Raw genomic sequence first — 56,497 nt, 5'->3', positions numbered from 1 at the left:
GGACGACGGCCGCGTCGATGTTGTCGATGCTGTCCCGCAGCCGGGCCAGTTCCTCGCGGGCGGCGGGTTCGGCGGCACCGGTGCCGGTGTTGCTGGTGGTCATGGGCGCACACCTTAAGGGCGGTGGCCCGCCGGGCGCAGACCGTCTCAGGCGCTGAACGCGCTGCGGTCCCCGTGCGGCTCGTACAGTGGGGGCAGGGAGCAGGGTGCAGGCGTCTTGGGGGTAGGGCGTGGCGAACGGCGGACCGGTCGAGCACGGGTTCCCGCACCTGGAGACGGTGCGGGAGGCGGTGACGGCGCTGTACCGGCGGCTGTCGTACGACACCGTCCGGACGTTCTCGGCCAGTGTGGCGCCGGTGGACGTGGCGTTCTGCGACACGGACGACCTGTATCTGGGGACGCAGCGGGTGGCGCGCGAGCTGGTGCGGCACTACCGGCTGCCGGACGCCCGCATGATCGTCTCGTTCCGGGAGATGACGCACGCGGCGAACGTGGAGCTGACGGCGGGCCCGGAGTACTTCGTCGAGCTGAACGACCGTTTCCGCACGCACCGCCGGGACATCGGCGCGGCCCTGGCGCACGAGGTCATGCACGTGTATCTGCACCGTCTCGACCTGGCCTTCCCCGGCACCCGGGCCAACGAGATCCTCACCGACACGGCGACGACGTACCTGGGCGCCGGCTGGCTGCTCCTGGACGCCTACCGGGAGGACGCGGCGTCCTCGCAGAAGCTGGGGTACCTGACGCCGGAGGAGTTCGGGTACGTGCTGGCCAAGCGGGCGCTGCTGTTCGGTGAGGATCCGTCGGTGTGGTTCACGAGTCCGCAGGCGTACACGGCGTACGGCAGGGGTCTGGCCCGGGCGCGCCGGGACGGGCAGCAGCCGCCGCTCACCGCGGCGGGCTGGGCGGGCCGGCGCCGTTACGCGCGGGACCGCCGGCACGCGCAGGACGCGGGGGCCGGGGGCGCGGCGGCGGACGGTGTGCCGTACGCCTTCACGGCCGGGGCGCCGGGGCAGCTGCGGGTGACGTTCGACTGTCCGACCTGTCACCAGCGGATCGGGGTGCCGGTGCGGGGGCGGGTGCGGGCGCGGTGCGGGCTGTGCCGGACGGTGCTGGAGTGCGATACGTGATCGGGGGGGCAGGGGGCGCCGGTGTGCTGTTTCAATACGGCGCATGACACAGACGATCGGCGAGCCCTGGGGGCTCAGTGTGTTCGGTGCGGGCAGTGTGCGGACGGCGCCGCAGCTGGTGCGGGTGAAGCTGGCGGTGGACATGACGGAGCCGACGCCGGAGCGGGCCTTCCAGCAGGCGGGGGCGGCGGTGTCGCGGCTGCGTGCGGCGTTGCGCGGGCACGGGATACCGGACGCCTCGGTCTCGGGTTCCCGGCTCAGGCTCAATTCCCAGTACGACGGCTACGGGCCCGAGCAGAGGTTCCTCGGGTACCGCTGTTCGGCGTCGTACTCGGTCGAGACGGAGGCGCTGGACGATCTCCAGCAGTTGATCGTGGACGCGGTCGACGCGGGCGCGCACCGGATCGACGAGGTCGAGTTCGACGTGCACGACAAGCCGGCGCTGCGGGACGAGGCGCGTCGCCGGGCGGTGGCCGCCGCCCGGCGCAAGGCGGAGGTGTACGCGGAGGCGGCGGGGGTGCGGCTGGGCCCCGTGGTGCACATCCAGGACGTGGACGCCGAGTCCACCGTCCAGTATCACGGTCACGGCCGGGCGCTCGGCGGTGCGGCCGGTGACCTGGCGCCGGGGTCGGTGGAGGTGTCGGCGGGTGTGCTGCTGGGCTTCTCCCTGACGCACTGACCGTCGGGTCCGGGTCTGCTCAGGCGGGCCGCACGATGCCCTGGGCGCGTGCGGCCGCCAGCCACTGGGGGAATTCGCCCACCAGCCGGTCGTACAGGTCGGCGTCGGTGACCTTGCGCGGGTCGCGGCCGGCGTGGAAGAACCCGGCGTTGTCGACGACGCGTTTGCCGGGCACCGCGAGTTCGTCGAGCCCCCGCAGGTAGTCGAACTGGCGGCTGCCCGGGTCGCCGAAGCCGACGAACTGCCAGAACAGCGGCAGCGGCGCCGCCTTGCACAGGTACCGCTCGGCGGCGAGGCGGTTGACCGGGCCGCCGTCGGTCTGGAAGACGACGAGGGCGGGGTGGTGGGAGCCGCTGTCCAGGTAGTGGTCGATGACGGCGTCCATGGCCAGGTGGTAGCTGGTCTTCCCCATGTGCCCGAGGCCGGACACGATCCGCTCGATCCGCCCCTGGTGGTCGGTGAGGGCGATCTCGGTGACGGCGTCGACGTCGGTGGAGAAGAACACCACGGGCACGGTGCCGTCGTCGTCGAGATGGGCGGACAGGCTCAGTACGCGGTCGGCGAGCGCCTGCACGCTGCCGTCCTTGTAGTAGGGCTTCATCGAGCCGGAGTAGTCGACGACGAGGTAGACCGCCGCCCGTGTTCCGTCCATGCCGTGCTTGGTGAGCGACACCCCGGCGGTCTTGTACAGGTCGACCAGCGCGGGTGCGCTCTCCTGCACCTTGGTGAGACTGATCGCGGCCATGCGGACTCCCCCCGGTCACCCCTGCCGTGCGTCGTGCGGGTGCCGAGGTTACGGCACGGTGCACCCCGCCGCTCGGCCGGGTCACCGGCATTCGTTATTTTGTTCGCCGCCGTCCCCACCGGCTCACCGTCCGCCCGTCCCGAGGAGCCGGCCCCGTGGATTCCGAGCCCACCCCCACCTGTTGGCGCCATCCCGCGGTGGAGTGCCACGTCCGCTGCACCCGCTGCGAGCGGTACATCTGCCCGGACTGCATGCGTGAGGCCGCCGTCGGCCACCAGTGCCCGGAGTGCGTGAAGGAGGGGGCGCGTTCGGTCAGGCAGGCCCGGACCATCGCCGGCGGCCGGATGTCGGCGACGCCCGTCGTGACGTACGTGCTGTTCGCGCTGAACGTGCTGGCGTACCTGGCGGAGGTGGTGCGGCCGGGGATCGTGGACCGGTTCGCCATGGTCGGTTCGCGGCTGACCGGTCCTGACGGCGTCCAGTACCCCGCGGACGGGGGTTTCTTCACCTTCGGGCCGGTACGCGTGGAGGGTGTCGCCGGGGGCGAGTGGGAGCGGATGCTCACCAGCGCCTTCCTCCACCAGTCGCCCTTCGAGGGCGCCTTCGGGATCCTGCACCTCACCCTGAACATGGTCGTGCTGTGGCAGCTGGGACGGGTGGTGGAGCTGATGCTCGGCCGGTTCCGGTTCGCCGTCCTGTACCTGCTGTCGGCGCTCGGCGGTTCCGTCCTGGAACTGGTCCTCACCGACCCCGGGCAGGTCTCGGTCGGCGCGTCCGGTGCGGTCTTCGGGGTGGGGGCGGCGTACTACGTGCTGCACCGCCGGCTCGGCGCCGACCCGGCGGGGGTCGGCCGCCTCATGCTCCTCCTGCTGCTGTGGCTGGTGGTCTCCGCCTGGTTCACGTCGTGGCAGGGGCATCTCGGCGGCCTGCTGGCCGGCGGTGCGCTGGCCGTGGCGTTCGCGTACGCGCCCCGCGACGGGCGCCGCACGGTGGTGCAGGCCGGGGCGGGCGCCGCGCTGGTGGTGCTGCTGGCGGTGACGGCGGTGGTCAAGGTGTCCGAACTGACGGGCGGGAGCGTGCCCCTGTGAGTGCTCCCCGCTGTGAGAGCTGTCCCCCTAGGAAAGGTGTCCCCCTGTGAAACGAGCCGGAGTGCTGCTCCTCGGGGCCCTGCCCGTGATCGCGGCGGGCGTGTACTTCGTGGTGCCGGGGGATTCGTCCGACGCGGCGGACGACCCGGCCGCGACGTCCGCGTCCGCGCCGGCCACCGCCCGGTCGGCCCGGGACGACGCCAAGGACCGGGCCGAGGAGGAGCGGGAGGCGGACGACGCGCTCATCGCCGACCTGCCGGCGGGGCTGGCCGCGCCCGCGAAGAAGGAGCTGGCCCAGCAGTTGGTGTCCAGCGCGGAGAACTCGACCACGCGGTGGCGCACGGCCTACGGCAGCATCGAGGACGTCGGGGACGGCGACGGGTACACCGCGGGCATCATCGGCTTCTGCACCGGCACCCACGACCTGCTCACCCTGGTCGAGCGCTACACCGAGGCACACCCGGACAACGGCCTGGCCGGCTACCTGCCCGCCCTGCGCGAGGTGGACGGAAGCGACTCCCACGAGGGGCTGGACCCGGGCTTCACGGCGGCGTGGCGGGCGGAGGCGGAGGTCCCGGCGTTCCGCGAGGCGCAGGAGGAGGAGCGCGACCGGGTCTACTTCGAACCGGCGGTGCGCCTGGCCAAGCTGGACGGCCTGGGCACGCTGGGCCAGTTCGTCTACTACGACGCGATGGTCTTCCACGGCCCCGACACCGACGCCGAGGGCTTCTACGGGCTGCGCGAGCGGGCCATGGGCAAGGCGCAGACGCCGGGTCAGGGCGGGTCCGAGAAGGCCTACCTGGAGACCTTCCTGGACGTGCGCGAGCAGGCCATGGAGGCCAAGCGGCCGGGCGTCGACACCTCCCGCGTCGGCACGGCCCAGCGCCGCTTCCTCGCGGCCGGGAACCTGGAGCTGGCGACGCCGCTGGAGTGGCAGATGTACGGGGACACCTACCGGGTGCCCTGAGCATGCGACGGCGCCTGCCCTTGGTCCGGTCGGGGACGGGGCAGGCGCCATCAGTGTTCCGCACGCCTTTGTGCGGGACGTTCTTCGGTTGTTCCGTCCGTCGGGACGGTTGTTCCGTCCGTCGGGACGGTTGTTCCGTCCGTCGGGACGGTTGTTCCGTCCGTCAGACCGCGAGGGCGCGGTCGGTCGGGCGGATCGGAGCGGGCAGTTCGCTGGCCCCGGTCAGGAAGCGGTCGGCGCCACGTGCCGCCGAGCGGCCCTCGGCGATCGCCCAGACGATGAGCGACTGGCCGCGGCCGGCGTCACCGGCGACGAACACTCCCGGCACGTTGGTCTGGAAGTCGGCGTCCCGGGCGATGTTACCGCGTTCGTCGAGCTCCAGGCCGAACTGGTCGACGAGACCGTTCTCCTTGTCGGTGCCGGTGAAGCCCATGGCGAGGGTGACCAGCTGGGCCGGGATCTTGCGCTCGGAGCCCGGCTTCGGGGTCAGCTTCCCCTCGATGAACTCGACCTCGCTCAGGTGCAGCCACTGGACGTTGCCGTCCTGGTCGCCCTCGAAGTGGGTGGTGGAGACGGCGTAGACGCGCTCGCCGCCCTCCTCGTGGGCGCTGGTGACCTTGTACAGCATGGGGAAGGTCGGCCACGGCTGGCGCACCGCGTCCCGCTCCTCGCCCGGCCGGGGCATGATCTCCAGCTGGGTGACGGAGGCCGCGCCCTGGCGGTGGGCGGTGCCCACGCAGTCGGCGCCGGTGTCGCCGCCGCCGATGACGACGACGTGCTTGCCCTCGGCCGTGATCGGGGGCGCCACGTAGTCGCCCTCCTGGACCTTGTTGGCCAGCGGCAGGTACTCCATCGCCTGGTGGATGCCGTTCAGCTCGCGGCCGGGGACCGGCAGGTCGCGGGCGGTGGTGGAGCCGGCGGCGATGACGACGGCGTCGTAGCGCTTCTTCAGGTCGCCGGCCTTGAGGTCGCGGCCGATCTCGACGCCGGTGCGGAAGCGGGTGCCCTCCGCGCGCATCTGCTCTATGCGGCGGTTGATGTGCCGCTTCTCCATCTTGAACTCGGGGATGCCGTAGCGCAGGAGACCACCGATGCGGTCCGCGCGTTCGTAGACGGCGACGGTGTGACCGGCCCGGGTGAGCTGCTGGGCGGCGGCGAGGCCGGCCGGGCCCGAGCCGATGACGGCGACGGTCTTGCCGGACAGGCGCTCGGGGATGCGCGGGGCGACGTCCCCGGTCTCCCACGCCTTGTCGATGATGGAGACCTCGACGTTCTTGATGGTGACCGGCGGCTGGTTGATGCCGAGCACGCAGGCCGACTCGCACGGAGCGGGGCACAGGCGGCCGGTGAACTCCGGGAAGTTGTTGGTGGCGTGCAGGCGCTCGGACGCCGCCGACCAGTCCTCGCGGTAGGCGTAGTCGTTCCACTCGGGGATCAGGTTCCCGAGGGGGCAGCCGTTGTGGCAGAACGGGATGCCGCAGTCCATGCAGCGGCTGGCCTGCTTGCTGATGATCGGCAGCAGGGAGCCGGGGACGTAGACCTCGTTCCAGTCCTTGACGCGCTCGCCGACGGGACGGGTCCTGGCGACCTCGCGTCCGTGGTTCAGAAAGCCCTTGGGATCAGCCATTGGTCGCCGCCTCCATCATCTTCTCGGTGGTCTCGGTCTCGGAGAGACCGGCTCGCTCGGCGGCGTCCTTGGCGGCGAGCACTGCCTGGTACGTGCTGGGGATGAGCTTGCTGAAGCGCTCCACGGCGGTGGGCCAGTCGGCGAGCAGCTTCCCGGCGACCGTGGAGCCGGTCTCCTCGGCGTGGCGGCGCACCACGTCGTGCAGCCAGTCCTTGTCGGCGTCGTCGAGGGCCTGGACGGCGTCGACGTTGCCGACGTTGACGTTGTCCGGGTCGAGGTCGATGACGTAGGCGATGCCGCCGGACATGCCGGCCGCGAAGTTGCGGCCGGTCTCGCCGAGGACGACGGCGTGGCCGCCGGTCATGTACTCGCAGCCGTGGTCGCCGACGCCCTCGGAGACGACCAGCGCGCCGGAGTTGCGGACGCAGAAGCGCTCGCCGACCTTGCCGCGCAGGAACATCTCGCCGCCGGTGGCGCCGTAGCCGATGGTGTTGCCGGCGATGGTGGAGAACTCGGCGAGGTGGTCGGCCCCCCGGTCGGGGCGGACCACGATCCGGCCGCCGGACAGGCCCTTGCCGACGTAGTCGTTGGCGTCGCCCTCCAGGCGCAGGGTGATGCCGCGCGGGACGAAGGCGCCGAAGGACTGGCCGGCGGAGCCGGTGAAGGTGATGTCGACGGTGTCGTCGGGCAGGCCCGCGCCGCCGAACTTCTTGGTGACCTCGTGGCCGAGCATGGTGCCGACCGTGCGGTTGATGTTGCGGATCGCGACCTGGGCGCGCACCGGGGCGGCCTGGGTGGCGTCCTCGGCGGCCAGCGCGTCGGAGGCGAGCTTGATCAGCTCGTTGTCGAGCGCCTTCTCCAGGCCGTGGTCCTGGGCGACGGCCTGGTGGCGCACCGCGCCCTCGGCCAGCGCGGGCACGTGGAACAGCGGCTCCAGGTCGAGGCCCTGCGCCTTCCAGTGGTCGACGGCCCGGGTCACGTCGAGGGTCTCGGCGTGGCCGACGGCCTCCTCGATGGAGCGGAAGCCCAGCTCGGCGAGGATCTCGCGGACCTCTTCGGCGATGAACCGGAAGAAGTTCACGATGTACTCGGCCTTGCCGGAGAACCGCTCGCGCAGCACCGGGTTCTGGGTGGCGATGCCGACCGGGCAGGTGTCCAGGTGGCAGACGCGCATCATGACGCAGCCGGAGACGACGAGCGGCGCGGTCGCGAAACCGAACTCCTCGGCGCCGAGCAGCGCGGCGATGACGACGTCGCGGCCGGTCTTGAGCTGGCCGTCGGTCTGCACGACGATCCGATCGCGCAGGCCGTTGAGCAGCAGGGTCTGCTGGGTCTCGGCGAGGCCCAGCTCCCAGGGGCCGCCCGCGTGCTTGAGCGACGTGAGCGGGGAGGCGCCGGTGCCGCCGTCGTGGCCGGAGATCAGCACCACGTCCGCGTGCGCCTTGGACACACCCGCCGCGACCGTGCCGACGCCGACCTCGGAGACCAGCTTGACGTGAATCCGCGCCTGCGGGTTCGCGTTCTTCAGGTCGTGGATCAGCTGGGCCAGGTCTTCGATGGAGTAGATGTCGTGGTGCGGCGGCGGGGAGATCAGGCCGACGCCCGGGGTGGAGTGCCGGGTCCTGGCGACCCACGGGTACACCTTGTGGCCGGGCAGCTGCCCGCCCTCGCCGGGCTTGGCGCCCTGGGCCATCTTGATCTGGATGTCGTCGGCGTTGACCAGGTACTCGCTGGTGACGCCGAAGCGGCCGGAGGCCACCTGCTTGATCGACGACCGGCGGGCCGGGTCGTACAGGCGCTCCGGGTCCTCGCCGCCCTCACCGGTGTTGGACTTGCCGCCCAGCTGGTTCATGGCGATGGCGAGGGTCTCGTGCGCCTCCTGGGAGATGGAGCCGTACGACATGGCGCCGGTGGAGAAGCGCTTGACGATCTCGGAGACGGGCTCGACCTCGTCGAGGGAGATCGGCTGCCGGCCGCTCTTGAAGCCGAACAGGCCGCGCAGCGTCATCAGCCGCTCGGACTGCTCGTTCACCCGCTCGGTGTACTTCTTGAAGATGTCGTACGTGCCGGAGCGCGTGGAGTGCTGGAGGCGGAAGACCGTCTCCGGGTCGAACAGGTGCGGCTCGCCCTCGCGGCGCCACTGGTACTCGCCGCCGATGTCCAGGGCGCGGTGGGCCGGCGCGATGCCGCTGGCCGGGTACGCCTTGGCGTGGCGGGCGGCGACCTCCTGGGCGACGACGTCGATGCCGACGCCGCCGATCTTGGTGGCGGTGCCGTTGAAGTACTTGGCGACGAAGGCCTCGTCCAGGCCGACGGCCTCGAAGACCTGGGCGCCGCGGTAGGAGGCGACGGTGGAGATGCCCATCTTGGACATGACCTTGAGGACGCCCTTGCCGAGGGCGTAGATCAGGTTGCGGATGGCCTGCTCGGGCTCCGCGCCGGGCAGGAAGGTGCCCGCGCGGACCAGGTCCTCGACGGACTCCATCGCGAGGTACGGGTTGACCGCGGCGGCGCCGAAGCCGATGAGCAGGGCGACGTGGTGGACCTCGCGGACGTCGCCGGCCTCGACCAGCAGGCCCACCTCGGTGCGCTGCTTGGTGCGGATGAGGTGGTGGTGGACGGCGGCGGTGAGCAGCAGCGAGGGGATCGGGGCGTGCTCGGCGTCCGAGTGGCGGTCGGACAGGACGATGAGCCGGGCGCCGTTCTCGATGGCGGCGTCGGCCTCGGCGCAGATCTCCTCTATCCGGGCGGCCAGCGCGTCGCCGCCGCCGTGCACCCGGTAGAGCCCGGAGAGGGTCGCGGCCTTGAAGCCGGGCATGTCGCCGTCGGCGTTGATGTGGATGAGCTTGGCCAGCTCGTCGTTGTCGATGACCGGGAAGGGCAGCAGGACGCTGCGGCACGAGGCGGCCGTCGGGTCGAGCAGGTTGCCCTGGGGGCCGAGCGAGGAGCGCAGGGAGGTGACCAGTTCCTCGCGGATGGCGTCCAGCGGCGGGTTGGTGACCTGGGCGAAGAGCTGGGTGAAGTAGTCGAAGAGCAGCCGGGGGCGGTCGGAGAGCGCGGCGATGGGCGAGTCGGTGCCCATGGAGCCGATCGGCTCGGCGCCGGCCTTGGCCATCGGCGCGAGGATGACGCGCAGCTCCTCCTCGGTGTAGCCGAAGGTCTGCTGGCGGCGGGTGACCGAGGCGTGGGTGTGCACGATGTGCTCGCGCTCGGGCAGGTCGGACAGCTCGATCTCGCCGGCTTCCATCCACTCGGCGTAGGGCTGCTCGGCGGCGAGCTGGGCCTTGATCTCGTCGTCCTCGATGATGCGGTGCTCGGCGGTGTCCACGAGGAACATGCGGCCGGGCTGGAGGCGGCCCTTGCGGACGACCTTGGCGGGGTCGATGTCGAGGACGCCGACCTCGGAGCCGAGGACGACGAGGCCGTCGTCGGTGACCCAGTAGCGGCCGGGGCGCAGACCGTTGCGGTCGAGCACGGCGCCGACCTGGGTGCCGTCGGTGAAGGTGACGCAGGCGGGGCCGTCCCAGGGCTCCATCATCGTGGAGTGGTACTGGTAGAAGGCGCGCCGGTCCGCGTCCATGGAGGCGTGGTTCTCCCAGGCCTCCGGGATCATCATCAGCACGGAGTGCGGCAGCGACCGCCCGCCGAGGTGGAGCAGCTCCAGGACCTCGTCGAAGGAGGCGGAGTCCGAGGCGTCCGGCGTACAGATCGGGAAGATCCGCTCCAGGTCCGGGGACGAGCCGAACTGGTCCGAGGCGAGCTGGGACTCGCGGGCGCGCATCCAGTTGCGGTTGCCCTTGACCGTGTTGATCTCGCCGTTGTGGGCGACGAAGCGGTACGGGTGGGCGAGCGGCCAGCTCGGGAAGGTGTTGGTGGAGAACCGGGAGTGCACGAGCGCGATCGCGGAGGCGAAGCGGCGGTCGGACAGGTCCGGGAAGAACGGCTCCAGCTGGCCGGTGGTCAGCATGCCCTTGTAGACGATGGTCCGCGCGGACAGCGACGGGAAGTAGACACCGGCCTCGCGCTCGGCGCGCTTGCGCAGCGCGAAAGCGTGGCGGTCCAGGGCGATGCCCTGCGAAGCCCCGTCGGCCACGAAGATCTGGCGGAAGACCGGCATGGTCGAGCGGGCGGTGGCGCCGAGCATCTGCGGGGCGACCGGGACCTCGCGCCAGCCGAGGACGGTGAGGCCCTCCTCGCCGGCGATGGCCTCGATGCGGGAGACCGCGTCCTCGGTGCCGTGGACCGGCAGGAAGGCGATGCCGACGGCGTACGACCCGGCTTCGGGCAGCTCGAATCCGGCCACCTCGCGGAAGAAGGCGTCGGGGACCTGGGAGAGGATGCCCGCGCCGTCGCCGGAGTCGGGCTCGGAGCCGGTGGCGCCGCGGTGCTCCAGGTTGCGCAGCACGGTGAGCGCCTGGTCGACCAGGGTGTGGGACGCCTCGCCGGTGAGGGTGGCGACGAAACCGACGCCGCACGCGTCGTGTTCGTTGCGGGGGTCGTACATACCCTGCGCGGCAGGGCGAGCATCCATGAAGGACCAGTTCTGGCCATTCGCGGAGTGCTGGGACGGCTGGCGCGGCGTACGCATCGGCTCTCCCGTCGTCGTCATTTGGCTGGGGGCACCTCCCAGGCCTTCAAGGCTCTGGGGGAGCAAGTGCCGAGGGACGACGTTGGCCCTCTGCGGTGGGGTGCAAAATTTGGTGCAGGTTACATGATGGATCGGTTCTCGGTAAACGGGACAATCCGTTCCACCATGCGGACACCTGGGGTTGCGACGGTGGTGCCGTGCTCGCGGTGAAAGCTGTGGAGACCGGGGCGGACAGATCGGTGTCCGCGCGGTCCGGGGGCACGGAGGGGGCGACGTCGCCCTCTTCGCGAGTGCGCGGCAGGCCTCATTGCCCACAGCGCTTACGGCTCATGCCCGGAGATTACGCGCTCGAAACCAGCGAGTAACGGTTACTTATGCGGCCCGTCGCATAAGTTCGAGCCGGGCTATCCTACGGCCGTTCCGAACAGGCTGCCCAGGAGATACGTCACACCGGCCGCCGCGCCACCGAGGGCGAGCTGCCGCAGGCCGCTGTACCACCAGCTGCGGGCCGTGACCTTGGCGACCACCGCGCCGCACAGGAACAGACCGGCCAGCGCGAGCAGCACCGCGGGCCACAGCGCACTGGCGCCGAGCAGGAACGGCAAGACGGGCAGCAGGGCGCCCAGCGCGAAGGACCCGAACGAGGACACGGCCGCGACCGTCGGGGACGGCAGGTCGGAGGGGTCGATACCCAGCTCTTCGCGGGCGGGTATCTCCAGCGCCTGCTCGGGGTCACGGGAGAGCTGGCGCGCCACCTCGCGGGCGAGTTCCGGCTCCACACCGCGTGCCTCGTAGAGCGCGGCCAGCTCGGCCTCCTCGTCCGCCGGGTGCTTGCGCAGCTCGCGGCGCTCCACGTCCAGCTCGGCCTCGACCAGCTCGCGCTGGGAGGCGACGGAGGTGTACTCGCCGGCGGCCATGGAGAAGGCACCGGCGGCCAGTCCTGCGAGCCCGCTGATCACCACGGTCTGCTGGCTCGCGGTGCCGCCGGCGACACCGGTCATCAGGGCGAGGTTGGAGACCAGTCCGTCCATCGCGCCGAAGACGGCGGGGCGCAGCCAGCCGCCGTTCACGTCGCGGTGGGTGTGGTTGTCGCGGTGCGCCTCGTGCAGCGGCGCCTCGGTCTCGATGATGGCCATGAGGGTTCCCCCGGAAGCTAGTTTGGACCCATTCCACTTTTTAACAACACCCAATCTACGCCGATCATTTCCTCCCCGCCAGCAAGGAAAGGCTGGGCTTACCTGCGGTTTTACCTCCCAGCACTCATTCGTGATCTTGTCCGCTCATATGTCGACCGGGTGACGCTGCGCCCGGTTCGGCTGCGGTGGTCACCGCACCGGGGACAGATGAGCCGAGGGAGAGGAGAGGCCGCATGGCATCCACCGCCTGCATTCCCCCGGCCCCCGCGCCCGAGGGCGCCGTCGGACTTCGCGACCGCGCCCGGGGCGCGCTGCTGGGACTGGCCGTCGGGGACGCCCTCGGGGCGCCGGCCGAGAACATGAAGCCCTCGGAGATCCGAGCACGCTGGGGCCGTATCACGGGATACGTGGCCGACCGGCCCGCCGGCACCGACGACACGGAGTACGCGATCTTCTCCGGTCTGCTGCTGGCCCGCCACGGCGCCGCGCTCACCCCCTCCCACGTGGGGGCGGCCTGGCACGAGTGGATCGCGGACCGGGAGGAGGGCCCCTTCCGCGGCGCGGGCTTCAGCGAGCGCGGCACCCTGGAGAACCTGCGCCGGGGCCTGGCCGCCCCGATCTCCGCCCAGCACCGGCACGCCTGGAGCGACGGGCTCGCCATGCGCGCGGCGCCGCACGGCGTGTTCGCGGCCGGACGGCCCGCGGAGGCCGCCCGGCTGGCGGCGATCGACGGCTCGGTCAGTCACGAGGGCGAGGGCATCTACGGCGGCCAGGCGGTGGCGGCGGGCGTCGCGGCGGCCATGGCCGGGGCGTCCACCGTCGCGGTGGTGGCCTCCGCCCTGGCCGTCGTCCCGGACGACTCCTGGACGGCGCGCTGTCTGCGCCGCGCGATGACGGCGGCCCACCGCGGCGAACGCGCGGTGCGCTCGGCGGTGGTCATCGGCGGCTACCCGTGGACCGACCTGGCCCCCGAGGCCGTCGCCCTCGCCTTCGGGGCGTACGCGGCGGCCGACGGCGACTTCACGGACGCCGTGCTGACGGCCGTCAACATGGGCCGCGACGCCGACACCACGGCCGCCGTGGCCGGCGCCCTGGCCGGTGCGACCTGCGGCGTCCACGCCATCCCGGCCGACTGGGCGGCCGCCATCGGCCCGGCCCGCGGCACCTGCCTGCCGACGATGGCCGGGCATCACGTGCTGGAGGTGGCGGACCTGCTGACCCGGGCGGCACGGGAGGCTCGCCCGGCCGCGGGACACGCGCACGCGCCCGGAGCCGGTCTCCCCGCCCCGGACGCCGCCGCGACGCCACCGCGCCACCCGGACGGAACCCACCACCCGGCCCCGCCCCAACCACCCGGCGACACGTCCCCCACCGGCGTCCCGCCCGCCCCCGCAACCGGCACCCTCCCCCTGGCCCCCGGTCCTCCTCCGCCCGACTCCGACCCCCGTCTCCTCCCCCTGGCCCCCGTCACGGCCACGGCGCACCCGGGCACGCCCCCGCACCCGACGCCGGGCGGACGCCGTGACGGCACCACCCCGGCCCCTCCCCCGGTCGGCCCCGACCCGCATGCCCCGGCCCCGGAGACCCACGCGGCGGTGAGCCAGCACCTCGACACAGCCCCCGGTCCGGCATCGGGCGGACCACCCCACCGCACCGCCCCCACCACCCCCCGGTTCCGCCCCGAGACCACTCCCCCCGCCCCAGGACCGAACGCGGCGACAGCCCAGCACCCGGACGCGGCCCCGCCCCGACCCCCCGGCGGCGCCACCCCCGCCGCCGCCCCTCCCCGGCCCGGCCACGACACCGCCCCGGGCGCCCCCGCCTCCGCGGAGGTGGGGCCGTGAGCGCGGCGCGTGCCGGGGTCGGGGCGACGGGCGTCACGGCGTACGTCGAGGGGCCCGGAGGGCCGGGGGCGGACCCGCCGGGCGGGAGCGGGCAACGGCCGGGGGCCGGGCCGGGGGCGGCGGCGTCCCGTGCGGTGCCGCTGCTGGACCGCATCGAGGGGCTCCTGCTCGGGCTCGCCGCGGGGGACGCCGCCGGCTGGCCCGCCGCCCGGCACCGGGCCGCGCGGATGCCGGAGTGGACCCGCCGCCTCACCCGCGAGCTGGACACCTTCGCCGAGCAGAACGCGACCACCACCCTCCCGGTCCCCATCGCCCTGAACCAGCCGCCGGAACCGCTGCGCCTCGGCCCCTCGGACGACGCCGAGTGGGCGGCGTTCGCGGCGGAGGCGGTCCTGCGGGCCGGGGACGACAGCCTGCTCGGGGACCTGAGCCGGGACCGCCGGATGCGGGCCGCGATCGACCTGACGTGGAACGCCGTCGCCAGCGAGGTCGCCGCCGCGGCCGACCGCGCCCCCGAGGTCGAGTCGGCGGTCCTGCCGCTGCGCGCCCGCATCTCGGTACGGGCCGGGCTCGGCAACCTCGCCACCGGCCTGCGTCCGCCCGCCACCGGCCACGACAACCCGCACTACTTCGACGACGCCGCCTGCGTACGGGCCTGCGTCCTCGCCGTGGCCCACCCCGGCGCCCCGCGCCCCGCCGCCGACCTCGCCGAGTTCGACGCCCGCTACACCCAGGACGGCGACGGTGTGCACGGCGCCCGGGCCATGGCGGCGGCACTGGCCCGCGCCCTCGACGGCGCCGGCGTGGACACCTGCGTGAGCGCCGCGCTCGACGAACTGCCGGAGGCGACGGAGATCGGCCGCAACACCCGCCAGGCCCTGGCCCTCGCGGCGGAGGCCGAGAGCACCTTCGCCCTCGTCCCGCTCCTCGAACACCGCATCGTCGACCACGTCTACAGCTACGGCATCGCCGCCGCCGAGACGGTTCCGGTCGCCCTCGCGCTGACCACCGCCGCCCGGGGCCGCGTCGCCGAGGCGGTCCCGGCGGCGGCCTGCCTGTCCCGGGTCGCGGACTCCGCCCCCGCGCTGGCCGGCGCCCTCACCGGCGCGCTCGGCGGCGGCACCTCGCTCCCCGCGTCCTGGCGGGACGCCTGCCGCACGCTGCCCGGCTGCGTACTGCCCCGGCTCACCGGCACCGACCTGGTCGAACTCGCCGGTCTCCTGCACGCCACCCAAGCGTCCCGACCGGAAGGACGAGGCCTCACCCCATGACTCCCACGCCCCCGGACCACGGCACCACCTCGGCGGCTCCCGCACCCCCGGGGGTCGGCGCCCCCTCGGTGTCCCTCGACGAGCGCGTCACCGGCGCCCTCGTCGGCGCGGCCGTCGGCGACGCGCTCGGCGGCCCCGTCGAGGGCTACTCCCCCGAGCAGATCCTCGAACGGCACGGCGGCCGCGTCCACGGCGTCGTCGGCCCCTGGAACGGCGACGCCTGGCGCACCGCCCGCCCCGTCGCCCCGTACCACAAGGGCGACGGCCACGTCACCGACGACACCCTGATGACCCACGCCCTGGTCCGCGTCTACGGCACGGTCCGCGACCACCTCGACGCGTACGCGGTCGCCGAGCACCTGGTCCCGGACCTGATCACCCACCCGCGCTGGATCCCGGAACTGGAGGCCGAGGCGCTCCCCCTGCAACGGATCTTCCTGGCCGAGAAGTGGCTGGTCGCGCGGCTCCACTACGGCCACGTGGACCCGCGCGAGGCCGGCACCGGCAACATCGTCAACTGCGGTGCCGCGATGTACATGGCCCCGGTCGGCCTGGTCAACGCGGCGCACCCCGAGGCCGCCTACGCCGAGGCCCTGGACGTCGCCGGAGCGCACCAGTCGTCGTACGGCCGGGAGGCGGCCGGTGTCTTCGCGGCGGCGGTGGCCGCGGCCTGTGTGCCGGGGGCGACCCCGGAGTCGGTGGTAGCCGCCTGCCTGTCCCTGGCCAAGGACGGCACCCGGGCTGCGATCGAGGCCGTGTGCGACGTGGCCGCACGCCACTCGGAGTTCGAGTCGGCGCTCGCCCCGCTGCGCGCGGCGGTCACCCCGTACGACACGGTGGGCCCCGACTACCGCGCGCCCTCGCTGGGCGCCCGCCGCCCCTCTCGCCTGCACGCGATCGAGGAACTGCCCGTCGCCCTCGGCATGCTGCTCGTCGCCGGCGGCGACTTCCGGCACGCGGTGCTCGGCTCGGTCAACTACGGCCGCGACTGCGACTCCATCGCCACGATGGCGGGCGCGCTGGCCGGGGCGCTGGGCTCGCCGGCCCCGGAGGACTGGGCCAAGACCGTCGCGGAGGCGAGCCGCCTGGACCTGTGGGAACCGGCGACGACGCTCACCGGGGTCGCCCGGGAGGTCTTCGCCCGCGACGTACGGCGCCGCCGCGCCCACGAGGAGGCCTTCGCCGCGATCGGGGGCGCGGGATGCTCCGGCTGACCTGGGTGCAGCCCGAGGACCTGATCGGCCACGAGCTGCGCCAGGCGCGGCTGGACGGCCGGGACGCGTCGGCGGTCGCGGCCCGCTGGCGGGCGGCGGGCGGCAGTGAGGCCCCGCCCCGGGCGGGTGCCTCCGTCCGGCCCGCCGCTCCGGCCCTGCGCCGGCTGGCCGAAGACCTCCTGGACGAGCTGGCCCTCCTGCCGGACCCGTCGGCGGACGCCGAGCCGACGGACCTGGGCCGGATCAGGGCGCTGTGCCCCGACTGGCCCGCGCCGCTGCCCGGCGCCCGGGTGTCCCCGGCCCGGCTGGAGGCGGCCTGGCTCGGCCGGGCCGTCGGGTGCCTGCTGGGCAAACCCGTCGAGAAGCTGCCGCTGACCGGCATCCGGCTGCTCGGCCGCGCGGCCGGTAACTGGCCGCCGACCGGGTACTTCACCGCCCGGGGCGTCCCCGGCGAGCTGCTCGCCGCGTACCCGTGGAACCGCCGCTCCGGGCCCACCTCGCTCGCCGAGAACATCGACGGCATGCCGGAGGACGACGACCTGAACTACCCCCTGCTGGGCCTCCTGCTCCTCCAGCGCCACGGCAGGGCCTTCACCACCGCGGACGTGGCCCGCGTCTGGCTCGACGAACTCCCGCCCGGCCGCACCTTCACCGCCGAGCGCGTCGCCCTGCGCAACCTCCTCAGCGGCGTCGAACCCCCGCGCACCGCCCGCCACCGCAACCCCTTCCGCGAGTGGATCGGCGCCCTGATCCGCGCCGACGTGCACGGCTGGACCCGTCCGGGCGACCCCGGCACCGCCGCCGAGCAGGCACACCGCGACGCGACGCTCACCCACACCTCGGCCGGTGTGCACGCGGCGATGTTCGCGGCGGCCGTCATCGCCACCGCCGCCGGCGGCCGGCACGACGTGCACGCCTGCCTGCGCACCGGACTCGCGGTCGTCCCGCCCGGCTCCCGGCTGGCCCGGGCGGTCCGGCACGCGGTGCGACTGGCATCCGCGCACGACGACTTCGACACGGTCGTGGACGAGCTGCACGCCGTCCACTCCCCCGCCCACCACTGGGTGCACGCCGTACCCAACACCGCCCTGATCGCCGCCGCGCTCACCCACGCGGACGGCGACTTCACCGGTTCGGTCTCCCGTGCCGTGTCGGGCGGCTGGGACACCGACTCCAACGGCGCCACCGTCGGCGGTGTCGCCGGGCTGCTCGCCGGCTCCCCCGCCGCGCTGCCCGGGCACTGGACGGCCCCGCTGAAGAACCGCCTGGCCACCTCCGTCGGCGACTTCGACGGCACCGGCTTCGACGCCCTCGCCCACCTCACCCACCGGGAGGCCACCCGCCCATGCCCGAGCCCGACGTGACCTCTGTGCCCCCTGCCCCCGCCGCCCCGCTCACCGGCCTGCGCGTCCTCGACCTCGCCACCCTCTTCGCGGGACCGCTGGCCGCCACCATGCTGGGCGACTTCGGCGCCGAAGTGATCAAGGTCGAGCACCCCACCCGGCCGGACCCGTCCCGCGGGCACGGCCCGTCGAAGGACGGGATCGGCCTGTGGTGGAAGCTGCTCGGCCGCAACAAGCACACGATCACCCTGGACCTGTCGAAACCCGCCGGGCGCGCCACCCTGCTCCGCCTCGCGGCCACCGCGGACGTCGTCGTCGAGAACTTCCGGCCGGGCACCCTGGAGAAGTGGGACCTGGGCTGGGACGAGCTGTCCGCCGTCAACCCGCGCCTGGTCCTCACCCGGGTCACCGGCTTCGGCCAGTTCGGCCCGTACGCCCGCCGTCCCGGCTTCGGCACCCTCGCCGAGGCCATGAGCGGCTTCGCCGCGATGACCGGCGAGCCGGACACGCCCCCGACGCTGCCACCGTTCGGCCTCGCCGACTCGATCGCGGCGCTGGCGACGGCGTACGCCGTGATGACCGCGCTCGCGGCGCGGGAGCGCACCGGCGAGGGCCAGGTCGTCGACATGGCGATCATCGAGCCGATCCTCACCGTGCTGGGCCCGCAGCCCCTCTGGTACGACCAGCTCGGCCACGTCCAGCCCCGCACCGGCAACCGCTCGCAGAACAACGCCCCGCGCAACACCTACCGCACCGCCGACGGCACCTGGGTGGCCGTCTCCACCTCGGCGCAGTCGGTCGCCGAGCGGGTGATGCGGCTGGTGGGCCGGCCGGAGCTGATCGACGAGCCCTGGTTCGCGACGGGCGCCGACCGGGCCCGGCACGCCGACGTACTGGACGCGGCGGTCGGCGACTGGATCGCCCGGCACGGCCGCGCCGACGTGCTCGCCGCGTTCGAGAAGGCGGAGGCGGCGGTCGCGCCGGTCCAGGACGTGCGGGACGTGATGAGCGACCCGCAGTACCAGGCGCTCGACACGGTCACCACGGTCGACGATCCGGAGCTGGGCCCGCTGCGCATGCAGAACGTGCTCTTCCGGCTCTCCGCCACCCCGGGCGCCATCCGCTGGGCGGGCCGCCCGCACGGCGCCGACACCGAGGAGGTGCTGACCGGGCTGGGGCTCACTCCGGCGGACGTGAAGGAGCTGCGTGAGGAGGGCGTCGTATGACCGCACCCCCGCTGACCTGGCTGTACGCACCCGGGGACCGGCCGCGGGTGGTGGCCAAGGCGCTGGCCGCCGGTGCCGACGTGGTGGTGGTCGACCTGGAGGACGCGGTCGCCGTCGACCGCAAGGAGTACGCCCGGGACGCCACGGCCGAGCTGCTGGCCGAGCCGCAGCCGGTGCCGGTGCACGTCCGCGTCAACGCCCTCGACGGTCCGCTCGCCGCCGGTGACCTGGCGGCGCTGGCCGCGCTGCCGGGGCTGTCCGGGCTGCGGCTGCCCAAGGTCACGTCGCCGGAGCAGGTCACCGAGGTCGCCGCGGGCACCGCCGGTCCACCGCTGTACGCGTTGCTGGAGACGGCCCTCGGGGTGGAGCGGGCGTACCGGATCGCCACCGCCCATCCGGTGCTGCGCGGCATCGCCCTCGGCGAGGCGGATCTCCGGGCCGACCTGGGCGTGCGCGGGGACACCGGCCTTGACTGGTCGCGCTCGCGGGTGGTGGTGGCCGCGCGGGCGGCGGGCCTGGCGCCGCCGTCCCAGACGGTGCACCCGGACACCCGGGACCTGGAGGGCCTCGCGGCGTCCTGCGCGCACGGCCGTGCCCTGGGATTCCTCGGGCGGGCCGCGATCCACCCCCGCCAGCTGCCGATCATCGAGCGGGCCTACCTGCCCACGGAGCGGGAGCTGGAGGAGGCGGAGACGATCGTCAAGGCGGCCTCGGTCCAGCCGGGCGCCCAGGCGCTGCCGGACGGCCGGTTCATCGACGCGGCGGTGGTGGCGACCGCCCGGCGCACCCTGTCCCTGGCCCGGCGGCCCGTCCTGTCCTGAGCCCCGCCCCGGGATACGCCGAGGGCGCCCGGTCGGTCCCGGGCGCCCTCGGCGGCGTGTGCGTGCGGCGGGCCGGATCAGCCCTTCTTGGCGGAGTCGGCCCCGTTCTTCACGCTCTCGGCCTCCACCGCGTCGTCCCCGTCCTCGCCCCGTGGAGCCGCGGAGGTCCCGGAGGTCCCGGACGCTTCCGCCGCCGCCTCGGGCGTCTCGGACGCCTCGGGGGCGTCCGTCTTCGCACCGCTGTCGGCGTCGGCCTTCACGCCGCTGCCGGCGTCCGTCTTCGTTTCCCTCTTGCCGGTGTCCGCGTCGTCGGTCGCGCTGTCCGCGGTGGCGGCCTCCGCGTCCGTCTCCGCGTCCTTCTCCCCTTCGGCCCCGGCCTCGCCGTCGGCGGTCCGGGCGCCCGGCTCCACCACGGCTTCCCGGCCCGGCCGCTTCCGGGCCGAGAGCACGATGTACAGCACGGCGAGCAGGAAGACGACGAGCGCGGTCCAGTTGTTCAGGCGCAGACCGAGGATGTGGTGGGCGTCGTCGACGCGCATGTACTCGATCCAGAAGCGGCCCGCGCAGTACGCCGCCACGTACAGGGCGAACGCCCGTCCGTGCCCGAGCCTGAAGCGCCGGTCGGCCCAGATGACGAGCAGCGCGACGCCGATGCACCACAGCGACTCGTACAGGAACGTCGGGTGGTAGGTGCCCGGCAGCCGGCCGTCGGCGGTCGAGGTGATCTCCACGGCCCACGGCAGGTCGGTCGCCTTGCCGTACAGCTCCTGGTTGAACCAGTTGCCCCAGCGGCCGACGGCCTGGGCGAGGGCGATGCCGGGGGCGACGGCGTCCGCGTAGGCGGGCATCGGGACGCCCCGGCGGCGGGCCCCGATCCAGGCGCCCACCGCACCGAACGCGATCGCGCCCCAGATGCCGAGTCCGCCCTCCCAGACCTTGAAGGCGTCCACCCAGTCACGGCCCTCGCTGAAGTACAGCTGGTAGTCCGTGATCACGTGGTAGAGGCGTCCGCCGATCAGGCCGAAGGGAACGGCCCAGACCGCGATGTCGGCCACCGTGCCCGGCCGCCCGCCCCGGGCGATCCAGCGCTTGTTGCCGAGCCAGACGGCAACGAAGACGCCGATGATGATGCAGAACGCGTAGCCGCGCAGCGGGACGGGACCGAGGTACAGCACCCCGCGCGACGGGCTGGGAATGAAGGCAAGTTCCATGGCAGGGTCGACGCTACCGTGTCGGACGGGACGCGCGGCGGGCAGCCCGGCTACGGGTCCGTAACGAGCGGGCGCGCTACTTGTCGGCGTCCTCCACCATCTGCTTCAGCTTGGCCGGGGTCATGGAGCGGTCCTGGTAGATGTTCCTCCCGTTCAGCAGGACGGTCGGGGTGCCGCTGAAACCGCCGTTCTGGAAGGCCTTGTTGGACTTCTCCACCCAGCTGTTGTGCTTGCCGCCGCGCACGCACTCCTGGAAGAGGGTGGTGTCGAGGCCGTCGACCTTGCCCGCCAGGTCGAGGAGCTTGTCCTCGTCGGCGAAGGCGTCGTCGGTCTCCGGCGGCTGGTTGTCGTACAGCACGTCGTGGTACGGGGGGAACTTCCCGGCGTCCTGGGCGCAGGCCGCGGCGTTGGCCGCCTTGCGGGAGCCGGTGCCGCCCATGTTGCCGTCGATGATCGTGGCCAGGTGGTACTCGACCTTGAGCTGTCCCGCGGCGGTCAGCTCGTGGATGGTGTTCCGGTACGCCAGCTCGAAGGCCTTGCAGGCCGGGCAGCGGAAGTCCTCCCAGACGGTGAGCGTCGACTTGGCGCTCTCCTCGCCGACGGGGATCGCGAGTCCGTCCTTGCCCTGCGCGCCCGACGGCACCACGATCGGACCGGCCGACTCGCTGCCGTCGTCCTTGCCCGCGTTCGCCGCGACCACGCCGATCACCGCCGCGAGGCCCAGGACGCAGACCACGCTCGCGCCGACGATCAGCGCACGGCGGCGCTTGTCCCTGGACTTCTGCTTCTCGCGCTCGGCCGCCAGCTTCTCGCGGGCGCCGCGCTTTCCCTGTCGGTTCTTCTCGCTCACACCCCGCAGAACGAACCGGGGAGGCGCAGCGCGCCTCCCCGGTCCCAGGTCCACTCGTACGAGGGACCCCTGTGCTGTGCTCGTCCGTCAGGCGCCGGAGGTCACGCCTGTCCGCGCACGCCCTTCGCCAGGTCGGCGGCGAGCGCGCGGACGCCCTCCAGGCCGGCCGCGTCGTCGGGCGCGTCCAGCATCCGCTTCACGAACGCCGAGCCGACGATCACGCCGTCGGCGAAGCGGGCGACCTCGGCGGCCTGGGCGGCGTTGGAGACGCCGAGGCCGACGCAGACCGGGGTGCCGGTGGTGGCGCGGGTGCGCCGCACCAGGTCCTCGGCCTGGGCGCCGACCGACTCGCGGGTGCCGGTGACGCCCATGAGGGAGGCGGCGTAGACGAAGCCGCTGCCGGCCGCGGTGATCTCGGCGAGGCGCGCGTCCTTGCTGCTGGGCGCGACCACGAAGACCGTGGCGAGCCCGTGCTTGTCCGCGTGCTCCCGCCACAGCGCCGACTCCTGGACGGGCAGGTCGGGCAGGATGCACCCGGCGCCGCCCGCCTCGGCCAGCTCGGCGGTGAAGCGCTCCACGCCGTAGCGGTCGATGGGGTTCCAGTACGTCATGACGAGGATCGGCTTGCCGGTGGCCTCGTGCGCCTCGCGGACCGTGCGCATCACGTCGGCGATCCGCACGCCGCCGCGCAGGGCGATGTCGTCGGCGGTCTGGATGACCGGGCCGTCGAGCACCGGGTCGCTGTGCGGCAGGCCCACCTCGACGACGTCGGCGCCGCCGTCGAGGGCGGCCTTGACCGCCTCGATGCCGCCGTCCACGGTCGGGAACCCGGCCGGCAGGTAGGCGATCAGGGCGGCGCGGTCCTCGGACCTGGCCGCCGCGAGGGTGTCGGTCAGCAGCTGCACGTTCCCGCTCACTTGGCGTCCCCCTCGATCTCCGCGGCGCCGGTCTCGTCGGCCGCGACCTCGGCGTCGGTGTCGTACAGCCCGAAGTAGCGGGCGGCGGTGTCCATGTCCTTGTCGCCGCGGCCGGACAGGTTGACCACGATCAGCCCGTCCTCGCCCAGCTCCCTGCCGACCTCCAGGGCGCCGGCCAGCGCGTGGGCGCTCTCGATGGCCGGGATGATGCCCTCGGTGCGCGACAGCAGGCGCAGTGCCTGCATGGCGGCGTCGTCGGTGACCGCGCGGTACTCGCCGCGGCCGGAGTCCTTGAGGTAGGCGTGCTCGGGGCCGATGCCCGGGTAGTCCAGGCCCGCCGAGATCGAGTACGGCTCGGTGATCTGGCCCTCGTCGTCCTGGAGGACGTAGGACCGGGAGCCGTGCAGGATGCCGGGCTCGCCCGCGGTCAGGGTGGCCGCGTGCTCGCCGGTCTCGACGCCGTGCCCGGCGGGTTCGCAGCCGATCAGGCGGACGTCGGCGTCCGGAATGAAGGCGTGGAAGAGGCCGATGGCGTTGGAGCCGCCGCCGACGCAGGCGATGGCGGCGTCGGGCAGGCGTCCGGCCTGCTCGAGGAGCTGGCGGCGGGCCTCGACGCCGATGACGCGGTGGAAGTCGCGGACCATCGCCGGGAAGGGGTGGGGGCCGGCGACGGTGCCGAACAGGTAGTGGGTGCGGTCGACGTTGGCGACCCAGTCCCGGAAGGCCTCGTTGATGGCGTCCTTCAGGGTGCGGCTGCCGGACTTCACGGCGATGACCTCGGCGCCGAGCATCCGCATCCGGGCGACGTTGAGCGCCTGGCGCTGCGTGTCGATCTCGCCCATGTAGATGGTGCAGTCGAGGCCGAAGAGGGCGCAGGCGGTGGCCGTCGCCACGCCGTGCTGGCCGGCGCCGGTCTCGGCGATGACGCGGGTCTTGCCCATGCGCTTGGTGAGCAGGGCCTGGCCGAGCACGTTGTTGATCTTGTGCGAGCCGGTGTGGTTCAGGTCCTCGCGCTTGAGGAAGATCCTGGCTCCGCCGGCGTGCTCCGCGAAACGGGGAACCTCGGTGAGGGAGGACGGACGGCCCGTGTAGTGGACGAGGAGGTCGTCCAGCTCGCGGGCGAACTCCGGGTCGGACTTGGCCTTGTCGTACTCGACGGCGACCTCGTCGACCGCCGCGACCAGGGCCTCGGGGATGAACTTGCCCCCGAAGGCGCCGAAGTAGCCCTCGGCGGAGGGGACTTGACCCTCCGGATCGGGGATGAAGAAGGTGCTGGGCATGCGTGAACCTCACGGTGAGTGTCGGGTGGTGACTGATCGCCGTGGGGGCGGGGTGTTCTCTGTCGACTGCGGGCCGTGTGTGGCTGGTCGCGCAGTTCCCCGCGCCCCTAGAAGAAGGGGCGCTGCCATCGGCGGCCGTTGACCTGACCGGGTTCGTCTCCGATGACGTACCGCACCCGGCGGCCGTGGACCCGGCGTGCGGGGGCGCGGCAGCCGCGGGGGCGGCAGCCTCGCGCCAGGCGCGCGTACGGATCCCTGGCGGCCAGGGGGAGCGGGAGAGTCATCGTCCGTCAGCCTACCGGGGGTCAGCCGCGGCCGTGGCGCAGTGCCGGGTGTTCGCCGGCCGCCACCAGGTCGGAGACCGCGGTCTTCGGGTCGCGGCCGGTGACCAGGGACTCGCCGACCAGGACGGCGTCGGCGCCCTCGTTGGCGTAGGCGATGAGGTCGTGCGGGCCGCGGACGCCGGACTCGGCGACCTTGACGATGTGCGCGGGGATCTCCGGGGCGACCCGCTCGAACGTGCCGCGGTCGACCTCGAGCGTCTTCAGGTTGCGCGCGTTGACGCCGATGATCTTGGCGCCCGCGTCCACCGCGCGCTCCACCTCGTCCTCGTCGTGCACCTCGACGAGCGGGGTGAGTCCGATGGACTCGGCCCGCTCGATCAGCGACTCCAGGGCCGGCTGTTCGAGGGCCGCGACGATCAGCAGCACGAGATCCGCGCCGTGCGCCCGCGCCTCCCACAGCTGGTACGAGGTGACGATGAAGTCCTTGCGCAGCACGGGGATGTCCACCCGCGCCCGGACCGAGTCCAGGTCGGCCAGCGAGCCGCCGAAGCGGCGCTGCTCGGTGAGGACGGAGATGACGGCGGCGCCGCCCGCCTCGTAGTCGGCGGCGAGTCCGGCCGGGTCGGCGATGGCCGCGAGGGCGCCCTTGGAGGGGCTGGAGCGCTTGACCTCGCAGATGACCTTGACACCGTCGCCGCGCAGCGCGGACACGCCGTCCTTGGCGGGGCGGGCCTTGGCCGCGCGCTCCTTGAGCTCGTCGAGGGCGACGCGCGCCTGCCGCTCCGCGAGGTCGGCACGGACTCCGTCGATGATCTCGTCGAGCACACTCACGCGAGCGGCCCCCTTTCAGACGGCAAAACGTGTGGTCACTGTGATGGTATCCGGAGCCGGGCACCGGTCCCGCATCCGGCCGGGGAGAGTCCCACTACCTGGACGTGGCGGGGTTGCTCAAGGGGTGAGCCAGCCCCCGGACGGCAGGTTCCGGACAACGGTGAAGACCAGCAGCAACGTCCCGAGCGTCCAGAGGTGGACCGGTCCGAGGTCGACGCGCACGGGACGGCCCCGCACCGCCCGGATCACCCAGACGGTCCACAGGACGGCGAAGCCCAGGTAGGCGAGGACGGCGGGCGCGTTGGCGTGCAGCGCGGCCGTCAGGTCCCCGTGGACGAACGCGTGGGCGCTGCGCAGGCCGCCGCAGCCGGGGCAGTAGACGCCCGTGAAGCGCAGCAGCGGGCACACCGGGTAGTGGCCGGGTTCGTAGGGGTCGACGCTGCCCACGTAGGCGAAGGCCCCGACGACGGCGGCGAGCACCCCGGCCGGGACGGCCAGGCGGGCGGCCGCGGTGCGGGACGGGAGGCGGCTGGTACGGGGGCTGCTCGGGGTCGGCTCTGCACTCTCGGCGGTCACGCCCGCATTCTGCCCCCGGCCCGCGGCACCCGCACGTGAGGGGCGGGGGGGGGGGGGGGGGGGGGGGGGGGCGGGGGGGCGGCCCGGGCGGCGCCGGGCGGGGGGGGGGGGGGGGGGGGGGGGGGGGGGGGGGGGGGGGGGGCCCCCGCCCGCCCCCCCCCCCGCCCCGCCGCCCCGCGCCCCCCCCCCCCCCCCCCCCCCCCCCCCCCCCCCCCCCCCCCCCCCCCCCCCCCCCCCCCCCCCCTCAGGGGTCCGCGACCGTCGGGCGGGTCAGCCCTTGGCGCCGGCCTGGGCGTGCTCGCCGGAGACCTTGTGCACGGGGTGGTTCTGCTTCGGCTGGCCGAGGCCCATCATCCGCATGATGTAGCCGACGACACCACCGAGGAGCACGACCACCAGGCCGGCCCAGAAGCCCCACGGCTGCGCGGCCACCATGAACATGCCCGCGATGCAGAAACCGATGAAGGCGATGATGACACCGGTCCAGGCGGCCGGGGTGTGACCGTGGCTGCTGCCCGCCATTGCTTGCTCCTCGTTGCTGTGTGCCATGTCTGAGCAGGACGCTCGCACCCATTGTCCCGCACGGGGACACGCGCGGTGAGCGGGGGTGCTCCGGCGGGTGAACGCGGGGCCCGGGCGGGTCAGGCGCTGGTGGGGTCCTCTCCGCGGTCGATGGCCTTCCAGAGGTCCTCGGGGCGGTCCGGGTCCACGGTCTGGGGCCTGCGGCGCGGGCGCGGGGTGCCGTCACGCTCGTAGCGGCCGGACATCGCGGGCCACTGGCGTCCGTAGCGCAGCGCGAGCAGTCCGGCGAGCAGGAGCAGGGCGCCGCCCACGGCCGCGACGTAGGGCCAGGCGGTGTGGGAGAGCGCGTCGACGGTGGCCGAGGTGTCGCCGGCCGCCTCGGCGGCCTGGTCGTCGAGCGCGGCACCGTCGGTGGCGCCCACCAGGGCGGCGACGACGGTGCCCGCGCCGCTCAGCGCGAGCACGGCGGCGACGGCGAAGCGCCCGGCGCGGCGCACGGCGAAGACGGCGACGAGCGCGGCGAGGCCGACCACGGCGAGCGCCGCGGGTACGCCCGTGACGTCGCTGCCCTTGGCGGTCAGCGGGAACGCGCCGCCGGCCACCGTCGCGGTGCCCTGCGCCCACTCCTGCCGGGTGGCGAGCAGGACGACGGCGGCGCCGAGCGCGCCGCACAGCAGGGCGACGGCGAGGCTCCGGCGGCCGGCCCGGGCGGGTCCTGCGGCTGGGGTGCGGGGGTGAGGAACAGCTGTCACGTACCCCACTATCACCCGAACCCCGGGCGAACCGTCACCCGGGGTTCGAAATGGAGGGCGTGACAATCACCCCATCGTCCCGGCCGGCCGGTCCTGTGGCGTCAGCCGGTTGGCCGTGTGCACGGCCCGCAGCACCGCCGCCGCCTTGTTGCGGCACTCGGTGTCCTCGGCGACCGGGTCGGAGTCGGCGACGACTCCCGCGCCGGCCTGGACGTAGGCCGTGCCGTCGCGCAGCAGCGCCGTGCGGATGGCGATGGCGGTGTCGGAGTCGCCCGCGAAGTCGAGGTAGCCGACGCAGCCGCCGTACAGGCCGCGGCGGGAGGGTTCGAGTTCGTCGATGATCTGCAGGGCGCGCGGCTTGGGTGCCCCGGAGAGGGTGCCGGCCGGGAAGCAGGCGGTGAGGACGTCGAAGGCGGTGCGGCCGGGGGCGACCCGGCCGGTGACCGTCGAGACGATGTGCATGACGTGCGAGTACCGCTCGACGGACATGAAGTCGACGACCTCGACGGAGCCGGGCTCGCAGACCCGGCCGAGGTCGTTGCGGCCGAGGTCGACGAGCATCAGGTGCTCGGCGCGCTCCTTGGGGTCGGCGAGCAGCTCGTCGGCGAGGGCCTGGTCCTCCTGCGGGGTGGCGCCGCGCGGGCGGGTGCCGGCGATGGGGTGCACCAGGGCGCGCCCGTCCTCGACCTTGACCAGTGCCTCGGGGGACGAGCCGACGACGTCGAAGCCGTCGAGGCGCAGCAGGTACATGTACGGGGAGGGGTTGGTGGCGCGCAGGACCCGGTAGACGTCGAGCGCGCTCGCCGTGCAGGGCGTCTCGAAGCGCTGCGAGGGGACGACCTGGAAGGCCTCGCCCGCGCGGATGCGCTCCTTGATGTCCTCGACGGCGTCCTGGAAGTCGGGGCCGCCCCACAGCGCGGTGTACTCGGGCAGCTCGGAGGGCGGCAGCGCGGCCGGGGGCTGGGCGACCGCGCGGGTGAGGTCGGCCTCCATGGCGTCCAGGCGGGCGATCGCGTCGGCGTAGGCCTCGTCGACGCCGGTCTCCAGGTGGTTGTGGTTGATCGCGTTGGCGATCAGCAGGACCGAGCCCTCCCAGTGGTCCATCACGGCGAGGTCGCTGGTGAGCAGCATGGTCAGCTCGGGCAGCCGCAGGTCGTCGCGCTCGCCGGGGCCGACCTTCTCCAGGCGGCGCACGATGTCGTAGCCGAGGTAGCCGACCATGCCGCCGGTGAAGGGCGGCAGGCCCAGGTCGTGGGCGAGGTCGCGGGGGGTGTGCAGGGCCTCGACGGTGGCGCGCAGGGCGGCGAGCGGGTCGCCGTCGGTGGGGACGCCGACGGGCGGGGTGCCCTGCCAGTGCGCCTGCCCGTCCTTCTCGGTGAGGGTGGCGGCACTGCGGACGCCGACGAAGGAGTACCTGGACCAGGATCGTCCGTTCTCGGCGGATTCCAGGAGGAAGGTGCCGGGGCGCTCGGCGGCGAGCTTGCGGTACAGGGCCACCGGGGTGTCGCCGTCGGCGAGGAGCTTGCGGCTCACCGGGATCACCCGGCGGTCGGCGGCCAGCTTGCGGAAGGTGTCGAGGTCCATGTCATGCGTGACGTCCATGGCGGCAGACCCTACTGACCCGCCCGGGGCGCGTCGGCGCCCGCGGCGTCTTCGGCACCCGCGGTGTCCCCGGCGAGCAGCACGTCCGCGTCGAAGCAGGTGCGGGCGCCGGTGTGGCAGGCGGCGCCGACCTGGTCCACCTTGACGAGGACGGTGTCGGCGTCGCAGTCCAGGGCGACGGACTTGACCCACTGGAAGTGCCCGGAGGTGTCGCCCTTGACCCAGTACTCCCGGCGGCTGCGCGACCAGTAGGTGCAGCGTCCGGTGGTGAGCGTGCGGTGCAGGGCCTCGTCGTCCATCCAGCCGAGCATCAGCACCTCCCCGGTGTCGTACTGCTGGGCGATGGCGGGCAGGAGGCCGTCCGCGCTGCGCTTGAGCCGGTCGGCGATCTCCGGGGCGAGCGGGCTGGGGCGCCCGGGGCCGCCGTTGTCGGGGGAGCTGCTGGTCATGCACCCCATTGTGCCGCCCGGGACGGGCCCTCCCGCGGGATGTCCACTGGGCGGACCCGGCCGGGCGCCGTAGGCTGACTCCATGTCGACTTTCGCCAAGCGTGAACGACTCCTGCTCGCCGACCTGTTGGAGACGGCCGGTCCGGACGCCCCGACCCTGTGCGACGGCTGGCGGACCCGCGAACTCGCCGCACACGTGGTGGTGCGCGAGCGCCGGCCCGACGCCGCCGGGGGCAGCATGATCAAGCCGCTGGCGTCGCGGCTCGACCGGGTGATGGAGGAGTACGGCGCGAAGCCGTACGAGGTGCTGATCCAGCTGATCCGCTCGGGTCCGCCCCGCTTCTCCCCCTTCCAGCTCAAGCAGGTCGACGAGGCGGCGAACACGGTCGAGTTCTACGTGCACACGGAGGACGTCCGCCGTGCCCGGCCCGACTGGTCGCCGCGCGAGCTTGACCCGGTCTTCCAGGACGCCCTGTGGTCCCGGCTGGAGCGCGCCGCCCGGCTGATGGGCCGCGGCATCCCGACGGGGCTGGTCCTGCGCCGTCCCAACGGTCAGACGACGGTCGCCCACCGGGGCACGCCGGTGGTGACGGCCACGGGCGAGCCGTCGGAGCTGCTGCTGTTCGCGTACGGCCGGCAGGACGCCGCCGAGGTGGCGCTGGAGGGCGAGAAGGACGCGATCGCCCGGCTGCGGGAGACGAAGCAGCTGGGCATCTGAGGCCCGCCGCTCACGCCGGCAGCTCGGCCCGCCGCACGCCGGGCGCGCACAGGGCGACGACCCCGCCCAGACCGCACACGGCGGCGCTGACGGCGAAGACCGGGCCGGTTCCCCACAGGCCGATGGCGGCGGCCGACAGGGGCATGCTCAGCGGCGCGATCCCCAGGCTGACGAGGCCGCCGACGGCGGTGACGCGGCCCAGGTAGGCGGGGTCGGACTGGGTCTGGAGCAGGGCGCCGCACATGGCGCCGCTGAGGCCCGCGAGCAGGCCGATGAGCAGCGCCGTGCCGACGGCCACGGGGAGGGCGGACGCGTGGGCCAGGGCGGCGATCGCGGCCGCGCCGGGGACGAGGGCGCCGGCGGCGATGCAGCCGGCGCGCGGCAGGCGTCCCCGTACGGCCAGCAGCAGGGCGGCGATCCCGGCGCCGGTCCCGAACCCGGCCAGCACCCAGCCCATCCCGGACGCTCCCCAGCCCCGCTCGTCCGCGAGCAGGGTGAGGCCCACGTTGAGGGGGCCGACGAAGCCCAGGTCGCCGAGGGCGATGGTCACCATGAGCGGGCCGAGGACGCGGTGCCGGCGGACGTAGCGCAGCCCGCCCACCAGGTCGCGCCAGGCCGTGGTCTCCCGCGCGGCTCCCGCGTCGTCGGCCGGCAGCTCGCGCATCCGGACGGAGATCAGCAGCGGCACGGACACGGCGATCAGCAGTCCGGCGAACGCGAAGGCCGCCGCCGCGCCGCCGGCCGCCACCCCGAGCCCGCCGAGCGGTGCGCCCACGACGGCGGCGAAGCGCAGGGCGAGGCCGCGCATGCCCTGGACGCGGGCGAGCTGGTCGGTACCGGTGATCCGTGCCGGGAGCGCCCCCACGGCGGGCATGAACACGGCGTCGACGGTGCCGAAGACGACGGCGAGCAGGGCGAGGAGCCACAGCCCGGGGTCGGCCGCGAACAGCACGGCGGCGACCGCGAGGACCGCGGCGCACCGTACGGCGTCGCTGCCGATGACGACCCGGCGCGGCCCGAACCGGTCGGCCACGACTCCGCCGCCCAGCATCAGCAGCGCGCGCGGCACCGCGCTGACGGCGGTGACCAGGCCGGCCTGTGCGGGGGTGCCGTTCTGCACGGCGGCCCAGGACAGCGCGAGGAAGAACACCGTGTCGCCGACCATGGACGCCGTGTAGGCGGCGACCCAGCGCAGGACGTTGGGGTCGCGGTGGGCGGGGGCGGAGACGGCGGCGGGTATCCGTACGTCCGTCACGGACGTGGTCGTCTCAGACACGGAAGGGAACTCCGCGGACGTGCGGGGCGGGGCTCTCGCGCCCCTCGGTGTCGCCGGCGGCTGCCGCGGCCCGCCCGTCGGGGGCGGACGGGTTCCGCCTTTCCTTGCGCATCCTGGGGTTCCCTCTACCGGACCGGGTGACCCGCCCCGCGCAGGGTGTCCTTCACCTCGCCGATCCGCAGGTCGCCGAAGTGGAAGACCGACGCCGCGAGGACCGCGTCCGCGCCCGCCTCGACCGCCGGGGCGAAGTGGGCGAGGCTGCCCGCGCCGCCCGAGGCGATCACCGGGACGCTCACGTGCTTGCGCACCGCCGCCAGCATCTCCAGGTCGTAGCCGTCCTTGGTGCCGTCCGCGTCCATCGAGTTGAGCAGGATCTCCCCCGCGCCCAGCTCGGCGGCCCGGTGCGCCCACTCCACCGCGTCGATGCCGGTGCCGCGCCGGCCGCCGTGGGTGGTCACCTCGAAGGTGCCGGTGTCAGTGCGGCGCGCGTCGACCGACAGGACGAGGACCTGCCGGCCGAACCGCTCGGCGATCTCGCGGATCAGGTCGGGCCGGGCGATGGCGGCCGTGTTGACGCCCACCTTGTCGGCGCCGGCCCGCAGCAGCTTGTCGACGTCCTCGGCGGCGCGCACGCCGCCGCCGACGGTCAGCGGGATGAACACCTGCTCGGCGGTGCGGCGCACCACGTCGTAGGTCGTCTCGCGGTTGCCCGACGAGGCGGTGATGTCCAGGAACGTCAGCTCGTCGGCGCCCTCGGCGTCGTACACCTTGGCCATCTCGACGGGGTCGCCCGCGTCGCGCAGGTTCTGGAAGTTGACGCCCTTGACGACCCGGCCGTTGTCCACGTCCAGGCAGGGGATGACTCGGACCGCCAGGGTCATGAATCCACGGCTCCTCTATACGCTTCCACTTCGACCGACACCAGCACCCGCGAGTCGATGAAACCCTGCACGACCAGCAGGGTCGTGACCGGGCGCACGGAGTCGAACAGCTCCTTGTGGGCGCGGCCCACCGCGTCGACGTCACGGGAGTGTGCCAGGCACACCCGGGTCCGGATCACGGACTCGACACCGAGCCCGAACTCGGCGAGGGCCTCGACGGCGGTGCCGAAGGCCACCTTCGTCTGTTCGTACGGGTCGCCCTCGCCGTAGAGCATGTCACCCCGGAAGGCGGTCGTGCCCGCCACGATGACCCGGTCACCCGCCGCCACGGCGCGGGCGAAACCGAAGGACTCTTCCCAGGGACTTCCGCTCTGCACGCGCCGTACGGCTTCGGATGTCATGACGACACAGCCTCCAAGGCTTCTTCCAGGGTGAACGCCTTCGCGTACAGGGCCTTCCCGACGATGGCCCCCTCGACACCGGCCGGCACGAGCCCGGAGATCGCGCGCAGGTCGTCCAGGGACGACACGCCGCCCGACGCCACGACCGGCCGGTCGGTGGCCGCGCAGACGTTCTTCAGGAGTTCCAGGTTGGGGCCCTGGAGGGTGCCGTCCTTGGCGATGTCGGTGACGACGTACCGGGCGCAGCCCTCCTTGTTCAGGCGGTCCAGCGTCTCGTAGAGGTCGCCTCCGTCGCGGGTCCAGCCGCGGCCGCGCAGCGTCGTGCCGCGGACGTCGAGACCGACCGCGATCTTGTCACCGTGCTCGGCGATGACCTTGGCGACCCACTCGGGGGTCTCCAGGGCGGCGGTGCCGAGGTTGACGCGGGTGCAGCCGGTGGCGAGGGCGGCGGCGAGGGTGTCGTCGTCGCGGATGCCGCCGGACAGCTCGACCTTGATGTCCATGGCCTTGGCGACCTCGGCGATCAGCGCGCGGTTGTCCCCCGTGCCGAACGCGGCGTCCAGGTCGACCAGGTGCAGCCACTCGGCACCGGAGCGCTGCCAGGCCAGGGCGGCCTCCAGCGGGGAGCCGTAGGAGGTCTCGGTGCCGGACTCGCCGTGCACGAGGCGGACGGCCTGGCCGTCACGGACGTCGACGGCGGGGAGGAGTTCGAGCGTGCTCATCTCTACAGGGTCTCGATCCAGTTGGTGAGGAGCTGGGCTCCGGCGTCGCCGGACTTCTCGGGGTGGAACTGCGTGGCCCACAGCGCGCCGTTCTCCACGGCGGCCACGAAGGGCTCGCCGTGCGTGGACCAGGTGACCCTGGGCGCGGCGATCAGCGGGTTGTGCGACTCCTGGGTCCACTCGTGGACGGCGTAGGAGTGCACGAAGTAGAAGCGGGCGTCGGCGTCCAGGCCGGCGAAGAGCTGCGAGTCGGCCGGTGCCTCGACCGTGTTCCAGCCCATGTGGGGCACGACGTCGGCCTGGAGCGGTCCGACCGTGCCGGGCCACTCGTCCAGGCCCTCGGCCTCCACGCCGTGCTCGATGCCGCGCGAGAAGAGGATCTGCATGCCGACGCAGATGCCCATGACCGGGCGCCCGCCGGACAGCCGGCGGTCGACGATCCAGTCGCCGCGGGCCGCCTTGAGGCCGTCCATGCAGGCGGCGAACGCGCCGACGCCGGGGACCAGCAGCCCGTCGGCGTTCAGAGCCTTGTCGTAGTCACGGGTGATCTCGACGTCGGCCCCCGCGCGCGCGAGGGCGCGCTCGGCGGAGCGGACGTTGCCGAAGCCGTAGTCGAAGACGACGACCTTCTTGGCCGGGGTGGCGCCGGTCAATTCCAGACCTCCAGCCTCAGGACGCCCGCGAGCAGACACAGCGCGGCGCCGATGGAGAGCAGCACGATCAGGCCCTTGGGCATCTGCTGCTTGGCGAAGGAGTAGATGCCGCCGAGGAAGAAGAGACCGACGACGATCAGTGCGGTGGACGTGCCGTTCATGGGTTACAGCGCGCCCTTCGTGGAGGGCAGGATGCCGGCCGCGCGCGGGTCGCGCTCCGAGGCGTAGCGCAGGGCCCGGGCCAGCGCCTTGAACTGGCACTCCACGATGTGGTGCGCGTTGCGCCCGTACGGCACGTGCACGTGCAGGGCGACCTGGGCCTGGGCCACGAAGGACTCCAGGATGTGCCGGGTCATCGTCACGTCGTACTCGCCGATCATCGGCGCCATGTTCTCGGGCTCGGTGTGCACGAGGTAGGGGCGGCCGGAGAGGTCGACGGTGACCTGGGCGAGGGACTCGTCCAGCGGGACCGTGCAGTTGCCGAAGCGGTAGATGCCCACCTTGTCGCCGAGGGCCTGCTTGAAGGCGGCGCCCAGCGCGAGGGCGGTGTCCTCGATGGTGTGGTGGGAGTCGATGTGCAGGTCGCCGTCGGTCTTCACGGTCAGGTCGAACAGACCGTGCCGGCCGAGCTGGTCGAGCATGTGGTCGTAGAAACCGACGCCGGTGGCGATGTCGGTCTTGCCGGTGCCGTCGAGGTCGATCTCGACGAGGACCGAGGTCTCCTTGGTCGTGCGCTCCACGCGTCCCACGCGGCTCATGTGTTCTGCTCCTTCTTGACTTCACGGACCGCGTCGAGGAACGCGTCGTTCTCCTCCGGGGTGCCGGCGGTGACCCGCAGCCAGCCCGGTACGCCGTTGTCCCGGACCAGGACGCCCCGGTCGAGGATCCTGCGCCAGACCTCCTGGGCGTCGGCGAAGCGCCCGAACTGGACGAAGTTGGCGTCGGACTCGGTCACCTCGTAGCCGATGGCGCGCAGTTCGGCGACCAGCCGGTCCCGCTCGGTCTTCAGCTGCTCGACGTACTTCAGCAGCGTGTCCGTGTGCTCCAGGGCGGCCAGCGCGGTCGCCTGGGTGACGGCCGACAGGTGGTACGGCAGCCGTACGAGCTGGACGGCGTCGACGACGGCCGGGTGCGCGGCGAGGTAGCCCAGGCGCAGGCCCGCCGCGCCGAACGCCTTCGACATCGTGCGCGAGACGACCAGGTTCGGGCGGCCCGCCAGCAGCGGCAGCAGCGAGGCGCCGTGGCTGAACTCGATGTACGCCTCGTCCACCACGACCATGGAGGGCTTCGCCGCCTGCGCCGCGTCGTGGAGCGCGACGACGGCCTCGGCCGGGACCGCGCTGCCCGTGGGGTTGTTGGGAGTGGTGATGAAGACGACGTCCGGGCGGTGCTCCGCGATCGCCCGCTCGGCGGCGGGCACGTCGATGGTGAAGTCCTCGTGGCGCGGCCCGGAGATCCAGCCGGTGCCGGTGCCGCGCGCGATGAGGCCGTGCATCGAGTACGACGGCTCGAAGCCGATCGCGGTGCGCCCCGGCCCGCCGAAGGTCTGCAACAGCTGCTGGATGACCTCGTTGGAGCCGTTGGCCGCCCAGACGTTGCTCGCGTCCAGGGGGTGTCCGGAGGTCTTGGTCAGGTACTCGGCGAGCTTCGTGCGCAGCTCGACCGCGTCCCGGTCGGGGTAGCGGTTGAGGTCGCGGGCCGCCTGGCGGACGCGCTCGGCGATCCGCTCGACCAGGGCCTCGGGCAGCGGGTAGGGGTTCTCGTTGGTGTTCAGCCGTACCGGCACGTCCAGCTGGGGCGCGCCGTAGGGGGACTTGCCGCGCAGCTCGTCCCGTACGGGGAGATCGTCGATGCCGAACGTCACTTGCTCTCCGGGACCTTCCACTCGAACCTCGCCTTGATCGCCGCGCCGTGTGCGGGCAGGTCCTCGGCCTCCGCCAGCGTCACCACGTGGTGGGCGACCTCGGCGAGCGCGTCGCGCGTGTAGTCGACGATGTGGATGCCGCGCAGGAAGGACTGCACGGACAGGCCCGAGGAGTGGCAGGCGCAGCCGCCGGTGGGCAGGACGTGGTTGGACCCGGCCGCGTAGTCGCCGAGGGAGACCGGCGCCCAGGGTCCGACGAAGATCGCGCCGGCGTTCCTGACCCGGTCGGCGACGGCGGCGGCGTCCGCGGTCTGGATCTCCAGGTGCTCCGCGCCGTAGGCGTCGACGACGCGCAGCCCCTCGTCGAGGCCGTCGACGAGGACGATCGCGGACTGGCGGCCGGCCAGGGCCGGGCGGATCCGGTCCTCGATGTGCCTGGTGGCCTCGACCTGCGGCTGAAGCTCCTTCTCCACCGCGTCCGCCAGCTCCACGGAGTCGGTGACCAGCACGGCGGCGGCCAGCGGGTCGTGCTCGGCCTGGCTGATCAGGTCGGAGGCGACGTGCACCGGGTCGGCGGTCGAGTCCGCCAGGACGGCGATCTCGGTCGGGCCGGCCTCGGCGTCGATGCCGATCTTGCCGGTGAAGTAGCGCTTGGCGGCGGCGACCCAGATGTTGCCGGGGCCGGTGACCATGTCGGCGGGCGGGCAGGACTCGGTGCCGTACGCGAACATCGCGACGGCGGTGGCGCCACCGGCCGCGTAGACCTCGTCGACGCCGAGCAGGGCGCAGGCGGCCAGGATGGTGGGGTGCGGGATGCCGCCGAACTCGGCCTGCGCGGGCGAGGCGAGCGCGATCGAGCCGACGCCGGCCTCCTGCGCGGGCACCACGTTCATGACCACGGAGGACGGGTAGACCGACCGGCCGCCGGGCACGTAGAGCCCGACCCGCTCGACCGGCACCCACTTCTCGGTGACCGAGCCGCCGGGCACGACCTGCGTGGTGTGCGTGGTGCGGCGCTGCTCGCGGTGGACGAGGCGGGCGCGGCGGACGGACTCCTCCAGCGCGGCGCGCACGGCCGGGTCCAGGCCCTCCAGGGCGCGGGTCAGCTCCTCGGCCGGGACGCGCACCCGCTCCAGCCGGACGCCGTCGAACTGCTCGGTGAAGTCGATCAGCGCCGCGTCCCCGCGATGATGCACGGCCTCGCAGATCGGACGCACCTTCTCCAGGGCGGCCGAGACGTCGAAGTCGGCTCGGGGCAGCAGGTCGCGCAGGGCCGGGCCCTCGGGGAGGGCGTCGCCGCGCAGATCGATTCGGGAGATCACGGAACCAATTCTCTCAGACCCGCGTCGGGCCCGGTCCGCGCGTATCAATGGCTGATACGGAACGCGACGGGCGCTCACGGTCCGGGGCGAACTCCTGGGATTGGTGCTCACTTTGAGTGTTCGGACCGTCACCCAGCGGGCATGAACGGTTGTACGAAGGGTGTGTGACCACCGAGTAGTCGAGGAGGGGGTGAAGCCTTGTGACCGAAGGGGCGGGCCACCGTGACGGAGAGTTGCCGGACGACCTGACCATCGCGGAGGCCGGCATGTGGCAGGCCTTCCGCAACGGCAGCGTGTACGACCTGAGCAGCGGCGACGCGCTCGTCGACGACCCGCACGGCCCGCGTCCGTGGGGTCCGGAGCGGACCGTGCGGGCCCGTGTGGTGTGCTGGCTGCTTCTCGACGGTCCGCCGGCGCTCGCGGGCCGGGTGTCCTCGCTGCAGCTGGTGGGCGTGCGGATCAGCGACACGATGGATCTGGCGGGCGGCACGGTGGTGCCCTACGTCGAGCTGCGGGGCTGCCGCTTCGACCGGGAGGTGCTGCTGCCGGAGACCCGGTTCACGACCGTGCGGCTGGTGGACTGCTCGGTGCCGCGCCTCGAAGCGGCCAGGCTGCACACCGAGGGCGACCTGCATCTGCCGCGTTCCCGTTTCCCCGGCGGGATCCGGCTGACGGACGCGCAGATAGGCACCGACCTGATGCTCAACCAGGCGATCGTGCACCGGGACCGCAGCGGGCGCTCCATAGCGGCGGACGGCCTGACGGTCGGCCAGGACCTCCAGGCCGAGATGCTGGAGTCGCACGGCGAGGTGAGCCTGCGCAGCGCCCAGGTCGGCGTCTCGCTGAGCCTGCGCGGCGCCCGGCTGCTCAACCCGTACACGCGGCACGCGCTGAACGCCCCGCAGCTGACGGTGGAGCGCACCCTGTACCTGACCCCGGCGGGCCTCGGCAGCCCGCTGCTGCGCGGCACCACCCCCGCTCAGGGCACCCGGGTCCAGCGCTTCGAGTGCGAGGGCGGGGTGCGCCTCGACGACGGGCGGTTCGGCGACGCCCTGGACCTGGAGCACGCCCGGTTCACCTTCACCGACGACCAGGAGCTGTCGCTGCGCCGCGTGCAGACGCCGGAGCTGCGCTTCCTGGGCGAGCGCCCGGCGCGCGGGCGGGTGGTGCTGTCGGGGGCCCGGGTGGTCAACCTGATGGACCGGGCGGACAGCTGGCCGGGCCCCGGACGGCTGCACATGGGCGGCTTCGCCTACGAGAACCTGGTGCCGCGCGGGCCGTTCCCGCTGGAGAAGCGGCTGCGGTGGGTGGGCGCCGCGACCGCCGAGTACCACCCTGAGCCGTACGAGCGGCTCGCCGCCGTGCTGCGGGCCGGCGGCGAGGACGAGGACGCCCGCGAGGTGCTGCTCGCCAAGCACCGCAGGCGCCGCGAGAGCCTGCCGGTCGCGGCGAAGCTGGTGGGGTACGCGCAGGACTGGACGGTCGCCTACGGGTACCGGCCGGGCCGGGCGGCGGTGTGGATGGCGGTCCTGTGGGCGGCCGGCACCCTCGCCTTCGCCCGCGCGGACCCGCCCCCGCTGAAGAGCGGCGAACAGCCGGACTGGAACCCCGCCCTCTTCGCCCTCGACCTGCTCCTGCCGGTGATCGACCTGGGCCAGGCGGGTTCCTGGCAGCTCCACGACGCCTGGCAGTGGCTGTCCACGGCCCTGGTCCTGCTGGGCTGGGTCCTGGCGACGACCGTGGCGGCGGGCGCCACCCGCCTGCTCCGCAGGAGCTGACCCCACCCGGCCGCGAACGGAGCCGGCCCACGGCACCGGGACGGCCCGAGCGTGAACACGGCCCGCGGCCCCCGGCTCCCCCGGCATCCCGGCGGCCCGGGCACCCGGCGCGGGTCCCGCGCGGGGTCGGCTGCTCACACCGGCCGGCCGTGACGGCGGGCGCCACCCGCCTGCCGGCGGCAGTTCCACGGCCGTGCCCCGGACGCCTGCGCACGGAGCCAGCCCCACGGCACCGGGACGACCCGAGCGTGGACACGGCCCCGGCGCCCCAGCGGCCCGGGCACCCGGCGCGGGTCCCGCGCGGGGTCGGCTGCTCACGCCGGCCGGCCGTGACGGCGGGCGCCACCCGCCTGCCGGCGGCGTTCCACGGCCGTGCCCCGGACGCCTGCGCACGGGGCCGGGGAGGCCGCTCGGCCCGGGCGCGGAAGCCGGGCGGCCCGGGCACGCGGCGCCGGGCCTTGGTCCTCGTGCGGGCCCCGCGCCCGGTTCCGGGGGGCGTGGCGGGAAGACCCGGCGGAGCCCCGCATCGGCCCCGCATCGGCCCCGCATCGGGCGACGCGCCCCCGCACGTGGTGCGGCTGCTCACCCGGCCGGGCGAAGGCGCAGCCGGGGCCGCACAACCATCCCGTAGCCTCGTCCGTCCTACTTCCCATGCTGCGCGCGTTCCTGCGGGCCGCGGCTGCCCGGGTCCGCTCCCGGTCTCCACGGCCCGCCCCCGACGACGACGTGCTCCTCGACGCCCCCGACGACCGCCTCGCCCCGGCCCTCGTCGCCGCGGCCCGCGGCGAGCACGGCCCCGTGGCCGGCCTCCTCGCCGGTACCCGGGAGAGCGCCGAATGGGACCACCGCGACCGTTACACGACCCGGCTCGCCGCCTTCGCCCGCTCCCGCCCCGAGTGGCTCGACACCTGGCGCGCCACCGCACCGGACGATCCCGACGCCCTGCTGGTGTCGGCCCGCCTCGCGGTCCACCGGCACTGGGACTCACCGGCCCGCGCCGAGCTCCTGCGCCAGCTGCTCCCCGCGGTCGTCGCCGCGGCCGGGGCCGCCGGTCCCGTCGACCCGGTGCCGTGGCGGACCGCGCTGGACGCCGCACGGGGAGCGCGCGCCCCGCACGCCGAGTTCGAGCGGCTGTGGGAGCAGGCGGTCCGCCGCTCCCCGCACCACTACGGCAGTCACGTCGTCGCCCTGGAGTACCTGGCCGACACCTCGCCCCACGCCCACGGCGAGTGCCTGGACTTCGCGGAGCGGGCCGCGCAGGACGCCCCCGAGGACGCGCTCGTACGCGCGCTGCCGCTGCGCGCCGCCTTCACCTGCCTGCGGACCGACGCCACCGGCACCGGCCCCCGTGCCGGCGGCGCCTCCGCCGTGGGCGTGCACCGTGCCCGGCTGCACGCCGCGGCCGACCGTGCGACCGCCCTCTCCGCGGCCCACCCGGCGGCCGACCCGTGGGCGGCGGAGCTGCGGAACCTGCTCGTCTACGTCCTGGTACGCCTGGACCGCCACCGGGACGCGGCGGAGCAACTGCGGCTGACCGGCCCGTACGTCACGTCCTTCCCGTGGGACCGGGACACGGACGACCCCGACCCGCTGGGCCGCTTCCTCCAGGTCCGCGCGGACGTCCGTGCGCGCCTGAAGACGGGTGCCCATTAGGCTTCTGCGTCGTGACCACCGTCCGGCTCCCCCTGTTCCCCCTGAACTCCGTCCTGTTCCCGGGGCTGGTGCTTCCGCTCAACATCTTCGAGGAGCGCTATCGCGCCATGATGCGCGAGCTGTTGAAGACCCCGGAGGACGAACCACGCCGGTTCGCCGTCGTGGCGATCCGCGACGGCTGCGAGGTGGCCCCGAGCGCCCCGGGACTGCCCGACGGGACGACCACCGAGGAGAGCGGCCCGACGGCCGGGTTCGGGGCAGATCCGCTCAAGGCGTTCCACAAGGTCGGCTGCATCGCGGACGCGGCGACGATCCGCGAGCGGTCCGACGGCACCTTCGAGGTGCTCGCCACCGGCACCAGCCGGGTGCGCCTGGTCTCGGTGGACGCCTCGGGCCCCTTCCTGACCGCCGAGCTGGAGCCGCTGCCGGAGGAGCCGGGCGACGAGGCGGGCGCGCTCGCCGAGGGCGTACTGCGGTCCTTCCGGCAGTACCAGAAGCGACTGGCGGGAGCCCGCAAGCGGTCGCTGGCGACCGGCGCCGACCTGCCGGACGAACCGGGTGTGGTCTCCTACCTGGTCGCCGCCGCCATGATGCTGGACACGCCGACGAAGCAGCGTCTGCTCCAGGCCCCGGACACGGCCTCCCGGCTGCGGGACGAGCTGAAACTCCTTCGCTCCGAGACCTCCATCATCCGTACGCTGCCGTCCCTGCCGGCGTCGGAACTGACGCGCGGCCCGACGAGTCTCAACTGAGGTACTGGCCCGCATGGCGAAGAAGCCGAGCAAGGCGAACAAGAAGCAGCAGCCGGGCGGCACGCCCGCGACGGTGGCGCTCACCGCGGCCGGGGTGACGTACACGGTCCACGCGTACGAGCACGATCCGGCCCACCCGTCCTACGGCGAGGAGGCGGCCGAGGCGATGGGCGTCTCGCCGGAGCGGGTGTTCAAGACCCTGGTGGCGGACGTCGACGGCGCCCTGACGGTGGCGGTGGTGCCGGTAGCGGGCCGGCTGGACCTCAAGGCCCTGGCGGCGGCGGTCGGCGGCAAGCGCGCGGCGATGGCCGACCCGGCCCTGGCCGAGCGCACCACGGGCTACGTACGCGGCGGCATCTCCCCGCTGGGCCAGCGCAAGCGGCTCGCCACGGTCCTGGACGCGTCGGCCGCGGACCACGCCACGATCTGCGTCTCGGCGGGCCGTCGCGGCCTGGAGATCGAACTCTCCCCCGACGCCCTCACCACGCTCACCGCCGCAACCCGAGCCCCGATCTCCCGCCCCGCATAGCGACACGCGCTCCCCCACTACGAGCAGCCGTGTCCCCGCCCCCCAGCTGCGGGCGCAGTCGTGTCCCCGCCCCCCCGCTGCGGGCAGTCGTGCCTCCCCCAGTGCCTGAACGGCCTGGGAGGTACCCCCAGGGCGGCGCGGGTGGGCGCAGCGGCACCCCGCAACGCCGGGTCACGCCCCCACCCCCGCGCTCCCCGGGGGCAGAGCCCTACTTGCCCCCGTACGGCCCTGGCCCCGCCGGATACGCCCCCGGCGCCGGCCACGGATCCGGCTCCGGATCCCGCGGCCCGAAGAGCCCCGTCAACCCCAGATGCACCACCAGCGCCGCGAACGGCCACGCCAGCAGCACCCCCTTCGCCCCCAGCTTCAGCGGCGCGGAGAACGTCACCCCCTCGCCCACCTCCTTGGCGTGCGCGATCACGTCCCGCGCGGGCCCGAGCTGCACCCCGAGCCACCACGCCAGCAGCGACCCGAGCAGACCGCCGACGCCGAGGGCCACCACCAGCGGCACTCCCCCGCGCCGGCGCAGCAGGAAGACCACGACCGCGCTGAGCGCCCCGAACGCCAGCGCGAGCAGCGTGAACGTTCCGTCGACGCCGATCGCCTGCTCGCCCTCGGAGTCCTTGAGGTAGACGATCCAGCTGCCGTCGACCACATCGCCCACCAGGGGCACACTCGGCGCCAGCTGCCACCACAGCACGCCGAGCAGCGCGCCGAAGAGCGCGACCACCACCACGGTCACGGCGGCCTGCCACACTTCCTTCAACATCCCGGGGCCGTCCTGTTCGCCGTGGGGGTCGCCGTGCACGTCGTACGGGCCGCCGGGCGCGGCGCCCACCGCGTGCGCACCGACGGGCGGCGGCACCGGTCCGCCCCGCTGCGACGGGCGTTCGTTCGGCGGGGGTGGCGGAGTCAAGGGTGCGGTCACCGTGCCATCGTGCCAAACGCGTGTGTGCGGCGCGTCACCGGACGGCGGCCCGGCGGTACGCCCAGGTGGCCACGGCCAGCGAGATCACCCCGACCGCGGCACACACCGCGAGGTCGCCGAGGACGAAGCCCCAGTCGGGCCGGCTGCCGAAGGTGCGCGCGAAGGCCTCCACGCCGTAGGTGGAGGGCAGCAGATCCCGCGCCAGGCGCACCACCTGCGGCATCCGTTCGGGCGGCAGCACGCCGAGGAGCAGGGCCGCCGACATGCCGAGCTGGCCCAGCAGGGTGGCGAACTCGGGCCGGGGGGCGAGCAGGCCCAGCGCCGCGCCCAGACCGGCGAGCGCGGCGCCCGCCAGCGGGATGACGGCCAGCAGCACCCACAGATGGGTCATCGGCAGCCCGAACAGCAGGCATCCGAACACCGCCGTCACCACGGTCCCGGGCGCGGTGAAGGACGCGTACGCGCCCGCCGCGCCCAGCACCACCGCGGCGGGCGGCACCGGCAGCGTCGCGTAGTGGTCGAGGCCGCCGCTCGCGCGCAGCTGGCCGAAGTACTGGGCGAGGAGGTTCAGCGCGACGAAGGCCACGACCAGCACCGCCGACCCGGCGACCACGGCCCGTGCCTCGCCGCCGCCGTCCACGACGCCCCGCATCAGGATCATGATGCCGACCGACTGGAAGGTCGCCACGAAAAGCAGCGGGATGCGCGCGACCCGCGCCCGGGACAGCTGCGCCCGGTAGACGGCCACCAGGGAGGGCCACAGCCGTGCCTTGGGCCCCAGCTCGGCCGGACCGGCCGCCTGCCGCTCCTCGGCTGCCCGGGCAGCGCCCTGCAGGGCGTCGGCGGGTACGACACTCACGTCGCGCTGCTCCCCTTCGCTAGGGTCGTTCTCGCTGGGCTCGTTCCGGCCGGGCTCGTTCGGAGCGGTCACCCGAACGGGTGCGGTCGCCACGGGTACGGATCCCGCGGCCGGTGTGCTCACCGCCGGTGTGTTCACGCCCTCACCAGCCCCTGCCGTGCGGCGCCGCCCAGCGCCAGGTACACGTCCTCCAGGCTGGGCGTGGCCAGGGTGAAGTCGTCCAGGGCGGCGAAGGCGGCGCCCCCGGTGACGGTGGCGACGACGGCGCGGGCCTCCTCGGGGGCGAGCCGCAGCGTCCAGCGGCGTCCCGACTCGGCCACGCGGTCGCGCAGGGCGGCGACCTCCGGGACGTTCAGCGGCGCGCTCTCGCGCCACACCAGGTCGACGCGGACCTCTCCGGCGACGCTCTCCTTGAGCCCCGAGGGCGTGTCGCAGGCGATCACGCGGCCCCGGTCGAGGACGGCGACGCGGTCGAGTACGGTCTCGGCCTCGATGACGTTGTGGGTGACCAGCAGCACCGTGGTGCCGTGTTCGGCGCGCCGCCGGTCGACGGCCGACCACACCGCACGCCGGGCCACCGGGTCCATGCCGGTGGTCGGCTCGTCCAGGACGAGCAGCGGCCGCTCCCCCACCAGTGCGGCGGCGAAGCAGGCCAGGCGGCGCTGACCGCCGGAGAGCTTCTTGATCGGGCGGCCGGCCAGCCCGGTCAGGCCCAGCTCCTCGAGGACGGCGTCCCGCTCGGCGCGGGCCCGCCGCACCTCCAGGCCGCGCAGCCGTCCGGTGGTCTCGGCGGCCAGCGACACGGTCAGCTCGTCCAGGGCGCTGGACTCCTGCCCCAGGTAGGCGAGGATCCGCGCGGCCCGCTCCGGATGGCGCACGATGTCGTGACCGAGGATCTCCACGCTGCCGCCGTCGGGCCGCATCAGCCCGGTGAGCTGGCGCACGAGGGTGGACTTGCCGGCGCCGTTGGGTCCGAGCAGTCCGAAGATCTCACCGCGGCGGATGTCCAGGGTGACGTCGTCGGTGGCCCGCACCTCGGGGACGGCCGGGGCGCCGCGCCTGCCGCGCACGGCGGGATAGGTCTTGGTCAGCGCGCGCACCACGCACACGGCATCGCCACCGGGTCGAGGTGCCTGTGCCGCGCGCGTATCCACAAGGGACGAGACTACGGGGTCGGTCCCCCCGCCCGGCTCCCGGGTCCGCCCATAAGTGTCGATTCAACCGGGCGCACGGGGCGTCCGGCGGGCGTCTCACTCCGCTGCGGGTGTGCGTTCGGTCGCCGTCCGTACGTCGAGCTCCCGCCAGAACCCGGCGCGGATCGCGTACCGGTCGTGCTCGTCGATCTGGTCGTCCTTGTGCGCGAGCAGCCCGAAACGGGCCGCGTAGCGCAGCAGCTCCCCGTCGACGCGGTGCGGGATGCGCGGGTACATCCCGGACAGTTTCGCCAGGTGGCCGTGGTCGCCGAGGCGTTCGAGCCAGCGCCGGGCGAAGACCTGTCCGACCTCGTACGGGTCGCCGCCGACCGTGGTGATGTCCTCCTCGCGGTCGGCCCAGCGCTGCTCGGCCGTGGTGAGCTGGGCCAGCGTCGGCAGCGAGGCGCCCTCGGGGGACTCGGCGGCGGGCCGGTCGACCCAGCCCTTGTCGGAGGACCAGCGCAGGGTGGCGTTGGCCGGCTGCGGGGCGGGGTGGGCGCCGGGGGCGCGCAGGGCGGCGAGGTCCTTGGGGGTCGGGACGCCCTTGGCGGGCGGCACCCGCTCGTCGGTGCCGCTCTGGCCCGCGGCGGCCGTGGTGGGGTGCTCGGGCGCCTCGGCGGGCCGCTGGGCGGCGGACAGGGCGGACTCGGGCAGCGGCGCGGAGAGGATCGCGGCGATCTCGGGGCGGGGCACGGGCGGCGGCGCGCAGATGCCGCCGAACTCCTTGGCGCGTACGGCCTTGGTGATCCACGTACGGTCCAGGACGCGGCGTTCGTCGGCCTCGGCGACCAGGTCCTCGGACTGGTTGTAGTCCCCGTCGGCGGCCTGCACGGCCCACAGGTGGACGGCGACGCCGTGTTCCTTGGCGGCCATCATGCCGGGCAGCAGATCACCGTCGCCGGTCACCAGGACGACGTCGGAGCAGGCACGGTTGCGGGCCAGCTCGGTCAGCTCGGCGTGCATGGCGGCGTCCACGCCCTTCTGCGCCCAGCGGCCGTCGCTGCGGGTGAGGGCGCCGAGCCGGACGGTGACCCGGGGCATCACGCGCAGTCGCCGGTGCTCGGGCTGCGGGACGCGGTCGGGGGCGCCGTCGAACCAGTAGATGCGCAGCAGGGGCTGCTGCGTGTCGGACTCGGCGCGGTCGCGCAACCCCTGGATGAGGGCGGCGTGGTCGACGGTGATGCGTGAGCGCGAGGGCTCTCCCGCCAGGAGACTCGCGGCGGCCCCCAGCAGATACCCGGCGTCCACCAGGACGATGCAGCGGTCCACGCGGTCCACCCTCTTTCCGGGAGGTTTGCTTCGGGCTTCCTTCGAGTCTGCCCGACCACGCGGAGGTTAACGGCCCGAACTCGATCTTCGGCGTGGCGTTTCGGCGCTCCGCACCTCCCCCGTACCCCTTCCGGACTTCTCCGTGACTGCCCCGGCAGTTCCCCGGGAGTTCCCACGGACCGCGTCACGGACGGTAATTGCCCGATATGCGTTCTTTGTTGGGCTATGTGAATCTGAAGGAGGTCCTGGCCCCTAGATCCCCCTCAGGAGGTAGATCACCATGGCCAAGAACAAGAACAACCGTGATCGTAAGCAGCCCCAGTCCGAGCGCTCCCCGCAGGCCGCCGACGCGGCGGTGCTGGACCGCGAGGAGCACCACACCCCGCAGCTGACGACGCCCGGCGACGCGGCCTCCCGCAAGCGCCAGAAGCGCTTCGGCCACAACTGACATCCGCGGTACGGGCCGTCGCGGCCCTCCGTACGACGAGGGGCGCACCCGGCAGCCGGGGGCGCCCCTCGCCCGCGTGTCCCGCGTGTCACGGCGCCGCCGGCCCGCCGGGCCCGCGAAGCCGGCTCAGCCTGCCAGGCAGGACGGTCCGAGCAGCACCTTCAGGTCGCCGAAGAGCGCCGGATCGGGCTTCACCCGGTGCCGGTCCAGCCGCAGCACCGTCGTCCTGGTCGGCCCCTGGAGCTTGATCCGCACCTCGCTGTCGCCCCGGTGGTGGGTGAGGATCTCGCCGAGCCTGCTGACCATCGGCGGGGTGACGCGGGTGGCCGGGATGGTGAGGACGACGGGGGCGTTGGCGCCCGCGTTGGACAGGTCGGGGATCATCAGCTCCATCGCGACCAGCCGGGGCACGTCCTCCCGCTTGTCGAGACGGCCCTTGACGAACACCACGGCATCCTCGACGAGTTGCGTGGAGACCAGCTGGTAGGTGGCGGGGAAGAACATGCACTCCAGCGAGCCGGCCAGGTCCTCGACGGTGGCGATGGCCCAGGCGTTGCCCTGCTTGGTCATCTTGCGCTGCAGGCCCGAGATGATGCCGCCGATGGTGACGACCGCGCCGTCGCCGAAGTCGCCGCCGGTGAGCTGGGAGATGCCCGCGTCGGCCTTGTCGGACAGTACGTGCTCCAGGCCGAAGAGCGGGTGATCGGAGACGTAGAGGCCGAGCATCTCGCGCTCCTGGGCGAGCAGGTAGGTCTTGTCCCACTCGTCCTCGCCGAAGACGACGTCGAGGCCGAAGCCGGGCTCGTCGCTCTGCTCGTCGCCCATGCCGCCGAAGAGGTCGAACTGGCCCTCGGCCTCCTTGCGCTTGACCGCCACCACGTTGTCGATCATCGGTTCGTACTGCGCGGTGAGGCCCTTGCGGGTGTGCCCCATCTCGTCGAAGGCGCCGGCCTTGATCAGGGACTCCGTCGTCCGCTTGTTGCAGACGACCGCCTCGACCTTGTCCAGGTAGTCGGGGAAGGACGCGTACTTCCCCTTGGCCTTGCGGCACTTGATGATCGACTCGACGACGTTGGTGCCGACGTTGCGCACGGCGGACAGGCCGAAGAGGATCACGTCGTCGCCCTGCGCGGCGAAGTTCGACATGGACTCGTTGACGTTGGGCGGCAGCACCTTGATGCCCATGCGCCGGCACTCGTTCAGGTAGACGGCCGACTTGTCCTTGTCGTCCTTGACCGAGGTGAGCAGGGCGGCCATGTACTCGGCCGGGTAGTTCGCCTTGAGGTAGCCGGTCCAGTACGAGACCAGGCCGTACGCGGCCGAGTGCGCCTTGTTGAAGGCGTAGCCGGCGAACGGGACCAGCACGTCCCACAGCGCCTGGATGGCCTCGTCGCTGTAGCCGTTCTTCCTGGCTCCGGCCTGGAAGAGCACGAAGTTCTTCGCCAGCTCGTCGGGCTTCTTCTTGCCCATCACGCGGCGCAGGATGTCGGCCTCGCCGAGCGAGTAGCCCGCGATGATCTGGGCGGCCTTCTGCACCTGCTCCTGGTAGACGATCAGGCCGTAGGTGACCGCGAGGACCTCCTGGAGGGGCTCCTCCAGCTCCTTGTGGATCGGCGTGATCTCCTGGAGGCCGTTCTTGCGCAGCGCGTAGTTGGTGTGCGAGTCCATGCCCATGGGGCCCGGACGGTAGAGCGCGGAGACGGCGGAGATGTCCTCGAAGTTGTCGGGCTTCATCAGCCGCAGCAGGGAGCGCATGGGGCCGCCGTCGAACTGGAAGACGCCGAGCGTGTCACCGCGCTGGAGCAGTTCGAAGGTCTTGGGGTCGTCCAGCGGCAGCGACAGCAGGTCGAGTTCGATGCCCTTGTTGGACTTCACCATCTTGACGGCGTCGTCCATGATCGTCAGGTTGCGCAGGCCGAGGAAGTCCATCTTCAGCAGGCCGAGCGACTCGCACTGCGGGTAGTCCCACTGCGTGATGGTGACGCCGTCGGTGTGCCGCACCCAGATCGGGGCGTGGTCGACGATGGGTTCGCTGGACATGATCACGCCGGCCGCGTGCACGCCCATCTGCCGGACCAGGCCCTCGACGCCCTTGGCGGTGTCGATGACCTTCTTCACGTCCGGCTCGTTCTCGTACATCGAGCGGATCTCGCCGGCCTCGCTGTAGCGCGGGTGCGTCGGGTCGGTGATGCCGTTGAGGTCGATGCCCTTGCCGAGGACGTCGGCGGGCATGGCCTTGGTGAGCCGGTCGCCCATCGCGTACGGGTAGCCGAGGACGCGCGCGGAGTCCTTGATGGCGTTCTTCGCCTTGATCTTGCCGTAGGTGCCGATCATGGCGACCTTGTCGGCGCCGTACTTCTCGGTCACGTACCTGATCACCTCGACGCGCCTGCGCTCGTCGAAGTCGATGTCGACGTCGGGCATGGAGACGCGCTCGGGGTTGAGGAACCGCTCGAAGATCAGACCGTGCGGGATGGGGTCGAGGTCGGTGATGCCCATCGCGTACGCCACGATCGAACCGGCCGCGGAGCCGCGGCCGGGGCCGACCGCGATGCCCTGCTTCTTGGCCCACATGATGAAGTCGGCGACCACGAGGAAGTAGCCCGGGAACCCCATCTGGATGATGACGTCCATCTCGTACTCGGCCTGCTTCTGGCGGTCCTCGGGGACCTGGCCCGCGAAGCGGCGCTCCATGCCGCGGCGGACCTCCTCCTGGAACCAGGTGACCTCGGTGAAGCCGTCCGGGATGTCGAACTTCGGCATCAGGTCGCGCTTCTCGAACATGCCGGTGGTGTCGATCATCTCGGCGACCAGGCGCGTGTTGGCGCAGCCCTCCTGCCAGGCGTCCGAGGAGTCGACGGCGTACATCTCGTCCGTGGACTTGAGGTAGTAGCCGGTGCCGTCGAAGCGGAAGCGGTCCGGGTCGGAGAGGTTCTTGCCGGTCTGGATGCACAGCAGCGCGTCGTGGGCGGTCGCCTCGTGCGCGTACGTGTAGTGCGAGTCGTTGGTCACCAGCGGCGGGATGCCGAGCTTCTTCCCGATCTCGAGGAGTCCGTCGCGGACCCGGTGCTCGATCTCGATGCCGTGGTCCATCAGCTCCAGGAAGTAACGGTCCTTGCCGAAGATGTCCTGGTAGTCGGCGGCGGCCTTCAGGGCCTCGTCGAAGTGGCCGAGGCGCAGCCGGGTCTGGACCTCGCCGGAGGGGCAGCCGGTGGAGGCGACGATCCCCTCGGACCACTGGCTGATGGTCTCCTTGTCCATCCGGGGCCACTTCTGCAGCCAGCCCTCGGCGTACGCGTCGGAGGAGAGCTTGAAGAGGTTGTGCAGGCCCGTCCGGTTGGTCGCCCACATGGTCTTGTGGGTGTAACCGCCCGAACCGGAGACGTCGTCCCGCTTCTGGTGCGGCTGGCCCCACTGGATCTTGCGCTTGTTGCGCCGCGACTCGGGCGCCACGTACGCCTCGATCCCGATGATCGGGGTGACCCCGGCCTTCTGCGCCGAGTGGAAGAAGTCGTACGCCCCGTGCAGGTTGCCGTGGTCGGACATGGCGATGTGCGTCATGCCCATCTCGTTGCACGCGTCGAACATGTCCTTGAGCCGCGCGGCACCGTCCAGCAGCGAGTACTGGGTGTGGACGTGCAGGTGCGTGAACGGCGGCTTGGACACGTGCGGCCTCCTGGGAAAACTGGGGACGACTGGCTGCGGTCGATCCGGGGGGTCAGCGTCGAAGTCTATGCCTCACCACTGACACTCCGACGCTCTCCACGCGTACCTTCTGGGGCGGGCACTCCCGCCCCCCTTCGAACGTTGGCCCGAGTGGAGATCCGCTCCGTTCGTGAGGCACCACCCCGCACCAGGAGGCACCAGGCATGTCGGTCCCGCAGCTCGACGCCGAGCACCGCGGCGAGGAGATCCTCGCCGTCTTCGACACCGCCTTCGGACGGCTGCTGGCCGCGGACCCCGCGGCGTTCCGGGTGAAGTTCCGGAAGATGGCGGCGTCCGCCTTCGCGTTCTACCGCGGCACCGCCGGCCTCTTTTACCGCGATTTGACCGAGGACCCGGAGTTCGGCGACCAGCCGGGCGGCGCCTACCTGGACGAGCGGACCTCCCGGGTGTGGATCCACGGCGACCTCCACGCGGAGAACTTCGGCACGTACATGGACTCCACCGGCCGGCTGATCTTCAACGTCAACGACTTCGACGAGGCCTACGTCGGCCCCTTCACCTGGGACCTGAAGCGCTTCGCCGCCTCCGTCGCGCTGATCGGGTACGCGAAGGCCCTCAGCGACGAGCAGATCACCGAGCTGGTGCGGGTGTACGCGCAGGCGTACCGCGAGCGGATCCGCGCCCTGGCCACCGGCGCCAAGAGCGACGAGGTGCCGCCCTTCTCGCTGGACACCGCGGAGGGGCCGCTCCTCGGCGCGCTGCGGACGGCCCGCTCGCTGACCCGCTTCGGGCTGCTGGACTCGATGACCGAGATCCGCGACTTCGAGCGCCGCTTCGCCCCGGGCGGCGGCGCCGTCGAGCTGGACGCCGCCACCCGCTACAAGGTGCTCGCGGCCTTCGACGGCTACCTGGAGACGCTCCCCGAGTCCTCCCTGGCCCGGCCGGACTCCTACCGGGTGAAGGACGTGGTCGGCCGCCGGGGCATCGGCATCGGCTCGGCCGGCCTGCCCTCGTACAACATCCTGCTGGAGGGCAACAGCGACGCCCTGGAGAACGACGTCGTGATCTACATCAAGCAGGCCCAGACCCCGGCCGTCTCCCGGCACATCACCGACCAGGCGATCCGGGACTACTTCCAGCACGAGGGCCACCGCACGGTGATCTCCCAGCGCGCCCTCCAGGCGCACGCCGACCCGTGGCTGGGCTGGACCGAGCTGGACGGCGCCGGCCAGCTGGTCGCCGAGGTCTCGCCGTACGCCGTCGACCTGGACTGGGGCGACATCGACGACCCGGAGGAGATCGCCGAGGTCGTCGCCGACCTGGGCCGGGCCACCGCGACCATGCACGCGGCGGCCGACGACCAGTCCGGGGAGTCCCTGGTGCCCTTCTCCACCGAGCGGGCCATCGACGCGGCCATCGCGGCCGACGAGGAGGGCTTCGCGCCCCTGCTGGTCGACTTCGCGCACCGCTACGGCGCACGCGCGCGCGGTGACCACCAGACCTTCGTCGACCTCTTCCGCAACGGCCGGATCCCGGGCCTGTAGCCGGCCGCCGCCCGTCGGTACTCTCACAGGAACCCTTTAGGGGTCCCTTACCGGCCCCCGTGACACACTCTTCTACTGCTATGGACATATCCGGAACCCCGCTCAGAGCCGTGCGCGCGGCGCTGTTCACGGCACTCGCCGTGACCCTCAGCACCGCGTCGCACGTGCTGCTGTCCGGGGTTCCGCTGCCGCTGCCCACGGTCGCGGCGGTCGCCGCCGCCGTGTTCCTGATCGCGTACGCCCTGGCCGGGCGGCGCGAGCGCGGCTTCGGGCGGATCGCCGCGCTGCTGATCCCGCTGGAGCTGGCCGCCGACACGGTCTTCACCACCGGCCAGCACGTCTGCTACGGCCGGGCGGGCGGCCCGGTCGCGGGCCCGCTGCGCTCGGTCGGCTTCGACGTGCTGTGCGGCGACGGGACCGGCATCCACGCCGGGGTGACCGCCCCGCTGACCCGGGTCACCGGGGCCGAGACCGACCGGATGGCGTCGGTGCTGGCCCAGGCCGACCCTGGCACCGCCTGGCTGCTCCTTGCCGCGCACGTCGGCGTCGGGCTGCTCGCGGCGGCCTGGCTGCGGCGCGGTGAACGGGCGCTGGCCCAGCTGCTCGGCGCGGTGGCCGCGACCACCTTCCGGCCGCTGCTGCTCGCCGTCGCGGCCGTGGGCGTGCGCCGGGCACCGGCGGTGTGCCGCCCGGCGCCCCCGGCCCGCCGTACCGGCGGTGCCCGCGAGCGGATCCTCACGCACTCCCTGGGACGGCGCGGGCCGCCGCGCCCGGTGACCGCTCTCGTCTGACCCGGCACGGCCCGGGTGGCAGGAGCACCACCGAGCACCGCAGTCCCCCCGTACGCACTTCCGCACACCCCCGTGTGCGCGTCCCCGGAGAGATCACCATCATGAGCAAGCGGAACAGCCAGGCGGCGAAGACGGCGGCCCGTGAGCGCCTGCGCGAGGAGCGCGAGCGCCAGGCCAAGCGCGACAAGGTCAAGCGGCAGGTCATCGTGGCCGCCTCCATCGTCGGCGTGCTGGCGATAGCCGGCGGCATCAGCTACGCCGTCGTGCAGAACAACAAGCCCAGCGGCTGGGACAAGGCCGCCGAGGCGAAGGTGGTGGCCCCGGCCAACACCTCGGGCAAGGACGGCACCACGGTCGTCATGGGCAAGTCCGCCTCCGACAACGTCGTGCACCTCTACGAGGACCCGCGCTGCCCGGGCTGTGCGGCCATGGAGCAGAGCATCGGCGAGACCGTCAACAAGGGCATGACGGACGGCGACTACAAGCTCTCGTTCACCATCGGCACCTTCCTCGACGGCAACCTGGGCGGCGAGGGCTCGAAGAACGCGCTGAGCGCGCTGGGCGCCGCGCTGAACGTCAGCCCCGAGGCGTTCGTCTCCTACAAGACCGCGCTCTACTCCACCGAGTACCACCCGGAGGAGACGACCGACGAGTTCGCCAAGGACGACTACCTGATCAAGGTGGCGGACACGGTGGACGCGCTGAAGGGCAACAAGAAGTTCCAGGACGCCGTGGAGAAGGGCACCTACGACGCCTGGGCGATGCGGATGAGCAAGTCCTTCGACAAGGCCGAGGGTGTCGAGTCGACCCCGACCATCAAGGTCAACGACAAGGTGATCGACACGCCCAGCACGCCGGACGCGTGGCAGAAGGCGCTGAAGGACGCGGGCGTCACCAAGTGACCCGGTGACCGCGCCGGTCGCGGTGATCGTCGTCTGACGAGTGGGCGAACTTTTGCGAGTTCGCCCACTCGGGCGCATACCGATCAGTAACCTGATCGGCCGTGACCAGTCGACACAGAGCGTCCGCAGACCACGAGAACACCGAGCGCGTCAAGCGCACCGAGAGCACCGCGGGTTCCCGGAACTCCCGCACCCCGAGCCGCCGTACGGTCGTCAAGGCCGCGGCGGCCGGTGCCGTCCTGGCCGCCCCGCTCGCCGCGGCCCTGCCCGCCGGCGCCGCCGACGCGGCCCCCGCCTTCCTGCACGGCGTCGCATCCGGCGACCCCCTGCCCGACGGTGTCCTGCTGTGGACCCGGGTGACTCCGACGCCCGAGGCCATACCCGGCTCCGGGACCGGCCCGGACACCGAGGTGAGCTGGGTCGTCGCCACCGACAAGGCCCTCACGAACGTCGTCGCCAAGGGGTCCGTCACCGCGACCGCCGGCTCCGACCACACCGTGAAGGCCGACGTCCGCGGCCTCGCGCCCGCCACGGACTACTGGTTCCGCTTCTCCGCGGGCCCCACCGACTCCCCCGTCGCCCGCACCCGTACCGCGCCCGCGCACGACGCCGCCGTGACGAGCCTGCGCTTCGGGGTGGTCTCCTGCGCCAACTGGGAGGCCGGGTACTTCTCCTCGTACCGTCACCTCGCGGCCCGCGGCGACCTGGACGCCTGGCTGCACCTGGGCGACTACATCTACGAGTACGGCACCGGCGAGTACGCCAACCGCGACACCGTCGTGCGCCCGCACGCCCCGGCCCACGAGATCCTCACCCTCGCGGACTACCGCGTCCGGCACGGCCGTTACAAGACCGACCCCGACCTCCAGGCCCTGCACGCCACGGCTCCGGTGGTGGCGATCTGGGACGACCACGAGATCGCCAACGACACCTGGTCGGGCGGCGCCGAGAACCACACCGAGGGCGCCGAGGGGACCTGGGCGGAACGCCAGAGCGCCGCCAAGCGGGCCTACTTCGAGTGGATGCCGGTGCGCCCGGCGATCGCCGGCACCACCTACCGGCGGCTGCGCTTCGGCAGGCTCGTCGACCTGTCGCTGCTCGACCTGCGCTCCTTCCGGTCGCAGCAGGTGAAGCTCGGCAACGGCGAGGTCGACGACCCGGACCGCACCCTCACCGGCCGCGCCCAGCTGGACTGGCTCAAGTCGCAGCTCACGTCCTCGGACGCCGTCTGGCGGCTGGTCGGCAACCCGGTGATGATCTCGCCGTTCGCGATCGGCGCGCTGCCCGCCTCGCTGCTCGGGCCGCTCGCCGAGCTGCTCGGGCTGCCGAAGGGCGGCCTCGCCCTCAACACCGACCAGTGGGACGGCTACACCGACGACCGCCGCGAGCTGCTGGCCCACCTGCGCGCGCACGCGATCCGCAACACGGTGTTCCTGACCGGCGACATCCACATGGCCTGGGCCAACGACGTGCCGCACAACGCCGGGACGTACCCGCTGTCCGCCTCGGCGGCCACCGAGTTCGTCGTCACGTCGGTGACCTCCGACAACCTCGACGACATCGTGAAGGTCCCCGAGGGCACCGTCTCGGCGATCGCGGCGCCGGTGATCCGGGCCGCGAACCGGCACGTGCACTGGGTCGACACCGACCGGCACGGCTACGGCGTGCTGGACGTCACCGCGGACCGGGCGCAGATGGACTACTACGTCGTCTCCGACCGCACCGACGCGGCCGCCGGCTCCGCGTGGGCCCGCTCCTACCGCACGCGCAGCGGCACCCAGCGGGTCGAGCGCGTCTACGACCCGGTCTGAGCCTCCTGGAGGGAGTCGAGGAAGCCGAGCGCCACCCGCCAGGTGGCCTCGGCGGCCTCCGCGTCGTAGTCGGGCAGCTCCGGGTCGGTGTAGAGGTGACCGGCCCCGGCGTACCGGTGCACCTCGACGTCGGCGCCGATGCGCCCCATCTGGAGGTACCAGGCGCTCAGCCAGTCGTCGGTCTCGAAGGGGTCCGGCTCGGCCACGTGCAGCTGGACCGGCAGCTCGTCGACCGAGGCGTTGGGCGCGAGGTCCGAGGTGCCGTGCAGGAGCAGCAGCCCCTTGGCCCGGTGGTCGCCGAGAGCGAGGGTCTGGGCGATGGAGGCGCCGAGCGAGAACCCGGCGTACACCAGCCCCCGCTCGGAGTACGGCGCGGCGGCCAGCACGGCCCGCTTCAGCAGCTCCTCCCGGCCGATCCCGTCCTGGTGGGCCATGCCCTCCTCGACCGAGTCGAAGGTACGGCCCTCGAAGAGGTCCGGGGTCCACACCTGGTGCCCGGCGTCGCGCAGCCGGTCGGCGGCCTGCCGCACCGCGGGCCTCGGGCCGAGGGTCGAGTGAAAGAGCACGATGTTCATGAGGCCATGGTGCCAGCCGGGTGCGACACCTCCGTGCGCGGTGATGCCCCGCGCGGGACGTAAGTCACAGGTTCACGGGGCCGCGCGGCCGGTTACGTTCGAGGGATGGACACGATACTCCGCCCGTTGATCGTGGTCGGCGGCTCCGTCCTGCTGACCCTGGTCATCGGCTGGGCCACCGACCTGCTGCTGCGCAAGGCCGACGGACGGCACCCCGAGACCCCCCTGTGGGGTCTGCTGCGCCGTGCCCGCGTCCCGTACCAGATCGTGCTCTGCTCGGCTCTGCTGAGAGGGTCGTACGTCGAAGCCGAGGTGTTCCCCGAGCACCGGACCGCCGTCGGCCGGACGCTCACGCTGCTGCTGATCGGCTCGGCGGCCTGGCTGGTGGTCCGGATCGCCGCCGCGGTCGTCGAGACGTCCTACTCCCGTTACGCCCACGCGCACGCCGAGCGGGATCCGGCGCGGGTGCGCCGGGTGCGGACCCAGGTGTCGCTGATCATGCGGGTGGTCACCGCCATCGTCGGTGTCGTCGCGGTGTCGTCGATGCTGCTGACGTTCCCGGCGATGCGTGCCGCGGGCGCCTCGCTGCTGGCCTCGGCCGGCATCATCGGCATCGTCGCCGGTGTGGCGGCCCAGTCCACGCTGGGCAACCTGTTCGCCGGGTTCCAGATCGCCTTCGGCGACATGGTGCGCATGGGCGACACGGTCGTGGTGGACGGCGAGTGGGGCACCGTCGAGGAGATCACGCTGACCTACCTGTCCGTGCGCACCTGGGACGAGCGCCGGATCACGATGCCGGTGTCGTACTTCACCTCGAAGCCGTTCGAGAACTGGTCCCGCGGCACCCCGCAGATGACCGGGACGGTCTTCTGGCACCTCGACCACGCGGCGCCGCTGGCACAGATGCGGGAGCGGCTGCGGGACCTGCTGCGCGAGTGCCCGGCCTGGGACGGGCGCAGCTACAACCTGACCGTCACGGACACCACCCCGACCACCATGGAGGTGCGGG

At 73.2% G+C, this 56,497-nt stretch carries 51 protein-coding genes and 1 pseudogene (2 of these 52 cut by a window edge); 21 read left to right on the top strand and 31 right to left on the bottom strand.

The genetic code is table 11. From position 1 onward, the window contains the following. Positions 1 to 103, bottom strand: partial view of a chorismate mutase gene (locus ACIBCJ_RS16770; RefSeq protein WP_365980192.1) — the beginning only. Its footprint begins 248 nt before the window's first position; the window shows 103 of its 351 coding nt (coding positions 1–103); it begins with the start codon at positions 101 to 103; the stop codon falls past the left edge of the window. A 127-nt stretch (positions 104 to 230) separates the two neighbouring features. Between ACIBCJ_RS16770 and ACIBCJ_RS16765 the strand changes: the two genes are divergently transcribed. After that, on the top strand, positions 231 to 1,130 hold the full coding sequence (locus tag ACIBCJ_RS16765) for a hypothetical protein (RefSeq protein WP_362102293.1): 900 nt from the start codon (positions 231 to 233) through the stop codon (positions 1,128 to 1,130). A 43-nt stretch (positions 1,131 to 1,173) separates the two neighbouring features. After that, on the top strand, positions 1,174 to 1,809 hold the full coding sequence (locus ACIBCJ_RS16760) for an SIMPL domain-containing protein (protein WP_362102290.1): 636 nt from the start codon (positions 1,174 to 1,176) through the stop codon (positions 1,807 to 1,809). Between the two features lie 19 nt (positions 1,810 to 1,828). Here ACIBCJ_RS16760 and ACIBCJ_RS16755 read toward each other — a convergent pair whose 3' ends face one another. Next, positions 1,829 to 2,554 carry a VWA domain-containing protein gene (locus ACIBCJ_RS16755; RefSeq protein WP_362506863.1) on the bottom strand — a complete coding sequence of 242 codons (726 nt, stop codon included), beginning with the start codon at positions 2,552 to 2,554 and terminating at the stop codon, positions 1,829 to 1,831. A gap of 155 nt (positions 2,555 to 2,709) precedes the next feature. Between ACIBCJ_RS16755 and ACIBCJ_RS16750 the strand changes: the two genes are divergently transcribed. Together ACIBCJ_RS16750 and ACIBCJ_RS16745 are read left to right on the top strand one after the other, a co-directional pair. Next, on the top strand, positions 2,710 to 3,642 hold the full coding sequence (locus ACIBCJ_RS16750) for a rhomboid family intramembrane serine protease (protein ID WP_362102285.1): 933 nt from the start codon (positions 2,710 to 2,712) through the stop codon (positions 3,640 to 3,642). 46 nt (positions 3,643 to 3,688) lie between these two features. Further along, complete coding sequence (locus ACIBCJ_RS16745; protein ID WP_362102282.1) at positions 3,689 to 4,609, top strand: chitosanase; 921 nt, start codon at positions 3,689 to 3,691, stop codon at positions 4,607 to 4,609. A 163-nt stretch (positions 4,610 to 4,772) separates the two neighbouring features. Here ACIBCJ_RS16745 and ACIBCJ_RS16740 read toward each other — a convergent pair whose 3' ends face one another. The 3 genes from ACIBCJ_RS16740 to ACIBCJ_RS16730 all read right to left on the bottom strand — a co-directional run bounded on the left by ACIBCJ_RS16740 (position 4,773) and on the right by ACIBCJ_RS16730 (position 11,960). After that, the gene (locus ACIBCJ_RS16740; protein WP_362102279.1) at positions 4,773 to 6,236 is read right to left on the bottom strand and encodes a glutamate synthase subunit beta; all 1,464 of its coding nucleotides are present in this window, start codon (positions 6,234 to 6,236) and stop codon (positions 4,773 to 4,775) included. Continuing rightward, the gene (gene gltB / locus ACIBCJ_RS16735; RefSeq protein ID WP_365980304.1) at positions 6,229 to 10,824 is read right to left on the bottom strand and encodes a glutamate synthase large subunit; all 4,596 of its coding nucleotides are present in this window, start codon (positions 10,822 to 10,824) and stop codon (positions 6,229 to 6,231) included. The genes ACIBCJ_RS16740 and gltB overlap by 8 nt, the downstream gene beginning before the upstream one ends. A gap of 404 nt (positions 10,825 to 11,228) precedes the next feature. After that, complete coding sequence (locus ACIBCJ_RS16730) at positions 11,229 to 11,960, bottom strand: VIT1/CCC1 transporter family protein (RefSeq protein ID WP_365980191.1); 732 nt, start codon at positions 11,958 to 11,960, stop codon at positions 11,229 to 11,231. Between the two features lie 233 nt (positions 11,961 to 12,193). On the opposite strand from ACIBCJ_RS16730, the pseudogene ACIBCJ_RS16725 reads away from it, so the two are divergent. The 6 genes and pseudogenes from ACIBCJ_RS16725 to ACIBCJ_RS16700 form a co-directional block, all read left to right on the top strand. Continuing rightward, positions 12,194 to 13,187 (top strand): annotated as a pseudogene (locus ACIBCJ_RS16725) (ADP-ribosylglycohydrolase family protein); the annotation flags it as partial. A gap of 613 nt (positions 13,188 to 13,800) precedes the next feature. Beyond that, entirely contained in the window at positions 13,801 to 15,075 is a 1,275-nt protein-coding gene (locus ACIBCJ_RS16720; RefSeq protein WP_362506881.1) for an ADP-ribosylglycohydrolase family protein, read from the top strand. Beyond that, positions 15,072 to 16,289 (top strand): ADP-ribosylglycohydrolase family protein, encoded by a 1,218-nt coding sequence (locus ACIBCJ_RS16715; RefSeq protein WP_365980189.1) that lies wholly within the window; start codon positions 15,072 to 15,074, stop codon positions 16,287 to 16,289. Before ACIBCJ_RS16720 ends, ACIBCJ_RS16715 begins: the two co-directional genes overlap by 4 nt. Continuing rightward, positions 16,277 to 17,653, top strand: a complete 1,377-nt coding sequence (locus tag ACIBCJ_RS16710; RefSeq protein ID WP_365980188.1) for an ADP-ribosylglycohydrolase family protein — start codon at positions 16,277 to 16,279, stop codon at positions 17,651 to 17,653. The genes ACIBCJ_RS16715 and ACIBCJ_RS16710 overlap by 13 nt, the downstream gene beginning before the upstream one ends. Beyond that, on the top strand, positions 17,635 to 18,858 hold the full coding sequence (locus ACIBCJ_RS16705) for a CoA transferase (protein ID WP_362102262.1): 1,224 nt from the start codon (positions 17,635 to 17,637) through the stop codon (positions 18,856 to 18,858). The genes ACIBCJ_RS16710 and ACIBCJ_RS16705 overlap by 19 nt, the downstream gene beginning before the upstream one ends. Next, complete coding sequence (locus ACIBCJ_RS16700) at positions 18,855 to 19,679, top strand: CoA ester lyase (RefSeq protein ID WP_362102259.1); 825 nt, start codon at positions 18,855 to 18,857, stop codon at positions 19,677 to 19,679. Before ACIBCJ_RS16705 ends, ACIBCJ_RS16700 begins: the two co-directional genes overlap by 4 nt. Before the next feature lie 77 nt (positions 19,680 to 19,756). On the opposite strand, the gene lgt is transcribed toward ACIBCJ_RS16700, so the two are convergent. From lgt to hisI, 11 genes are all read right to left on the bottom strand, one after another. Then, the gene (gene lgt, locus ACIBCJ_RS16695; RefSeq protein WP_365980187.1) at positions 19,757 to 20,890 is read right to left on the bottom strand and encodes a prolipoprotein diacylglyceryl transferase; all 1,134 of its coding nucleotides are present in this window, start codon (positions 20,888 to 20,890) and stop codon (positions 19,757 to 19,759) included. Positions 20,891 to 20,966: 76 nt separating this feature from the next. Further along, positions 20,967 to 21,740: a thioredoxin domain-containing protein gene (locus ACIBCJ_RS16690; RefSeq protein ID WP_362514527.1), complete on the bottom strand. Its 774-nt coding sequence runs from the start codon at positions 21,738 to 21,740 to the stop codon at positions 20,967 to 20,969. Between the two features lie 101 nt (positions 21,741 to 21,841). Continuing rightward, positions 21,842 to 22,657 (bottom strand): tryptophan synthase subunit alpha, encoded by an 816-nt coding sequence (gene trpA / locus ACIBCJ_RS16685; RefSeq protein ID WP_362102251.1) that lies wholly within the window; start codon positions 22,655 to 22,657, stop codon positions 21,842 to 21,844. Then, positions 22,654 to 23,937 (bottom strand): tryptophan synthase subunit beta, encoded by a 1,284-nt coding sequence (gene trpB / locus ACIBCJ_RS16680; protein WP_362514684.1) that lies wholly within the window; start codon positions 23,935 to 23,937, stop codon positions 22,654 to 22,656. The genes trpA and trpB overlap by 4 nt, the downstream gene beginning before the upstream one ends. Positions 23,938 to 24,044: 107 nt before the next feature. Then, entirely contained in the window at positions 24,045 to 24,221 is a 177-nt protein-coding gene (trpM, locus tag ACIBCJ_RS16675; RefSeq protein ID WP_365980186.1) for a tryptophan biosynthesis modulator TrpM, read from the bottom strand. A 21-nt stretch (positions 24,222 to 24,242) separates the two neighbouring features. Beyond that, positions 24,243 to 25,052: an indole-3-glycerol phosphate synthase TrpC gene (trpC, locus tag ACIBCJ_RS16670; RefSeq protein WP_362102242.1), complete on the bottom strand. Its 810-nt coding sequence runs from the start codon at positions 25,050 to 25,052 to the stop codon at positions 24,243 to 24,245. A gap of 117 nt (positions 25,053 to 25,169) precedes the next feature. Then, complete coding sequence (locus ACIBCJ_RS16665; protein WP_393527537.1) at positions 25,170 to 25,628, bottom strand: DUF2752 domain-containing protein; 459 nt, start codon at positions 25,626 to 25,628, stop codon at positions 25,170 to 25,172. A 270-nt stretch (positions 25,629 to 25,898) separates the two neighbouring features. Next, positions 25,899 to 26,150 (bottom strand): HGxxPAAW family protein, encoded by a 252-nt coding sequence (locus tag ACIBCJ_RS16660; protein ID WP_362102239.1) that lies wholly within the window; start codon positions 26,148 to 26,150, stop codon positions 25,899 to 25,901. A 119-nt stretch (positions 26,151 to 26,269) separates the two neighbouring features. Continuing rightward, positions 26,270 to 26,911: a TIGR02234 family membrane protein gene (locus ACIBCJ_RS16655; RefSeq protein WP_362102236.1), complete on the bottom strand. Its 642-nt coding sequence runs from the start codon at positions 26,909 to 26,911 to the stop codon at positions 26,270 to 26,272. 57 nt (positions 26,912 to 26,968) lie between these two features. Continuing rightward, positions 26,969 to 28,504 carry an anthranilate synthase component I gene (locus ACIBCJ_RS16650; protein WP_362513263.1) on the bottom strand — a complete coding sequence of 512 codons (1,536 nt, stop codon included), beginning with the start codon at positions 28,502 to 28,504 and terminating at the stop codon, positions 26,969 to 26,971. Between the two features lie 11 nt (positions 28,505 to 28,515). Then, entirely contained in the window at positions 28,516 to 28,953 is a 438-nt protein-coding gene (gene hisI / locus ACIBCJ_RS16645; protein WP_362102230.1) for a phosphoribosyl-AMP cyclohydrolase, read from the bottom strand. An 82-nt stretch (positions 28,954 to 29,035) separates the two neighbouring features. Between hisI and ACIBCJ_RS16640 the strand changes: the two genes are divergently transcribed. Beyond that, on the top strand, positions 29,036 to 29,671 hold the full coding sequence (locus ACIBCJ_RS16640) for a TIGR03085 family metal-binding protein (RefSeq protein ID WP_362102227.1): 636 nt from the start codon (positions 29,036 to 29,038) through the stop codon (positions 29,669 to 29,671). A gap of 10 nt (positions 29,672 to 29,681) precedes the next feature. Here the strand turns inward: ACIBCJ_RS16640 and ACIBCJ_RS16635 are convergent, their stop codons facing one another. The 9 genes from ACIBCJ_RS16635 to hisD form a co-directional block, all read right to left on the bottom strand. Further along, positions 29,682 to 30,947, bottom strand: coding sequence for an MFS transporter (locus ACIBCJ_RS16635; RefSeq protein ID WP_365980183.1), 1,266 nt, complete (start codon positions 30,945 to 30,947; stop codon positions 29,682 to 29,684). A gap of 125 nt (positions 30,948 to 31,072) precedes the next feature. Then, positions 31,073 to 31,828, bottom strand: coding sequence for an imidazole glycerol phosphate synthase subunit HisF (gene hisF, locus ACIBCJ_RS16630; RefSeq protein ID WP_362102221.1), 756 nt, complete (start codon positions 31,826 to 31,828; stop codon positions 31,073 to 31,075). Beyond that, positions 31,825 to 32,229, bottom strand: a complete 405-nt coding sequence (locus ACIBCJ_RS16625) for a RidA family protein (RefSeq protein ID WP_362102218.1) — start codon at positions 32,227 to 32,229, stop codon at positions 31,825 to 31,827. Before ACIBCJ_RS16625 ends, hisF begins: the two co-directional genes overlap by 4 nt. Further along, positions 32,226 to 32,951, bottom strand: coding sequence for a bifunctional 1-(5-phosphoribosyl)-5-((5-phosphoribosylamino)methylideneamino)imidazole-4-carboxamide isomerase/phosphoribosylanthranilate isomerase PriA (priA, locus tag ACIBCJ_RS16620; protein ID WP_362102215.1), 726 nt, complete (start codon positions 32,949 to 32,951; stop codon positions 32,226 to 32,228). Before priA ends, ACIBCJ_RS16625 begins: the two co-directional genes overlap by 4 nt. A 2-nt stretch (positions 32,952 to 32,953) precedes the next feature. Further along, entirely contained in the window at positions 32,954 to 33,604 is a 651-nt protein-coding gene (hisH, locus tag ACIBCJ_RS16615) for an imidazole glycerol phosphate synthase subunit HisH (RefSeq protein WP_399282631.1), read from the bottom strand. Next, positions 33,601 to 33,765 carry a hypothetical protein gene (locus tag ACIBCJ_RS16610; RefSeq protein ID WP_166661923.1) on the bottom strand — a complete coding sequence of 55 codons (165 nt, stop codon included), beginning with the start codon at positions 33,763 to 33,765 and terminating at the stop codon, positions 33,601 to 33,603. Before ACIBCJ_RS16610 ends, hisH begins: the two co-directional genes overlap by 4 nt. A gap of 3 nt (positions 33,766 to 33,768) precedes the next feature. Further along, positions 33,769 to 34,362 carry an imidazoleglycerol-phosphate dehydratase HisB gene (gene hisB / locus ACIBCJ_RS16605; RefSeq protein ID WP_030186039.1) on the bottom strand — a complete coding sequence of 198 codons (594 nt, stop codon included), beginning with the start codon at positions 34,360 to 34,362 and terminating at the stop codon, positions 33,769 to 33,771. Beyond that, complete coding sequence (locus ACIBCJ_RS16600) at positions 34,359 to 35,468, bottom strand: histidinol-phosphate transaminase (RefSeq protein WP_365980182.1); 1,110 nt, start codon at positions 35,466 to 35,468, stop codon at positions 34,359 to 34,361. The genes hisB and ACIBCJ_RS16600 overlap by 4 nt, the downstream gene beginning before the upstream one ends. Further along, the gene (hisD, locus tag ACIBCJ_RS16595) at positions 35,465 to 36,790 is read right to left on the bottom strand and encodes a histidinol dehydrogenase (protein ID WP_362102207.1); all 1,326 of its coding nucleotides are present in this window, start codon (positions 36,788 to 36,790) and stop codon (positions 35,465 to 35,467) included. The genes ACIBCJ_RS16600 and hisD overlap by 4 nt, the downstream gene beginning before the upstream one ends. 200 nt (positions 36,791 to 36,990) lie before the next feature. On the opposite strand from hisD, the gene ACIBCJ_RS16590 reads away from it, so the two are divergent. The 4 genes from ACIBCJ_RS16590 to ybaK all read left to right on the top strand — a co-directional run bounded on the left by ACIBCJ_RS16590 (position 36,991) and on the right by ybaK (position 41,502). Further along, positions 36,991 to 38,568: an oxidoreductase gene (locus tag ACIBCJ_RS16590; protein WP_362102204.1), complete on the top strand. Its 1,578-nt coding sequence runs from the start codon at positions 36,991 to 36,993 to the stop codon at positions 38,566 to 38,568. 651 nt (positions 38,569 to 39,219) lie between these two features. Continuing rightward, positions 39,220 to 40,221, top strand: a complete 1,002-nt coding sequence (locus tag ACIBCJ_RS16585; RefSeq protein WP_362513275.1) for a hypothetical protein — start codon at positions 39,220 to 39,222, stop codon at positions 40,219 to 40,221. An 11-nt stretch (positions 40,222 to 40,232) separates the two neighbouring features. Beyond that, positions 40,233 to 40,973, top strand: coding sequence for an LON peptidase substrate-binding domain-containing protein (locus ACIBCJ_RS16580; protein ID WP_365980181.1), 741 nt, complete (start codon positions 40,233 to 40,235; stop codon positions 40,971 to 40,973). A 13-nt stretch (positions 40,974 to 40,986) separates the two neighbouring features. Continuing rightward, the gene (gene ybaK / locus ACIBCJ_RS16575) at positions 40,987 to 41,502 is read left to right on the top strand and encodes a Cys-tRNA(Pro) deacylase (protein ID WP_362102194.1); all 516 of its coding nucleotides are present in this window, start codon (positions 40,987 to 40,989) and stop codon (positions 41,500 to 41,502) included. A 208-nt stretch (positions 41,503 to 41,710) separates the two neighbouring features. Here the strand turns inward: ybaK and ACIBCJ_RS16570 are convergent, their stop codons facing one another. From ACIBCJ_RS16570 to ACIBCJ_RS16555, 4 genes are all read right to left on the bottom strand, one after another. Then, positions 41,711 to 42,430 (bottom strand): AAA family ATPase, encoded by a 720-nt coding sequence (locus ACIBCJ_RS16570; protein WP_365980180.1) that lies wholly within the window; start codon positions 42,428 to 42,430, stop codon positions 41,711 to 41,713. 34 nt (positions 42,431 to 42,464) lie between these two features. Beyond that, entirely contained in the window at positions 42,465 to 43,289 is an 825-nt protein-coding gene (locus ACIBCJ_RS16565; protein WP_362102189.1) for an ABC transporter permease, read from the bottom strand. A 134-nt stretch (positions 43,290 to 43,423) separates the two neighbouring features. After that, complete coding sequence (locus ACIBCJ_RS16560) at positions 43,424 to 44,398, bottom strand: ABC transporter ATP-binding protein (protein WP_133888443.1); 975 nt, start codon at positions 44,396 to 44,398, stop codon at positions 43,424 to 43,426. 141 nt (positions 44,399 to 44,539) lie between these two features. After that, on the bottom strand, positions 44,540 to 45,751 hold the full coding sequence (locus ACIBCJ_RS16555) for an NYN domain-containing protein (protein WP_362513287.1): 1,212 nt from the start codon (positions 45,749 to 45,751) through the stop codon (positions 44,540 to 44,542). Positions 45,752 to 46,031: 280 nt separating this feature from the next. On the opposite strand from ACIBCJ_RS16555, the gene ACIBCJ_RS16550 reads away from it, so the two are divergent. Continuing rightward, positions 46,032 to 46,199, top strand: coding sequence for a hypothetical protein (locus ACIBCJ_RS16550; RefSeq protein ID WP_362102181.1), 168 nt, complete (start codon positions 46,032 to 46,034; stop codon positions 46,197 to 46,199). A gap of 126 nt (positions 46,200 to 46,325) precedes the next feature. Here ACIBCJ_RS16550 and dnaE read toward each other — a convergent pair whose 3' ends face one another. Next, on the bottom strand, positions 46,326 to 49,865 hold the full coding sequence (gene dnaE / locus ACIBCJ_RS16545; RefSeq protein ID WP_362102178.1) for a DNA polymerase III subunit alpha: 3,540 nt from the start codon (positions 49,863 to 49,865) through the stop codon (positions 46,326 to 46,328). 203 nt (positions 49,866 to 50,068) lie between these two features. Here dnaE and ACIBCJ_RS16540 point away from each other — a divergent pair, with 203 nt between their 5' ends. The 4 genes from ACIBCJ_RS16540 to ACIBCJ_RS16525 all read left to right on the top strand — a co-directional run bounded on the left by ACIBCJ_RS16540 (position 50,069) and on the right by ACIBCJ_RS16525 (position 54,913). After that, on the top strand, positions 50,069 to 51,409 hold the full coding sequence (locus ACIBCJ_RS16540) for a DUF2252 domain-containing protein (protein WP_362102176.1): 1,341 nt from the start codon (positions 50,069 to 50,071) through the stop codon (positions 51,407 to 51,409). A gap of 80 nt (positions 51,410 to 51,489) precedes the next feature. Then, complete coding sequence (locus tag ACIBCJ_RS16535) at positions 51,490 to 52,200, top strand: hypothetical protein (protein ID WP_365980178.1); 711 nt, start codon at positions 51,490 to 51,492, stop codon at positions 52,198 to 52,200. Between the two features lie 101 nt (positions 52,201 to 52,301). Next, positions 52,302 to 53,102: a DsbA family protein gene (locus ACIBCJ_RS16530; protein ID WP_362102170.1), complete on the top strand. Its 801-nt coding sequence runs from the start codon at positions 52,302 to 52,304 to the stop codon at positions 53,100 to 53,102. A 239-nt stretch (positions 53,103 to 53,341) separates the two neighbouring features. Beyond that, positions 53,342 to 54,913 (top strand): alkaline phosphatase D family protein, encoded by a 1,572-nt coding sequence (locus ACIBCJ_RS16525; protein WP_365980303.1) that lies wholly within the window; start codon positions 53,342 to 53,344, stop codon positions 54,911 to 54,913. Here the strand turns inward: ACIBCJ_RS16525 and ACIBCJ_RS16520 are convergent. Next, positions 54,898 to 55,488, bottom strand: coding sequence for a dienelactone hydrolase family protein (locus ACIBCJ_RS16520; protein WP_362102167.1), 591 nt, complete (start codon positions 55,486 to 55,488; stop codon positions 54,898 to 54,900). The two genes, ACIBCJ_RS16525 and ACIBCJ_RS16520, sit on opposite strands and share 16 nt — an antisense overlap. 105 nt (positions 55,489 to 55,593) lie before the next feature. Between ACIBCJ_RS16520 and ACIBCJ_RS16515 the strand changes: the two genes are divergently transcribed. Then, positions 55,594 to 56,497: the 5' portion of a mechanosensitive ion channel domain-containing protein gene (locus ACIBCJ_RS16515; protein ID WP_362102164.1), read on the top strand. 245 nt of this gene lie beyond the right edge of the window; the window shows 904 of its 1,149 coding nt (coding positions 1–904); it begins with the start codon at positions 55,594 to 55,596; the stop codon falls past the right edge of the window.

This window comes from Streptomyces sp. NPDC051136 (genome assembly GCF_044455745.1).
Taxonomy (GTDB): Bacteria; Actinomycetota; Actinomycetes; order Streptomycetales; family Streptomycetaceae; genus Streptomyces.
The sequence above is the reverse complement of the archived record's forward strand: the minus strand, read 5'-3'. Positions and strand labels throughout refer to the sequence as shown.

What these genes read in the sequence shown, in the direction of transcription:
- ACIBCJ_RS16760 (WP_362102290.1), top strand. Translation starts at nt 1,174, where the DNA reads ATGACACAGACGATCGGCGAGCCCTGGGGGCTCAGTGTGTTCGGTGCG.
- ACIBCJ_RS16755 (WP_362506863.1), bottom strand. Translation starts at nt 2,554, where the DNA reads ATGGCCGCGATCAGTCTCACCAAGGTGCAGGAGAGCGCACCCGCGCTG.
- ACIBCJ_RS16740 (WP_362102279.1), bottom strand. Translation starts at nt 6,236, where the DNA reads ATGGCTGATCCCAAGGGCTTTCTGAACCACGGACGCGAGGTCGCCAGG.
- gltB (WP_365980304.1), bottom strand. Translation starts at nt 10,824, where the DNA reads ATGCGTACGCCGCGCCAGCCGTCCCAGCACTCCGCGAATGGCCAGAAC.
- ACIBCJ_RS16730 (WP_365980191.1), bottom strand. Translation starts at nt 11,960, where the DNA reads ATGGCCATCATCGAGACCGAGGCGCCGCTGCACGAGGCGCACCGCGAC.
- ACIBCJ_RS16715 (WP_365980189.1), top strand. Translation starts at nt 15,072, where the DNA reads ATGACTCCCACGCCCCCGGACCACGGCACCACCTCGGCGGCTCCCGCA.
- ACIBCJ_RS16710 (WP_365980188.1), top strand. Translation starts at nt 16,277, where the DNA reads ATGCTCCGGCTGACCTGGGTGCAGCCCGAGGACCTGATCGGCCACGAG.
- ACIBCJ_RS16705 (WP_362102262.1), top strand. Translation starts at nt 17,635, where the DNA reads ATGCCCGAGCCCGACGTGACCTCTGTGCCCCCTGCCCCCGCCGCCCCG.
- ACIBCJ_RS16700 (WP_362102259.1), top strand. Translation starts at nt 18,855, where the DNA reads ATGACCGCACCCCCGCTGACCTGGCTGTACGCACCCGGGGACCGGCCG.
- lgt (WP_365980187.1), bottom strand. Translation starts at nt 20,890, where the DNA reads ATGGAACTTGCCTTCATTCCCAGCCCGTCGCGCGGGGTGCTGTACCTC.
- trpB (WP_362514684.1), bottom strand. Translation starts at nt 23,937, where the DNA reads ATGCCCAGCACCTTCTTCATCCCCGATCCGGAGGGTCAAGTCCCCTCC.
- trpM (WP_365980186.1), bottom strand. Translation starts at nt 24,221, where the DNA reads ATGACTCTCCCGCTCCCCCTGGCCGCCAGGGATCCGTACGCGCGCCTG.
- ACIBCJ_RS16660 (WP_362102239.1), bottom strand. Translation starts at nt 26,150, where the DNA reads ATGGCGGGCAGCAGCCACGGTCACACCCCGGCCGCCTGGACCGGTGTC.
- ACIBCJ_RS16650 (WP_362513263.1), bottom strand. Translation starts at nt 28,504, where the DNA reads ATGGACGTCACGCATGACATGGACCTCGACACCTTCCGCAAGCTGGCC.
- hisI (WP_362102230.1), bottom strand. Translation starts at nt 28,953, where the DNA reads ATGACCAGCAGCTCCCCCGACAACGGCGGCCCCGGGCGCCCCAGCCCG.
- ACIBCJ_RS16640 (WP_362102227.1), top strand. Translation starts at nt 29,036, where the DNA reads ATGTCGACTTTCGCCAAGCGTGAACGACTCCTGCTCGCCGACCTGTTG.
- hisF (WP_362102221.1), bottom strand. Translation starts at nt 31,828, where the DNA reads ATGACCCTGGCGGTCCGAGTCATCCCCTGCCTGGACGTGGACAACGGC.
- ACIBCJ_RS16625 (WP_362102218.1), bottom strand. Translation starts at nt 32,229, where the DNA reads ATGACATCCGAAGCCGTACGGCGCGTGCAGAGCGGAAGTCCCTGGGAA.
- priA (WP_362102215.1), bottom strand. Translation starts at nt 32,951, where the DNA reads ATGAGCACGCTCGAACTCCTCCCCGCCGTCGACGTCCGTGACGGCCAG.
- ACIBCJ_RS16610 (WP_166661923.1), bottom strand. Translation starts at nt 33,765, where the DNA reads ATGAACGGCACGTCCACCGCACTGATCGTCGTCGGTCTCTTCTTCCTC.
- hisB (WP_030186039.1), bottom strand. Translation starts at nt 34,362, where the DNA reads ATGAGCCGCGTGGGACGCGTGGAGCGCACGACCAAGGAGACCTCGGTC.
- ACIBCJ_RS16585 (WP_362513275.1), top strand. Translation starts at nt 39,220, where the DNA reads ATGCTGCGCGCGTTCCTGCGGGCCGCGGCTGCCCGGGTCCGCTCCCGG.
- ybaK (WP_362102194.1), top strand. Translation starts at nt 40,987, where the DNA reads ATGGCGAAGAAGCCGAGCAAGGCGAACAAGAAGCAGCAGCCGGGCGGC.
- ACIBCJ_RS16550 (WP_362102181.1), top strand. Translation starts at nt 46,032, where the DNA reads ATGGCCAAGAACAAGAACAACCGTGATCGTAAGCAGCCCCAGTCCGAG.
- ACIBCJ_RS16540 (WP_362102176.1), top strand. Translation starts at nt 50,069, where the DNA reads ATGTCGGTCCCGCAGCTCGACGCCGAGCACCGCGGCGAGGAGATCCTC.
- ACIBCJ_RS16535 (WP_365980178.1), top strand. Translation starts at nt 51,490, where the DNA reads ATGGACATATCCGGAACCCCGCTCAGAGCCGTGCGCGCGGCGCTGTTC.
- ACIBCJ_RS16530 (WP_362102170.1), top strand. Translation starts at nt 52,302, where the DNA reads ATGAGCAAGCGGAACAGCCAGGCGGCGAAGACGGCGGCCCGTGAGCGC.
- ACIBCJ_RS16520 (WP_362102167.1), bottom strand. Translation starts at nt 55,488, where the DNA reads ATGAACATCGTGCTCTTTCACTCGACCCTCGGCCCGAGGCCCGCGGTG.